This window comes from Rickettsia honei RB (assembly GCF_000263055.1).
GTDB lineage: Bacteria > Pseudomonadota > Alphaproteobacteria > Rickettsiales > Rickettsiaceae > Rickettsia > Rickettsia rickettsii.
Window position 1 is genome coordinate 229,600 of record NZ_AJTT01000001.1, and the last position, 57,671, is coordinate 287,270.

A 57,671-nucleotide genomic window follows, 5' to 3' on the forward strand; every position below is an offset into this window, starting at 1 on the left:
GGTTTTGGTGTTTCGGCATGTGCTACTTGCGATGGTTTCTTTTTTAAGAATCAAGAAATAGTTGTAGTAGGGGGAGGAAATAGTGCAGTAGAAGAAGCTTTATACTTAACCAATCATGCTAACAAAGTCACTATAGTGCATAGAAGAGATAGTTTTAGAGCTGAGAAAATATTACAGGATCGATTATTTAAAAATTCTAAAATATCAGTAATTTGGGATCATGTAGTAGATGAGATTGTAGGTAGCAATAAACCAAAATCCGTTACTGGAGTTAAAATTCAAAATGTTCACACCAAAGAGATTAGTTTATTGAATTGTAGCGGTGTATTTATAGCTATTGGGCATGCACCGAATACGGGGCTATTTACCGGACAAATTGTAATGGATGACGATAATTATATCATCACGAAGTCAGGCACTACTAGAACTAGTGTAGAAGGTGTTTTTGCTGCTGGTGACGTTCAGGATAAAATTTATAGACAAGCAGTAACTGCTGCAGGAACAGGCTGCATGGCGGCTCTTGAGGCTGAAAAATTTCTAAATAAATAATTTAGATTTTTTAGCTGTAAATTAACATATAAGTTAATAAAAAATTGTTGCATTTAGTAAGACACTTATTATAGTCATTGTGTATTAATTTAATTAGGTACAAATATATAATGACTTGGAACAAATATACCACCACAAAAATAAAATATTGATACATATCCATTACTTATAAAATTTTTAGTTGGATGAGGTAGTTTTAACATACAAAATTTAGAAGCATTGAAAAATGCTAATTTAGAAATAGAGCTAGCAGAAGCTGCATTTTCACAAAAATTTTTAATATATTCTGCAATAAAATTTTACTTAAATCATTTTTATCCAAATAGCCAAAGTGAAAAATTTACAGAGCTAGAAATAACCGGAGTTAGATATGATCAAGTGATAAAGGCTCCTGATATTAGGTTAGTTACCGATAAGCCTACGACGACTACTAATATATTTAAAAATTTGACTTTGGACTCAATGTTACATCAGAATTGGATTTTTAATGGAGATGACTCAAATGGTTGGCTGTTAGCAAGTATAAATCTTAATAAAGGCGGTTATTTAATAACTTAGAAACAGTATTTCTCTCAGCTGTGATCTCTTTAGAGTCACAATTAATAAATCCTAAGAAAAAATATTACTCTGATATTTCATCTGAGGTTATTGAGTATGCATGGGGAAATATTAAAGGAGTTAAAGGTAATTATTTAGAGCCATTCAAGAGTTTAATAGCTTTTGGCAAAGAAGCAATAAGTCCCTCTGAGTTATGGGTTAAAATAGCTGAGGCTATAAAGGTAGATAAAGTATCAAATTTATTGTGAGAAAATATTCTAGAAGACTTAAACAAGATAGGTGTATGACTTTATTATAATATAACTGAAAACTCTGCTATATTATCTGACATTGGATATAAAGTTCCTCAAGAAATATTGAATCTTATGTTAAACGCAATAGCTCCTGAAGATATCATTAATATTATAAAACATGCTAATTTGGCAAATATTTCTTATGATGTATTAGAAAGTCAAATGGGTGGTGAAGATTTTGGTATAAATAATTCATTATAAATATTTTTCTTGCTAGTATTGCCGTATAATTTTAAGATAAGTTTATAACACTTTTCTCGAGCCATGCAACAACGCCAATGTTCGCTCGCAATGACGATTTTAGTATCCACGCAGGTAAAAATATATGAACTTACTTAAAAACATTACGGGAAAGAATTATATAAACGGTGAATTTATAGAGTTCGGGAAGCAAATATCCGTTATTAATCCTGCGACCTTAAAAGAAATTGCTACAGTTCCGAATTTAGGATTATCTGAGATTAATTCAGCGATTAATAATACGGTGACTAGTTTTTCTTTATGGTCACAAAGTTCATTTGAAGCGAGAATAGCGGTTCTTAGAAGATGGTATAATTTAGTAATCGAAAATATTGAGGAGTTAAGTCATATATTAACCCTAGAGCAGGGTAAAGTACTTGCTGAATCAAAAAAAGAAATTTTATATGGAGCCTCTTTTATTGATTGGTATACATATGCTATACATAATATTCATTCGACTATCAAACCCGGTAATAGTAATACTCATAAAATTGTTACGCAATATGAGCCTGTAGGATCGTCTGCTGCTATAACTCCTTGGAATTTTCCAAATGCAATGATTACTCGCAAGGTAGTACCTGCAATAGCTGCGGGTTGCAGCGTTATATTAAAACCGTCAAGTCTTACGCCTCTATCAGCTTTAGTACTTGCGAAATTTGCAAGCGATGCCGGTTTGCCTGCCGGAGTATTTAATGTAATTACAGGTAGTTCAGATATTATAGGTAAGGCTTTTTGTGAAGATTTTAGGCTTCGGAAATTATCATTTACCGGCGCTACAAATGTCGGTAAAATTCTATATCAAAATGCCGCAAATACTCTAAAACGTTTATCTTTGGAACTTGGCGGCAATGCTCCTTTCATTATAACGGCAGATAATAATTTAGAGAAAGTAGTAAGTGATTTAGTAATCGCTAAAACTAGAAATAGTGGACAGTCTTGTACTTCACCTAACAGAATATTTATAGAAGAATCTATATATGAAAAATTTATAGAAATTCTAAAGGCTAAATTTACTAAGCTTAAAGCCGGTGACGGATTTGATAAGGAATCGGATGTAGGTCCGTTAATTAATTCTGCTGCCATAGAAAAAATACAAAAGTTACTCGCTGATGCACAAAGTAAAGGAGCTAAATTAATTTGCGGCGGTAAAACTGTTGATAATTTTATTGAGCCTACTATTATTATTGACTGTTTGGATAATATGGATATCTTTAGAATAGAAATATTCGGTCCGGTAGTTGCTTGTTATAAATTTAAAGATTTGGATGAAGTAATAGAACATGCAAATAATACCGAATACGGCTTGCAAGGATATGTATATTCAAATAATATATCCGTGGCACAAATGATAGCGTCTAAGCTTGATTTTGGTATGGTATCGATTAACGACCCGTTACCTGCAAATGCAAAAGCACCTTTTGCAGGATGTAAAGCTTCAGGTTTTGGAGTTGAAGGCTCATTTGAAGGGATATTTGAATATCTAAATACGAAATATATAAATTTACAGAATTAAGCATGCCCACATGGTTCCTTTTATGTCATTCCTGCGAAAAAGCAGGAATCTAGTAAAGAATATAAAAAATATAATTCTTTGTAGCAGTATTAAGATTATTTTTTCTGGATTCCCGCTTTTGCGGGAATGACATAGAAAATATAATAATCTAAATAGTAAAAATTATGCTAGTGCTTGTAGATAATATTGAAGTACAAATTGAAAAAATTTATGAAGTATTTGATTTAATAGATAATGAAGGAGCTGATCTTTTTTATGGGCAGTATCTGATTGTCTTGTCGAGCTATTAGCTCAATATAAAGAATCGTTAACAATTGAATATGTTGATCCTTTGATGCAACTAATTAAAAGGTTTGAAGAGCAAAATACTATAATACCCAAAATGCTTAATAATGCTTTAAGCAATATATTATTAATCCTTGAAGATGGATGTAAAGCTGAAGAATCAGAACTAATAGAAAATATAATTAATAGTTTAAATACTCTTGATATGTTATGAGGACATGCATAGTAATCTTCCAAAAATCTCAATAGTTTTACCGGTTTATAATAGAAAGAAGCTATTACCTTTTGCTATTGAGAGTTGTCTTAATCAAAGCTTTAAAGACTTTGAGCTTATTATTATTGATGATTGCTCAAAAGATAATAGCGTTATAGTAGCTAGGACATATGCAGAGCAGGATTCACGTATTAAGGTAATAGTAAATGAGACCAATAAAAGATTACCGGCAAGTCTTAATATTGCTTTTCAAGAGGCCAAGGGGGAGTATTTTACTTGGACTTCAGATGATAATCTTTTCCATGAAAATGCTTTAGAAAAAATGGTTAAGATACTTGATAATTCACCTGAGATAGGGCTTGTATATACTGATTATACTTTGATCGATGACCACGGTAAAGTAGGAATAAGACTTTATCAAGAACCTCCTGAGTTTTTACCGATTAGAGATTGCGTCGGTGCATGTTTCTTATATAGAGCCGATTTAGCAAGGCAAGTAGGTGGATATAATGAAAATATGCAGTTAGTGGATGATTATGAATATTGGCTAAGGTTTGGGCTTGTTACGAAATTTGCTCATATACCGGAATCTTTATATTTCTACCGAGTACATGATCAAAGCTTAACAATAGAGCGTAAAGTAGAAGCAAAACAGGCAAAAAGAGTTTTAAAAGCATTATTTAAAGATCAATATATTATTCCTGCTGAGATTAAACCTATAAATGATTTATATAATTGGTTTATTGAAGATAGAAATTTAAGCTCTTATTTTAGGTTATTTAAAATAATTATTTGTAGTCCGATAATTACTATTTCGTATATTATTAAAAATCTAAGAAGAATAAGGTGATATAGTAGAGCCATAGCACAACATCCTTAAAATAAATGCAAAATCAAGATTTCATACATATATTAAATCCAGAGCAGCAAAAAGCAGTTCTTCACACTGAAGGACCGCTTTTATTGCTTGCAGGTGCAGGGACAGGTAAAACAAAGGTACTTACCTCAAGAATAGCTAATATTATTCACCAAAATTTAGCCTCACCTCAAAATATTCTAGCCGTTACTTTTACTAATAAAGCTGCTAAAGAAATGGCTGCAAGAGTTAATAGTCTAATTAATTGCTATGGTCTTAATATAGGCACTTTCCACTCAATGGCAGCTAGGATATTACGTGACCAGATTGAGCATTTAAATCTTGGTTTAAATAATAGATTTACTATTATTAGTCATGATGATCAATTAAAACTAGTGAAAGATATAGTAAAGCTAAAAGATATTGATACTAAAAAATATGCTCCTAAATTAATACATATCATAATTTCTAGATGGAAAGATCAAGGATTATTACCAACTAAACTATCAGTATCAGATACTAATTTACCGCTGCAGAGGGTTGCAAAACTTGTATACGAAGAATATCAGAAAAATTTACTTATTTCTAATGTTTTAGATTTTGGAGATTTGCTACTTTATAATAATGAGCTTTTTATTAAAAACTCTGAAATACTAAGATATTACCAAGAAAAATATCGATATATTTTAATCGATGAATATCAAGACACTAACGTTGTCCAGTATTTATGGGCAAGAATGCTCGCAAGTTTATATAAAAATATTTGCTGTGTAGGGGATGATGATCAATCTATTTATGGTTGGCGAGGAGCAGAAGTCGGGAATATATTACGTTTTGAAAAAGATTTTGCAGGTGCAACAATTATTAAATTAGAGCAGAATTATAGATCAACTTTGCCAATACTTGCTGCTGCTTCCAATGTTATCAATAATAATAAAAACCGTCACGGTAAAACGTTATGGACGGATAGGGAAAACGGTGAAAAGATAAAAATTATCTCTTGTTGGAGTGATAAAGAAGAAGCAAGATATATAGCCGGTGAAATAGATAAGTTAGTGCGAGAAAACCGTTATAATGCCGGCAATATTGCAATATTAGTACGAGCCGGATTTCAAACAAGAAGTTTTGAGGAAGCGTTTATAAATAGTGCTATGCCTTATAAAATTATAGGCGGTTTGCGGTTCTATGAACGTATGGAAATAAGAGACGTGCTTGCTTATATCCGTATATCTTTGAATCAAAATGACAATCTAGCACTTGAGCGTATTATAAATGTGCCGAAAAGGGCAATAGGTGCAGCTAGCTTAAATAAAATTAGAGTCTATGCACTTGAGCGAAATATTTCTAATTTTGCAGCCATTAAAGAAATGCTAGAAATAGGTGAGATTAAAGCAAAATCATATGAAACTCTAAAAGATTTGGTTACTAAAATCGATAATTGGTACGAAAGATTTAGTATAGATGCTCCAATAAACGTAGTTAAAGCAATACTTGATGATTCCGGTTATCTTGAAATGCTTCAAGAAGAAAAAACCGAAGAAGCATTCGGTAGAATCGAAAATATTAACGAAATGCTTAGAGCTATTGCTGAATTTAACGATGTTCATGATTTTATCGAACATTCAAGCTTAGTTATGGAAAATGAAGTGCTTGAAACCAATTACGGTGGCTCTGTTACTATAATGACCCTGCACGCAGCTAAAGGGCTTGAGTTTGATGTGGTATTTTTACCGGGCTGGGAAGAGGGGGTATTTCCGTCTCAAAGATCTCTAGACGAAGACGGCGAAAAAGGCTTAGAAGAAGAACGCCGCATTGCTTATGTCGGTATTACGAGAGCCAAAAAAGACCTCTACATTACTCATGCTGAAAGCAGAAAAATATTTTATGAAATAGTCCGTTCTTATCCTTCAAGGTTCATAACTGAAATCCCTGATGAAATTACGATCAGGACCTCTTCTATGAAAAAATACAATTCTTTTTATAAGTTTTAATTAATTTTCATTCATAAATTTTAAATTGGTTTGCCAGAGATTTAAGTGAGTCTCAAGTAGAGCAGGTGAACGACGAAAAACGTAATGGCTTAAGCGAAGATGAAGTGATGGATATTAAAAAACCATTAGAAAAAGCTATGTTAGAATCAGCTAACCAAAAAATATCTAAAGAACAATATAGAGAGAAATTAATAGATAAAACATTAGATAACCTTAAAGAAAATGTTTCAGAAACAACATTAGGTAACTACAGATAAATTTCTTACTAAAAATACTATCCCTAAACTTGATAAACAAGAGCAAATTAATGATCCAAAACAAGTAGAAGCATTAACACAAGCAGCATTAAAGATAGCTGAATTTTTAAAAATTACTTTTCAAACAAATGAAAAAGAAGCAAAAGCTTTATCGTCTATTAAGGAGTTAGGAGTAAATGAGCCTCATATAATTAAAACTTTATTACCAGCGATAAGTAAACTACCGTCTGAAAAAATGATAGAGCAAGGTAAAGAAATTATCAAGAATTTTGCCCCATTACTTGAGAGCAGCAATTCTGCACTTGTTAACGGTACTAAAAGAGTATTAGCAGAGTTAAATCCTGGATATTTAAGGAACACACAGATGGGGGGGGAGAAAGTATAGCATTAGAATTACAAAGAGTAACCTAAGCTATGGCAAAGAATAGTAGTAGTTTTTACCGGTACGGATTATGCTCAAAAAAATATAGATAAAGCATTTGCTAACTTTGAAAAAAGTAATAGTTTACATATAGAAACGAAAAATTTGTCGGAAGAACTACAAAGAGAAAAACAAGCACCAAATATTGTAAAGCAAAATAAAACAATACCCCAAGGCTATAAGTCTTCTATATCAACCCCCATATCTCATGTTGAAAACCTTAATAAAAGTAGAGAGAGTGGGCAACAGTCAGGGTATAGTAAGTAGTGATTTATATGATAATATAGTTGTGAATTTTTAAAAAGTTTGATAATTTAGTTCATTATATCAAATAACTTAATAATGAGTATTATATGGCAGAGATTATAACTAATATAGATGATACTATTAAAAAAAACGATGAAGTGACTGAGATATTGGCTGCAGTAAAAGATAAAATAGTTGATATAAAAAACGTAGATAGGAGATTAGATACTTTGAATAAAAATATTGTTACTTCCGATCCTATTCAACAATATTTACAATCTGAAGAATATATCACTAGTACGCTTGAAGTACTTGCCAGTAAAATTATTAGTGAAGTTGTAGAAAATAAAGATATACAACAATTAGTAGATAACTTGCATATCAATTTAGGACAAGATATAAAACTAATACCTAGTGTAGCAGATAAGCTAAAGTTTGATGTCGCAAGGGCTGAAGCAGCACTTAAGGGTTTTGTACTTCCTCTAAATAAAGGAGGACCTTTTGATGAATTATCATTGATGGGTATAGAAGATGAAGAAGAAATCTTTGCCAATCCTATAAGAGCAACTAAAGAAGCATTAATAGCCGTAAGCGGAAAGTCTATACCTAAAGAGCAATATGCACAGGCTGTAAAAGATCAAGCTATAGAAATCTTAAAACAAGATCCTAAAAACACTCCAGACAAACTTGAGAAATATGAAAAATTTATTATGCAAGGAGATAAAAACCAGAAATTTAATAAAAATAGTAAGCAGTTTATCCCAAGAGTAAATCAATTATCTCAAGTGGAATTTAAGGCATTACAAAATGCAGCCACTTATACGGTACAGCAGATTAGTAATAGATTAGAAAAAAATAATAAAATTAGTAAGCAATTAGAACAAATTATTATACTTACTAACTCATCAGGCATAAAGAATCCTGAAATAATAAGGGAATTAAATAAGTTAGATTCTACTTATCTAACTGAGAATAGTACTAAAATAGCCACTGAATTAAAAGATATTAATGATAGAGGTACTTCTTTACGGGAAAAATTTAAGCAGATATTGACAGGTAGAAACTATTTGGAAAAAAGATTAGGAAAAGTTGTAGAGAAATATATTACTCTGAGTGATGGATATGTAGTGAAGACAATTAATGATAAAATCTTTTCAAATGCTTTAACAAATCGTGACATTGCTGCAGGTCTAACAAAATTTTTAAATGAAAATAAAGATACATTAGCAACTAATCCTGAATTTAAAAATTTAATTCCTGTTACGGGTGAGTCTATTATAGTTCAACCGCAACAAATTAATAATTTTAATTTAGCGGAACTCAGAAAAATCAATCCAATAGCATTTGATAAAACCATATTTGAAGATTCAATAAAACTAAGAAGTTCTAATATAAAACCTCCGCAAATCACTCCTAATCCTTCTACTAAAAATCAAGAAGCAGTAAGAAGAAAGGGTTAAATTTTAATATAACTTCATCATTGTGAGGAGGCGTTGTTACATTGCTTCTATGTCATTCCCGCGAAAGCGGGAATCTAGATTTTTTATTGTCACCCCGTGGCGTGACCACGGGGTCTTGTATCACCAGCTGAGTCCTAAGATACCGCGAAGTTGCAGTATGACATTAAAGGTTACTAGATTGCTGCTTTCGCAGAAATGACATCAGAACATAAAGATTTAGGTGAGATGCTTAAATACTCCTCTTTCCATAATTCATTATAAAGAATAGGATCGATATTACCGCCTGAGATTAGTACTAGTAATTTTTGAGGTTTGGATTGTGTTTTTAAAAAATTTACCACTGAAACCATGTTTATACTACTTGACGGCTCGCATATTACTTTAAGTAAATGAGTAAGCCACGCCGTCCAGTAATATATTTCATATTCTTCTGCTAAATAAAAATCATCAAGTTTTTTCAGATATTCAAATGTACGAGCTGATATACTCAAGGTTTTAAGACCGTCCGCAATAGTATTCGGAGCATAGTTAAATCTATATGTTTTATTATCTTTAACAGATAAATAAGCATCATTGGCATTTAAAGGTTCTGAACCTATTAATAAGCTTGTCGGTGATATTAATTCCTTGGCAAGATATGCGCCGGAAATTAAACCACCGCCGCCGCAAGAGGCAAAAATAGCATCAGGACTAAAACCTAGCTGCTGTAATGCTTCATAGCATAACGTGCCTGCTCCTGCTATTGTAGAATCACTATCGGAAGGATGCATATAGTAAAATCCTTGCTTTTCATCTTCTTTTGCTTTTTCTTCCGCTTCTTGTCGAGTATATGTATATATCACTTCACCGCCATAATAAAGAGCTGCTTGCTGTTTTACTTTTGAAGTATTTAACGGTAAATAAATCCTTGTTTTAATACCGAATAATTTACTTGCATAAGCAAGACCGATTCCATGGTTACCCGTACTATAACCGACTATTTTATCAGGTAATTTTCCTTGTTCTTTTAATTCTAATAAATGATTTAACACGCCTCTAACTTTAAATGCACCGGTTTTTTGTAATGATTCAACCTTAAAAAAAATCTCATGACCGAGCATCTCATTTAAGCTTTCAGAGTGAACGATCGGAGTTAAATGTAGATATTGTTTTATTCTATTATGTGCGGCTGCTACATTTTGAGGAGGTTGTAGTAATAAATTCATAAATATAATTAATAATGGTAGCTTGAAATCAGGTTGATACTATATTATATAGTTAATAATTAGAAATTTTAAAAGGTTTTAATTGATGCATAAAAAATCCCTTCCGTTAATGGCACTGAGAGATATGGTAGTATTCCCGGGAGTAATTGCTCCTATTTTTGTGGGTAGGCCAAAATCGTTGCAAGCACTCTCTCATACTACCATTTCCGAGGAAGATAATAGTAAATATATTTTAGTAACTTTACAGAAAAAATTTGATCAAGAAAACCCTAGTACACACGAACTTTATAACACAGCTATACTTGCCAAGATTATCCAAATAGTGAAGCTGCCTAATAATACGGCAAAAATCTTAATAGAAGCAGTAGCAAGAGTAAAGCTAAGCAATATCAAAGGCGAGGAAGCTTTTGAAGCAAATTACGAAATTATTCCAGATGAAGAAATATTTGACGTTAATAACATGCGTTCACTCGTTGATAATGCAGTACAACTATTTAGTAAATATGCGATTAATGATAAGAAAGTTAATGCAGAAATTATTGAAACTATCAATAAAGAAATAAGTAATAGCACTAATTTCATAGATATTATAAATATATTAGCCTCACATTTGATAACTTCACTTGAGGCAAAGCAGCATTTATTAGAAGAAACTAGTCCTTTGAAGCGTATCACTACGGTTATTAGTACGCTTACTTCCAATATAGTAAATTCAGAAACCGAGCAGGCATTGCAGCAAAGAGTAAGAAAGCAAATCGAAAAAACGCAGCGTGATTATTATCTGCACGAACAAATGAAAGCTATTCAAAAAGAGCTTGATGAAGATAAATCAGAACTTGCCGATATTGAGAAAAAAATTAAAAGTTTAAAATTATCAAAAGAAGCAAAAGAAAAAGCTGAGGCTGAACTTAAGAAACTCCGTACCATGAACCAAATGTCAGCGGAGTCAGGAGTAACGCGTAACTATCTTGAGACATTGCTTAGCCTGCCTTGGGGTAAGTATGATAATAGCAAAATAGATATTAACCAAGCAGAGAAAATTTTAAATCGTGACCATTTTGGACTCGAAAAAGTTAAAGAACGAATTATAGAATATTTAGCGGTATTACAGCGTTCAAGTAAAATTAGAGGACCTATATTATGTTTAATAGGTCCGCCAGGGGTCGGTAAAACTTCACTTGTAAAATCTATTGCCGAAGGAATGGGCAGAAAATATACTAAACTTGCGCTCGGCGGTGTTAGAGACGAAGCAGAAATCAGAGGGCATAGAAAAACTTACCTTGGATCAATGCCCGGTAAAATTTTAGGTCAACTTAAGAAAGTTAAGACTAGTAATCCTGTAATGCTGCTTGATGAAATCGATAAAATGAGTTCTGATTTTAGAGGTGATCCGGCATCCGCTTTGCTTGAGGTATTAGACCATGAGCAGAATAGTCACTTTGTTGATCATTATCTAGAAGTAGAATATGATCTATCAAATGTAATATTTATTGCTACTGCTAACTCTCATGATTTACCTAGAGCTTTAAGTGATAGAATGGAAAAAATATATATTTCCGGTTATGTAGAGGAAACAAAGCTCCAAATTGCCAGAAATTATTTAGTTCCAAAACAATTTAAAATGCATAAAATCAAAAAAGATGAAATTACTATATCCGAGACGGCAATTTTGGATTTAATTAGATATTATACCAAGGAATCAGGTGTAAGAGCTTTAGAGCGTGAAATAGGGGCATTAACTAGAAAAGCATTAAAGCAGATTTTAGCAGATAAAAGTGTTAAGCATATCGCCATAGATAGTAATCATCTTGAAGAATTTTTAGGAGCTAAGAAATATAATTTCGGGCTTGCCGAGAAAGAAGATCAAATAGGAAGTACTACGGGACTTGCTTACACTGAAGTAGGCGGAGAGCTTTTAACTATAGAGGCTTTAGCATTTCCAGGGAAAGGTGAAATAAAGACCACCGGAAAACTCGGTGATGTTATGAAAGAATCGGCAATGGCTGCCTATAGTTGTTTTAGAAGCAGAGCAACAAATTTTGGATTAAAGTACGACAATTATAAAGATTTTGATATTCACATTCACGTACCGGCTGGAGCTATTCCAAAAGATGGACCGTCTGCCGGCTGTGCTTTGTTTACGACTATTGTTTCGTTGATGACTAAAATACCCGTACATTGTACTGTAGCAATGACCGGTGAAATTACTTTAAGAGGCAATGTTTTACCTATAGGTGGTCTTAAAGAGAAGTTACTTGCTGCAAGTAGGGGAGGTATTAAAACCGTGTTGATTCCTGAAGAAAATGTCAAAGATTTGAAAGATATACCGCCGAATATAAAAGAAAGCCTAGAAATTATATCTGTATCAAATATTGATCAAGTACTTAAGCATGCTTTGGTAGGAACACCGATAAATAAATAGAGATTTGTTAATAGTCAAAATATCATATATTAAATTAATGCAAGCTATAGTAAAGTAATTCTTTTTGACTTTTCAATCAAAATGCGATTTTTCTTGCTTAATTCCTGACTATCTTGAACTCACCTATTATTATAGACTCTCTTCCTTACGCCTGTCACTAAATTGGGCTGAATTGACTATATTGTTGCGTGGATCAATTTCACCTCTGTCATCCCGTGGTTTGACCATGGGATCCAGTTAAAAATACTAATAATTTTAGTATTTTTTATTGTTTTTATGGACCCCGTGGGGGTGTGAATGCTGCTACTACTGCGGCAGCTACTCAAAGCGGTGTATCTGAGGTAGTAAAATCCATGCCTACAATAAAAGACAAAACAGCTTAGTTTATCTTTCTGCTTTCCAACTTTCATTGAGAAATTCCTTTAACTTAATTCTAAATACATAATTAAATTTCTACACTACCAAGTAACAATATTTTTTTGGTACAGCGTCGTTCAGAAAGCTTGATACAAGTGAATTTTCTGACATGCGCCTTTGCTCACGTACTTTTTGTACGTTCCGCAGGCTCAGTCGTCAATTCATCTTGTCTAAAGCTTTCTGAATCTAGCTCTATCCACTTCTATTTTATTATTGTAAAAAAGTTGCTACAAATTATTAATTAAATGTATTAATATTAATGAAAGAATCAAAAATATTAAGAAAATTTTTAGCAACGGCATCATTATGCGGAACATTATTCACTAGCTCTAATACTGCAGGAGCAACAATTCCTAATCTCGGTAGCGTAAGCTTGAGTACCGGTGCCGGTCTTGTAGGAGGAGTATTTAATAACGGCAATATTTATTCAAAGGGCTTGGAATTAAAATATCGGCAGATAAAACAAATGCTGTTATTGGCGGGATAAATACATTAATTAATAGCACTACCTGCTTTTGGTGGGGTTGAGGTAAGTCAAAATGTATCAATAGGTGCTCTTTATTAGTGCAACAGTAGGTCTTACTCCTAATTTCACTCCTCTTAAATTTATTAATAATAATGTTACGTCAATTGTTACCGGAGTCGGTAATCAAACATTTAGTAATATAGATTTCGCCGGTAAGAATTCTACTTGACAAATTAATAACGGTTTAAATATTACAACTCAGATAAGATAATACGGTAGCTGGCAATAACGGTACAATAACATTTGTAGGTACGGGTACTATATCAAATCACATAGGTCTAACTAACTCTCTTGCCAGAATAAATGTAGGAAACGGGGAAGCACAGATTTATATGTCCGGAGCAGGTAATATTACAATTAATGCTGCAAATATAAATCTTACTAACAATAACTCTATACTTGCTCTTTTTGACGGTAATATAACAACGTTAACGGGTAATATAAATAATACTACCGGCGTTGACGGTCAAGGGATACTAAATCTAGCTCATGATCTTGGTAGTAGTAACATAATAACAGGCGATATAGGTAATATAGGCTCATTAGCCGCAGTAAATGTTTTACTTGGGTCGGCAACACTTAATGCTACAATATTAAAAGCTACTAATATTAATTTACAAAGTAAAATACGTCCGTACTTAATTTAGATGACGACATAACGGTTACGGGTAATATAGACGGGTGCTAAAGGAGTAAACGGAAATTTTATAGGGAATGCTATACTTAACGGAAATATAAATAATTTCAATATACTTCAGTGTAATGGAGGTAACGGTAAGATTCTTGATTTACAAGGTAATACTACGGTAAATAGTATTGTTTTTGCAGATAGTGTTTTAGCTTCCGGAACTATAAGTGTTAACAGTCTATTAGATGTAGGAGGTATTACTTTTAATAATAGTAATGCTAGCGATAGTAATGCTAGCGGCGGTACTTTAAATAATAAATACCGAAAATACAATCAATGTTGCATTATTAAACGCAAAAATACAAATAAATGCTAATTTAACAATCAATGATCCAAGTGCCGGAGATATAGGTGATATTAGAATAGCGGATAATACGACATATACAATAGATGCAGCAAATGGGAATGTAAATTTGCTAAAATAATCATTTAAACAAATCTGGCAATGATGAATATGGAATAGTGAGAATAGGAGCAATCACAAAATACCTAACCATGGCAAATAACGGTGGAGAATACCCATCGCCTTAAGAATTTCATAGTAGACTGAGCAGGTGATGTCGTAGTCGATAATACGGTATTTACGCAGTTACTTAGTATGAATAGCAGGTAACATTTAACCAAGCTTTAGACCTAGGAGCGGGTGGTAACATATTATTTAGAGCAGATGGTGAGTTAATAGTAAATGGTGTGACCAGTTCAGTTACGACCTCTGCAAATAACCAAGGAAATAACCAAGGCACACTGACAATACAAAGCGGTAATGTTCTCGTAAATATCGGAGCAACCCCCATTACGTTCTCAGCTAATGTATTTGTTCCCGTAGCTTTAAATAAGAATGGCTCTATCTTAGCTTTAGCAGATGGGGTTACGCTAGCCGGTAGCGTAGGAGCAAATGGAGCAGTACTTAGCACCGGTGGTGTAGGCGGTACATTGAATTTTATAGGTGACGGTAATGTAACTCAAAATATTAGGTACGGATGCTGCAAATAGCCCTGCTAATGCTAATATAAATATCCCTAACTTTACTTAATTCAGTAATATCCATTGCGGCAATTAATTTTTGTGCTTCTGCGGTATTTTCTTTCTGTATAGTTCTTATTAATTCTTGATTTGAGGGTTGAAACCATCTAAACATAAGTACTTTCTTATTAAATTCTATAAATTTTAATATTTTGTTAAAAATGATCTTAATAGATAGAATCATAATAAGAAGTTTTAAGAATACAGTAGACATTTAACTAAAAGTGCAAACAAATGAGTTGAGGTTACTTTAAGGAATATACAAAGTTAGTTTTTTATAATATTTAAAATTTGGAATTTAAAAGAGTTTAATATAACAATTAAAACAAAAGGCAAATAAAAGGAGCATATGAATTTTTTAGAAAACGACAGGAAATCCCAAAACCTGAAAGGGCTTGGCGAGAGTGACGGGACTCGAACCCGCGACCTTCTGCGTGACAGGCAGATGCTCTAACCAACTGAGCTACACCCCCTTATAATACTCTTCTGCTTTTAAGAATTGCTCTTTCATTTTATCAAGGATTGCATCTTCATCTATTAAGTATAGGCTGCGGGTGCTCACCTCTCAAAATAAAATTCAATTCTTGAAATCATTTGAGTATACGTATAAAGATAACAATGTATATAACAATTCTTCTATTTCTGCAAGAGTAAAATATCGTATTTTATCAAAAAATATACAGAACCTAACATCTAGCTTATTCCTAATATTATAATTACTAGATATCTCTATTAATCCAAATTAGTCACTACTAGTTGAAGCCTTGAAAATTATTATACTTTTTAAGGCCTTTGTTAAAAAAAGAAAAACCTAGTAGTTACATTTATTTTAATAAAATCTTACTTTATTAATAATTATTAGAGGTTTTATATGACTAAACCATATGTCATTAAATTAACTACTCCTTTTGAGCGTATTAAACTTTATAATCCTATACCCGATATTGCTCTTAGAAGTGCTATTATTATGCAGGCAATAATAGATGCAACTAATACTTTTACCAAGAAAGAGGCAACAAAAGCAGAATATAACGCTAAAAAATGGCTTTTTGAAAATAATGAAAATTTTAATGCTACCTGCTTAGAAATTGGCATTGAGCCTAATTATGTAAGAAAGACTGCTAAAAAACTAATTAAATCGCAACAAAATAAGGATAAGCGTCCTAAACTCTACAGCTAAAGTTTAAATAAATTAATTTGTAATAAAACTTGAAATTACTCTAAATATAAATTAATTGTATAGGTGTTACTTAGTAACGCCTATATATTAATTATTTCAGATTATAAAGGTTATTTATGATTATTTCAGTTTCAGGTCAACATATTTCTATCGGTAATAATTTACAAGAATATTCAAAAGAGAGGGCTACGCAAGTCGTTAAAAAATATTTTACCGATATAATAAATATAGATATACATTTTTCAAAAGAAGGCATTAACTTTAAATGTGATATTATAGTAAAATATGGCTCCGGTAAACATAATATAGTCAAAAGTAATGATAGTTGTAGCGATATATATGTAGCTTTTGATAAAGCTATGTCAAAACTAGAAAAACAGCTTAGAAAATATAAATCAAAATTCAAAAATCATCATACGGGTAAAGTAAAAATATCAGAAATTGCTTACGAAGGTACCAAATATATTATTAATCCGCAATCTGATAGTGAAACCTCTAACGCCGAAGATAATGATAATCCAGCAATTATCGCTGAAAAGCCTGTAGAAATATTAAAATTATCAGTAAAAGAAGCGGTAATGAAAATGGATTTAGAAGATTTACCTGCAGTAGTATTTAAAAATATAAATAATGATCGTATCAATATAGTTTATTATCGTAAAGACGGTAATATTTCTTGGGTAGATTATAATTAATGCTCATTATCCCTTACAAAGGAGTTACGCCAAGAATCGATAAAAGTGCATATATTGCCGAAAGCAGCTCTTTAATAGGAGATGTTGAAATAGGTAGTAATTCAAGCATTTGGTTTAATACGGTTCTTAGAGGCGACGTTGAATCGATAAAAATAGGAAATAATACTAACATACAAGACGGTAGTGTAATTCATGCTTCAAGGTTTAACGGACCGGTAGAAATAGGCGATAATATAACTATCGGTCACCTCTCTCTTATTCATGCCTGTACAATACATAATAATGCTTTTATTGCTGCAGGCAGTCTTATCCTGCCAAAGAAGATAATTAAATCTCAAGAATTATGGATGGGATCCCCTGCAAAATTTGTTAGATATTTAACCGATCAAGATTTAGAATATATGCAAGATAATGTAAGACATTATGTAGAACTTGCAAATGTTTATAAGATACTCGTTTAATTTGAAAAATTGGCGTCGTCTATCTACTTTTTACGTATCAAGAGTATATAAGGAATCCTTAAATGCCTTAACCGTATTTTTAAGTAAAAACGCAATAGTCATCGGTCCGATGCCGCCTGGGACGGGAGTAATATATTGTACTTTAGACTGAACATTTTCAAAATCAACATCACCGATAATTTTATTGCTGCTAATTCTATTAATGCCTACATCAATTACTATAGATTCAGGATTAAAATATTCTGCAGTTAATTTTAAAGGTGAGCCTATTGCAGCAACGACAATATCGGCTTTAGAAGTAATAGAGCGTAAATTGTGTGTCTTAGAATGACAAATAGTAACGCTGCAATTTTCTTTTAACAGTAAAGCACTTAAAGGTTTGCCTACTATATTTGAGCGTCCAATAATTACAACGTTTTTACCGGTTAAATTATGTTCGTATTTTTTTATAGCTGCAAGACAACCAAGAGCAGTGCAGGGAATAAAGCCTTGACTAATTCCGCTATGTAAGTAACCGACATTTAAAGGGTGGAAACCATCGATATCTTTAGAAGGTGATACTGCCGATAAAATTTTATTTTTATCTATGGAGCTTGGCAAAGGAAGCTGAACTATAATTCCTGAAATCTCGTTATCAAGGTTTAACTCATTGATTTTTGATATTAAATCATTAGTATGAATAGTAGAAGATAGATTTATTAATAAAGTATAAATTCCTATTTTATGTGCATTTTTTATTTTGTTTCTTACATAAATCATGCTTGCCGGATTATCGCCTACTAGGACTATAGCAAGCTTCGGTGAAGCGTTGGTTTGGCTTGTAAGTTCTTGAACTTCTAGCTTTAAGTCTGCTAGTATCTCATTGGCTAATGCTTTACCGTCAATTATATTATTCACTCTTATTTTTGTCTCCGTTCAGTTTTAACGTCATTGCAAGGACATTACGTAAGTAATTGACGAAGCAATCTCAGGAGTTTGTTATTGTTTCATGAGATTGTCATGCTCTCTACGGTTGCTCGCAATGACGATCTCTTTATTTAGTCACGCTCTTACTTCTTTTCCCCGTATTTTTGGTAGTAGAATACTCAAAATGTAGAGCCTTGCCGTCAAATACTCTACTATAAGCATGATGAAGACTGCTTGCCGCTTCAGCAAAACCCGTAAGAATCAACTTAAGCTTACCAACATAATGAGCAATATCGCCAATGGCGTAAATACCTTCTATATTAGTTTGATAATAGGAAGAGTCTACTTCAATATGGTGAAGCTTAACATTTAAACCCCAATTTGCTAAGCTACCTAAATCTTGTTTTAAACCAAAAAAAGGTAGTAATATATTGGCATCCAATTTGCGAGTATTATTTTGTAAATCTTTAACTATAACCGATTGAAGCTCACTATTATTACCATCTAAAGCATTTAATTGATAACCGGTTATTAACTCGATTTTATCGGTTTCTGCAATATGCCTTAATTGCCTTACGCTTTCAGGAGCTGCCGTAAATTTATCCCGCCTATGTACTAAATATATTTTATTTGCAATATCTGAAAGAGAAAGAGCCCAGTCAACAGCCGAATCCCCGCCGCCTGCTATAACTATATTTTTACCCGCAAATTTGCTTTTATCATTGATGAAATAAAAAACTGACTTGCTTTCAAAATCTTCAATATTCGCAAGGGGCGGTTTGTTTGGACCGAATGAACCTGCTCCTGCTGCAATAATAATAACTTTGCTTTTAATAAGAGTGTTTTTTGAGGTTTTAATTTCAAAAAAATCATCTTGTTTATTTAGCTCTATAGCTTGCTGATTTAAATGATATATAGGGTTAAAAGGAGCTGCTTGAAGTTCTAACTGTTTTATTAGCTCTTCTGCTGCAATTTTAGGATATGCCGGTATATCGTAAATAGGCTTTTCAGGATATAGGGTAATACACTGACCGCCGATAACTTCTTGTGCATCAATAACATGACACTTCATGCCAAGCATTCCTGCTTGAAAAACTGCAAATAATCCAACCGGACCGGCACCTATTATTACAACATCAGTATTATACATACTTTTTATATTTAAATTTTAAAAAGGATTTTATTGGATATTGAGGAAATAATCAATGGTTATGTGAGTATATTTATAGAAATCCAACACTTTCGCAGGGGGATTTTTAAAAACTGTCGGATATTATACTAGACGAGATGCATTTAAAGGTTGTGCTGCATTCCACTTTGCTTCTACGGGTTCTAATATATCCGCTTTTATCTCGGCTTTGTTTTGTAGCATACCGAATAATGAGATTTTTTTAGTATTTATAGGTAATATTTGTGCTACTTCCCTATCGCTTTTGGTAATTATAATAGATTCTTTATCTGTTTATAATTTTTCTATATAAAGAATCTATTTATAGCTAATTTGGGTTATATTCATTATATTTTAATGCAAAAAATAAAATTTAAAGAAAAACCAAAACAAATTCTGTGGGGAAAATATCATCATATTTAATAACCATTTCTTAAACTAACCTTGTAAAATCGTTAAACTTTGTAAAAGATTAATAATAGAAATTAATTATTTGTATAATAAATTATGAAAATTAAGATTCTACGAAATATTATCGGTTTTATTATCTTAGCTATAAGTACGGGCAATAGTTTTGCCTCCTCCGCTAATGCTTTTTTCCTTGTTAGTGCGATGGTTTTATCGTCTTGTATAGTTCGGCTACTCCTTTAGCTTTCGGTACGTATGTTCCAACTGTCGATGCTCTGCAAACAAAATTATAATAAAGTTGTACTTTAGGGACTAATTATACTGTTTCATTAAATGCCGGTACTGCACCTGCTGCTACAACTAGTACCCGTAAAATGACTGGTCTTGTTAACACTAATAGTTATTTACCTTATAATCTTTACTCCAATGCAGGGAGAACGCAGAATTGGGGAAATCAATCAAGTGACTGGGTAATGGGAACAGGACTAGATCAAACGCTCACAATATATGGCAAAATACCTCAAGGAGCAAATGTTCCTTCCGATACTTATAATGATACAATTACAATAATCGTGGCATATTGATATAAATATTTTTTAAGATTTCTACCTATCCTATCTATATTCTTGACTTTTAATTCTTTTGCCAGTGCCACTATCGTACCTGTCAATATATAGTAATAGAATAGCAACTATGACGGTGCAAAATAATGATTATGCACCTAAAAAGTTTCAATTAATTCGTTTAAAGCGTACATATACAGAGAAGAATATAAAGAAACTAAAGATTGAGTGGCAACTCCGGTAACATTTACCTTACATGATGGTAAAATACAATTGATACGGGTAGCTTTAAAAAACACACAGAATTATTCTACTACAAGCAAAAGATTATAGAATTTTTATAAAAGAATTACCTCGTAGAGTAAAGTTAGAGAATAGTGTTACCTCCACCGTAGATCTTGTTGTTCAGCATAGTATACCTATAACAATATCAGGTTAAAAATCTTTAAAACTAAATAAATTAAAGCAATGTGCTTTTTAAATACAATAATAATATCGGTTTTTATAGGTATTATTTTTTTATACCGGTGAGAGTTTTGCAGGTGGAGTTATCTCTGAATCTCGTGGCGATACTTCACCTTGAATCGCAGCGGATACAAACGTACATGATGAGGATCAGGAGTTAGGGTTATTGTCCCAATTACCTCTAGCAGTAGAATTTGAGAATAGCGCTAATGAAATTGCTGGTGAGAGTGAATTGATGGTTTCGTTAGAAGTTAATTATACCGAAACCGATATATTGCCGACTATATATAGTGCAAAACGCTCAAGGTCATTATTTAATTCCTCTTGAAGATATAGAACATTTTGATGTTCAAGAAGATTATCTTAAGCAGGGTTTAGTGAATTATCATGATACTGCATATATTAATTTAGATTTGCTTGAGGGTACTAAATATGATTTAAACTTTGAGAATTTAGATTTAAATATTACTTTTCCAGCAGAAAAATTCAACCTCAATCATTTGATGCTTCAGGTGGTCCTATGAAGAACGTCGATACTAAACTTATTAGTGGGGTATATTTAAACTATGATGTGACTCTTAGTCCAAATGATGATATTAATTATTTAGCCGGAGTAGAGGAACTCAATTATTTCACTGAACACGGTGTATAGTGATAGTTTCTTATTTCAAACTGAAGCCGTTAAATCAAATTTTTCTAAAATCACAAATACCACAAAAAACCAAAGTAAATTTACACGTTTAGACACAAATTGGACATATGAGAATGTGGATAAGATGACTATTGGTGGGTAGGGGGTAATAGCATAACTAAAGTGTCTTCTTAGTCTAATTCAACTAGACTTGCCGGTATTCAGTATGCTACTAATTTTGCAGTTAAACCGCATTTAGTTACCTATCCGTTACTGGATTTTAGAGGGCAATCAGAACTTCCAAGCAGTATAGAGATATTTTCAAATAGTATACTATATATAATGCTAAAGCTCATATGGGGGATTTTGATATAACCAATATTCCGGTGGTTATCACCGGTAGAGGTGATTTAATAGTTAAAACGCAAGATATAACCGGTAAAGTTTAGACAATTACTATTCCTTATTACGCATCACCGAGCTTATTACGTCCCGGGCTTTCACATTTCTCTTACGAAGCAGGTTTTCAAAGACAAGATTTTACTATATATAGCAGTGCTTATAAATATTTAGTTCTAAATACTTATTATATGCTTGGTATGAATGATTATTTAACAAGCGGCGGACATTTTGAATTTTTAAAAAATAATGGAGCAGTAGGGGTAATAATTTAAAAATCGGAAATTTATTATAGGCATTTCAGCTGCAAGTAATATCAAAAATTTCGGTCGCTGTCAAAGAATTAATTGCGGCTATACTTATGAATCAGAATATTTTGATATTAATAGTAATTTAGATTGGAATAATAGTAATTATCAGGACGTATATAACGATCCCGATAAAATTTTCTCAAGTTTAAATTATCAGATTTCAGCTAGTTGCGGTAATACCGATTTTGGTAATATAAGTGTTAATTTTTTGTCTTTTGTTGTAAATAACACAATGCAAAAAGGTAAACGCTCAAATATATTATCATCAACTTATCAAAGAAATATTACTAAAAAAGGTTTCTTAAGTTTTACTATAGGTACCGATTTAAACAGTAAACGTAAAAATAATTTTGCCTATATACCATTTAACTTAAATTTAGATTCCAATAAAAGCATTTCATTGACCGATTTATATCAAAATAAATATCATACAAAGCAACTTGGTGTTTCCTCGCCGATTACTTCAAATATGGGATGGGGATATAATGCTAACCTGATCAAAGCTAAAGTTACAAATTACAATGTACAAGTTAACCGTAACGGTAAAAATAATGATATTGGAGTTTATCTGCAGAAAAATGATACCGAAATAATGAAACAGTTTAATATCAAAGGAGGAATTTTCTCTATTGATAAAAGCTATTATGAGACAAGACCGATTAACGGATGTCTTGCTTCGATTAAAGTAAATAGTTTAAAGAATGTCGGGGTTTATAATAATAGCGGGTGATACCGATGATAAAGGTAAAATGCTTGTACCTAAACTTAACACCGTATGTTCCGACGATGAAAATCTACCTCTTAATACAGAGTTTGAAGAAATTGCTTTGAAAGTTGCTCCAAGAACAAAATCAGCGGTATTATTAGACTTTAATATTAAAATAATTAAAAGCATTGAAATGACAGTATTTGATAGTAAGTGAGTATTGAAGGTTTAGATGAAGAAATATTTGTAGGCTATGACGGTAAGATATATATTAAAGATCTTGAAGTATTAAACGGTTCTATTTGTGACGAGAATGAGGAGAATAATAAATGCTGTCATTTTAGCGTACCGGTTAATAGAGATTTCAATGACCCTGTAATTGATTTAGGCGAAGCAATATGCAAATGAAGACTTTATTGTTACTCCTGTGTGGACTAAAAATGCTCCGTTGTCATACCGTGGCTTGACCACCACGGTATGACAAATCCTTTTTAAGCAATGTCAAGAAATCAATAATAATATTATTAATCAACATGATTATGTCAGGAAATGCTATGGCGTTACTTGCAACATGTAATCCGTCAGTTCCAACCGTAAATTTCGGTAGTTTTAATGTCGGTGCCATTAGCACAACTTCCGTTACTGCTTCAGTTACTTGTGGTGCTTTATTATCACTACTTGTTAGCTATACCGTAACTTTTAGTACGGGAGCTGCTAATATTTATAACCCAAAAAATATGATTAATGGGGTACGTAAGCTGAATTATAATTTGTATAAAGATGCCGGTGTTACTCAAATCCTCGGTAACGGTACTAGTAGTACTGTAACATTTACCGATAGCTATACACTAGGTCTTGAACCGGTCACAAAAAACTATACCGTATATGCACGTCTGCCGTCACAACCTCTTGCTACTGCCGGCACGTTTCAAGACACTATTACCGTAACCCAGCCATGGCTATATAATAAAAAATCTTTAAAATCAAAATTCTTCAGCCTAGGTTCTAACTTTGTTGCTTGCATGGATTGACTCCTAGGGTGCTAGACATTGCTGTCCAGTATTATGAAGCTGTATTTTTATTATAATATCAAAAACAATTTAAGTTTTATATTACTATAACTACATTTAGTATTTTGTAGTTACTTAATATTTTTAACTTAAATAAAGGTCGAATTTATGCAAAATGAAGAACAACACAATCCACCAACTCCAAAATATGGTCGAATAATATTCCCGCTTTACACAATGGGAAAAGTTTGTGTAGATAAGAAGCTAATAGATGAAGAGTGAAACTTAACGAATTTGAAACAGGGAAAGGGAGTGATGAGCGTTTTGGAAATGATGTCGCAGGGGAACTGCTACCGCTAGATGGGCATATTCTTAATGGTGGGCGTACAGATGATACAGATTGGGTAAATGCTACTAATGAAGAAATAAGAGCGGAATTAAAAGATCCAACGTTTAACTGGATAAACTATACCATTAGAAGGTGAGAAAAAACTTACAATAGAATGGGATTATACTGTATCACATAAAACTTGCGGTTATATAGTGCAAATAACAAAAGCAGAGTTTACTTTTGAAAATAGACTGAAACACGATGATTTAGAAGAAATTTATAGTGAACTTTCTGATAAATTTCCTTACTGGGATCATACATTAGTTCCTTCTAAAATGATTGAAGTAACTTTTCCAGATAGAGAGCCAGGATATTATGTTGTAGAAGTTGATTGGATAGTAGCCGACACACCACGTTTGTTGAATCGTTTATTGTTGAATATAAGGATGAGGCTACACCAATAGGTCTCTTAATACGAATGATGGAGAATGTATTTAACGTTATTCCCGTATAGATAAGGTCTTGTTGCATGGATCGGTTTTCTTTCTGTTACGCTGTGACTTGATCGTGAGATGACATAGATGGAATCGATCCTTAAACTTATGTCTACGCGAAAATGCAACCGGGAACCACGCAATGTTGCCTTACTTCCGCGGGATAAGACTGTTTGTGCCTTAAGAAAGTATAATATTTGTACAAACTATTCTATATAGTAATCAAGAGTGATTTGTGTCAAGTCAAAAATCTAAAAAAAATAAATATTTATATTGAATAAATTATTATTCTCGTGTCTACTTAAGTGAAGATTCTATACACTGAATATGGTGTCATTTTTTCAAAATAAGCATTATAAATCCTACAACCCCATTAGTACCTATAATGAACACGTTTAAAAAAAATAAATTTCAAATTACTATCAACAACAACCATAACAATTTACTTACTCCTTTCGGTAAAGCTATTCTGCGAGATCGATATCTTATGAAAGGTGAGGATTTTCAAGATTTATTTGCAAGAGTTTCTAGTTATTATGCCGAAAATAAACAGCATGCTCAGAAGTTATATGAATATATGAGTAAAATGTGGTTTATGCCAGCAACACCAATCTTAAGTAACGGCGGAACGGATAGGGGACTTCCTATTTCATGCTTCTTGAATGAGACCGATGATAGCTTAGACGATATAGTAAATTTATGGACAGAAAATGTTTGGCTTGCTGCACGTGGTGGCGGGATTGGCAGTTATTGGGGTAATGTTCGTGCTATTAATGAAGAGATTCGTGATAAAGGTCATTCATCTGGTATTATACCGTTTATTAAAGTAATGGATTCTATGACTCTTGCTATTTCGCAAGGTTCTATTAGACGAGGTTCATCGGCTGTATATTTGCCTATTAATCACCCTGAAATTGAAGAATTTATCGATATAAGACGTCCGACAGGTGGGGATGTTAACCGTAAAGCTCTTAATATTCATCACGGTATAGCTATAACCGATGAATTTATGAAAGCAGTTGAAAACAATACGGATTTTGACCTTGTTAGTCCTGCTACCAAAAAAGTCGTAAATAAAGTTAGAGCAAGAGATTTATGGGTTAAGTTATTAACTACTAGAATAGAAACAGGTGAGCCTTACTTGTTATTTATCGATAGTGTTAATAAATCTATCCCTGAGCATCATAAAAAATTAGGGCTTCAAGTTAAAATGTCTAATCTTTGTAGCGAAATTACATTGCCGACGGGAATTGACCATCTAGGAAAGTCAAGAACTGCTGTTTGCTGCCTTTCCTCTTTAAATTTAGAGTATTACGAAGAGTGGAAAGACGATAAAGAATTTATCCATTCTATTATGTTGTTCCTTGATAATGTTTTAGAAGACTTTATTAATAAAGCACCGGATACTATGGCAAGAGCTAAATATTCGGCTTTACGTGAGCGAAGCGTTGGACTTGGCGTAATGGGCTTCCACTCATTTTTGCAAATGAAAAAAGTACCAATAGAATCGGTTATGGCAAAAGTTTGGAATAAAAAAATATTTGAATATATATCTGCTGAAACTGATAAAGCCTCAATAGAAATCGGTAAAGAAAAAGGAGCATGTCCTGATGCTCTAGATGCAGGAAGTAATGAACGATTTAGCAATAAAACCGCAATAGCACCTACCGCCTCAATTTCGGTAATAGCAGGTAATGCCTCACCCGGAATAGAGCCGTTTGCCGCTAATAGCTTTGTACAAAAGACTTTAACCGGTTCTTTTAACGTGCGTAACAAACATTTAGAAAAGTTATTAGAGGAGAAAGGATTTAATAATGATCAAGTTTGGTCTTCGATTGCAACACATGAAGGATCAGTACAACATTTAACATTTTTATCCGAAGAAGAAAAACAGGTTTTCAAAACCGCTTACGAAATTGATCAGAATTGGCTAATTGAACTGGCAAGCGATCGTACTCCTTACATTACGCAAGCACAATCTTTAAACATCTTTTTACCGGGGAATGTTAGTAAGAAATATTTAAATAATATTCATTTTAAAGCCTGGACAAAAGGAGTAAAAAGTTTATATTACTGTAGATCGACATCAATACAGCGAGCTGATAAGGTCTCGCATGACGTATTAAAGGCCGATTTTAAAGATTTAGAGGAACAAAACGATAAGTTAGCAGAAGCCGGTAACTACGAAGAATGCTTAGCTTGTCAGTAAGTATAACTATGCAAAGATATTTAGACCCAACAAATGATGTAGCATTTAAAAAATTGTTTACGGATAAAACAAGGTGACTAGGCTTTCTCAACATATTATGAGGTTACCTGAAGAGTTAAGGATTATCAATCTTGAATATATTTCAAACGAACAAGCGCCAGATTTAGGGCAGAATAAAAGGAGTATAGTAGACGTAAACGAGATAACTCCGGCAATATTTATATTGTTGAGATGCAAAACGGCTATGCCGATGCTTCTTTAGCAAGAGTACCATTTTACAGTTGTATAGCATTTTCTTCGCAATTAAAAAGAGGAAAAGAATATGTTGATCTAGCTCCTGTAGTAATGGTAGTAATTATTTCTGGATTTCAGGCATTGCCCGAGGAAAAAGAATGTATTAGCTATCATCAAACTATTAATGTCGGCAACGGTAAGCATCAACTTAAATGCTTGCGTATTTGTTGAATTAGAAAAATTTACCAAAGAAGCAGATGAGTTAGAAAGCTTAGAAGATGATTGGTTATATATGATAGCTAAATTCGATAGAGCAAAAGAACCCCCGCAACATACAAAAGATGAAAATAGCATTATCAGTTTATAAAACTATTGAATAATTTAACTGGAGCGAAGCAGAATATGATAATTATATTAAAGCGATACTTGCTACTCAAACGGAAGAGTTAAATCAAAAAAGTAAATATAATGAGGGGAAAGCTGAGGGTATTGAAATTGGAGAAACTAGAAGAAATACAGAAATAGCAAAAGAAATGTTAGCGGATAATGAGCCGATAGAGAAAATAATTAAATATACTAAACTTTCAAAAGAAGAAATAGAAAAATTATGTCACTACTTGATGCAAGTCCAATTTATAAACCGTTTTCATATCCATGGGCATATGAAGCTTGGCACACTCAACAAAAAATTCATTGGCTACCGGAAGAAGTACCGCTTGCCGACGATGTTAAAGATTGGAAATATAACTTAACTCCAGGGGAAAAACATCTATTAACGCAAATATTTCGTTTTTTTACACAGGCAGATATTGAAGTGAATAATTGCTATATGAAGCATTATTCACGAGTATTTAAACCGACTGAAATATTAATGATGTTATCAGCATTTTCTAATATGGAAACGGTACATATCGCGGCATATTCACATTTACTTGATACGGTAGGTATGCCGGAAGTAGAATATTCAGCATTTCTTAAATATAAGGAAATGAAAGACAAGTATGATTATATGCAGCAATTCGGAGTGGATGCCAAAGAAGATATAGCAACTACACTCGCAGTATTTGGAGCTTTTACTGAAGGATTACAGCTATTTGCTTCTTTTGCGATCATGCTTAATTTCCCTCGTTTTAATAAAATGAAAGGTATGGGACAGATTATTGCTTGGTCAGTGCGTGATGAAACACTTCATACTAACTCAATTATTACTCTGTTTAAGACTTTTGTAAGAGAAAACCCTGAAGTTTGGACAGAAACTTTACGTAAACGTATTTATGAAGCTTGTACGACTATTGTGCATTTTGAAGATGCCTTTATTGAACTTGCTTTTGAAGTTGGCGGTATTGAGGGATTAACGGCATATGAAGTAAGACAATATATTCGTTATATTGCCGACCGTCGTTTAATGCAGCTAGGACTCAAAGATGTATATTTGGTAAATCATAACCCCATTCCTTGGCTTGATGAAATGCTAAACGGAGTCGAACATACGAACTTTTTTGAAAATAGATCAACTGAATACTCAAAAGCAGCGACTACCGGTTCATGGGAAGAAGTATTCACTGAGATGGACGCCACAGCGGAGGCTAAATAAACTCAGATAGCAGTTATGCTGAACATGTTGTGTTGAAGATACATATTAACAACAACAATAACAAAAAATTAAAAATACCTGATCTTTATTTTTAAAAATTTTTTAAAATAGATTTAGAATATTTAAACATTGCGAGTGATTTTATGGTTGTTATAAATAATAAACACTATCAAAAAGTTGTAGAAAAATTTTTATCTTCTTCTAAAGCTAATAAAGTACTAAAGAGTGCAATTCAGGACTTATCATCTTCAAAGAGTATAAGCTTAAGAACGATATTACTCGGAGCAAGACTTATTTTAACTAATCCTGTAAATACTTATAATCTTGTTAAGCTTGCTAACTCTTCTAAGATATATCTTGATCCGGAATTTCAAAAATCACTTCTTAAAAAATCTCCAATATGGGAATTTTTAAAAAAACATTCGGATGATTTGCCTAAAATAGGTCAAATCTTAGCAAATGTGGGCTTTAGAGAATTTCAAGATAAGAGTGCTTTAGATAAAAAGGGACTCGAAATACTAAAAGAATGTTTTAAAAATGAACAAGTACTTAAAAAACTTCAAGAAATTGCAGTTGAAGTAAAGCAAGAGCTACCGGACTGGAATAAAGTGACTTCTAGAACTTTAGATATGCTGGTTACCGATAAAAACTTCCAAAAATTCTTTAACGAAAAGAGTGAAGATATTACGAAATACATACGTACAGGAGCAACTGAAATACTTCCAAGCGATTATATAAAAACTTTTGATGATATATTACAAAAACCCGAAAAGAAAAATTTATTAAAAATATTTAATGAACATACTAATTTTAAGCAAGAACTGGCTAAAAATATAAACAATCCTAATACTCTAAAAAGATTTAATAAGTTATCTCCTGAAAAACAAATAATTATTGAAAATTTCTTAGAAGAAGCAAAAGAACAAGCTAAACCTTTCTTAAAAGAACATTTTGAAACCTACAAAATTGATCTTAAAATTTTAGATATTATTCCTACTTTATTAAATAAAATGCCTGAGACAAAAGAGATTTTTGATACTCTTAATGCTCCAAATCAAGGTGTAATGATATCTCTTGAGAAATCCTTAGCAATGGTAGCTGGTGATGATAAATTAAAAAATTTTTTTGCTAATAATAAAACAATCTTACCAAATATTGCTTTAGGTATTATTGAAAATACTCCTAGCGTACAAAGCGTAACAAAAGAATATAATTTTGATAAACAAATGCTTAGTATTGTAGGCGAAATTATGTCAAAACCGGAAGTTGCTCATGAGATTATTGCAGACTTAAATAAAGGCGATTATATGAGTTTAACCGGTAATATAATCTCCGCCCTTAATGATCCTTCATTTAAATTAAAAGATATATTAGTAGAGCAAAATAAAGAAGGTCTATTTGATAATTTAATTACAGGAGTTTTAGAACAAGATGCAAAAAATAGCCAAACTATAAAACAACAACTTATAAATTATGGTCTGGAAGCGAGTGATGTTACAAAGCTAACGAGCATAATGCCTATATTACTTGATAAATCTGAATCATTAAAAAAGGTTTTTCGAGATTTTATTCAAGGTGATTATACGGGAATGGCAAAAGAGTTAATAGCTTTAACTACAGACAATCCTGAAATTAAAAAATATTTAAACAATAATAGAGAAATATTTGCAAGTATTTTAGATAAAACTTTATTAGAAATACCAGGTATAAATAACCTTGATAAGAAAGAATTATATAATGTACTTCCATCAATGTTAAACCATCCTAATGAATTAGTTAAAGTTATAGAAGAGGTTGAAAAAAGTAACTATCGTGAGGCTGCTAGTGCTATATATAATCTAGCTCAAAAAACAAATTATTTGGAAGGGCAATTGCCGAATATTATAAAAGCAGGTTTTAGCTATGCTACTGAAAAACTAAAAGACGTATTTAGTCCATCACAAGATTTTAAAGATAAAACTATAGATGCAATTACTCTTAGAAATAATTTACATAAAATACAAAATGGAAAATTCAGCTTAGAAGGAGCTATATTAGTAGGTGATTTATCTAATATCGACTTCTCAGGCGTATCATTAAAAAATGCAGATTTAACTAAAGTCACTTCTTTAAAAGATTGTAATTTTAAAAATATTAATTTAGCAGAGGCTAAATTACCTGATAATTTAATGCTACTTACTGATACTTACAATCTTGATAAGGCTATCCCTCCTTTAGTACCTAAACTAATTAAAGAACAACAAGCAAAATTAATTGATAAGGCAATTGATAAAGTATTTTTACAAATACAAGCTGAAGGAAAAAGAAATGTACTTAGTAAAAAAAATTTTGCTCAACAAGTAAAAAGATTATATGAAGAAAATCAAACGATTAAAGACTATATTATAGAAAAACTAAATTCACTACCTATGAATATGGTTACTAATCTAGCTACTCCTAGAACAAATCAATATAAACATATTACAAATCATGTAAATTCTCCATTACAAATATTGAACCCTTTATATGAAAATATTGCAAATAAACAAAATATTAAGAGTAATTTATTGGCAAATATTTTAAGCGAGAAAATATCACAAAAACTTTTTGATAAAGGTGATAATAGAGGTGAAGATTTTTACATGATGAATCAGATGCTAAAACCTATCGTTTCTGAATATTCTAAAGAAAATCCTGATAATATAAATAATTTTTTAGAGCCAAAAAATCTCGAAAAGTTAGCAAGTAATATTGCCTCTACTTTATATTCTAAATCTAAATATACTGGGGTAGGTACTATTACCGGTGGAATTTATTTACCAAAAGAAATCTTCAATGAACAGTTAAAAGATAACCTTAAAAATGAGTTCGAAAATATTAATAAATTAAATGTTTTAAAAGAAGCAAAAAATATAGTTTCAAATTTAGATAGTAAAGTGCATGTAGTAGATAATCACGATAAATCACATACTTACGCATCATCACCTACAAAAAGTAAACAAATACACAGATAACTACATAAATCTTAGATCAAATTGATTTAATTACCATATTATGTAATATAAATTAAAATATTTAAGTAGTGCTTAATTTATTTCTTTGAATCAATTTTAGGATAATTTAATGTTTATGTAATTAAATATATTTCATTATTTTTACGGCAGTTACAAATTCCATTAAAGATATTAAATTAAAGAATTTTAATAAAACTGTTAAAAGGACATTATCTTCTACTGATGCAGAAAGGCATTGATAAGCTTTATTTATGACCTTGCATCTCCAAAGAAAAAATATTACCAGTTAGTATAGGAGCATTATTAAAAGGTGCGAAGTTTGCCTTCACTAATCCCGTAAATAGTTATAATCTTGTTAAACTTGCAAGCTCCTCTGATATATATCTTGATTCAAAGTTTCAAAAATCTGTTCTTGAAAAATCTGAAATATAGGATTTTCTAAAAAAGCATGCCGATGATTTACCAAAAATAGGACAAATCTTAGCAAAAGCAGGTTTTAGAGAATTTCAAGATAAGAGTGCTTTAGATGAAAAGGGACTCGAAATACTAAAAGAATGTTTTAAAAATGATGCTGTACTTAAAAGCCTTCAAAAAATTGCACTTGAGATAAAGCAAGAAGTACCGGACTATAATAAAGTAACTTCTAAAACATTAGGAATGTTATCCACGGATAAAAATTGCTGAAAATTTTTTAATGAAAAAGGTAACGATATTGCGAATTACATAACTGAAATACTTCCAAGTGACTATATAAAAGCTTTTGATGATATATTACAAAAACCTCAAAGTAAATGACACATATGCAAAAGTTATAAAAATATTTAATGAACATCCTGAGTTTAAACAAGAGCTGGCTGAAAATATAAACAATCCTAATGCTCTAAAAAGGTTTAATAAATTATCTCCTGAAAAATAAATAATTATAGAAGGTTTCTTAATAGAAACTAAAGAACAAGCTAAACCTTTCTTAAAAGAATATTTTGAAAGCTATAAAGTTGATGTAGATACTATTCCTACTTTATTAAATAAAATGCCTGAAACAACAGAGATTTTTGATACTCTGAATGCAAATCAAGGAGTAATGGTGGCTCGTGAGAAATCTTTAGAAATGGTAGCGGGTGACGATAAATTAAAAAGTTTTTTTGCTGATAATAAAACAGTCTTACCAGATATTGCCGCAGCTATTATTGAAAATACTCCAAATATACAAAGCATAACGCAAGAATATAATTTCTATAAACAAATGCTTAGTATATAGTAGGTGAAGTTATGTCAAAACCGGAATTGCACATGCTATTATTATAGATATAAATAAAGGCGATGATATGACCGTAACAAGCCGTGCAATTACTGCTTTTAACAGAACCTTCATATTTAAGTTAAAATATATTAGTAGAGCAAAGTAAAGAGGGTTTATTCGATAATTTAATTAAAGGCATTTTAGAGCAAGATGAAAAAAATAGCCAAACTATAAACAGCAGCTTGAAAATTATGGACTAGAAACAAAAGATACTACAAAACTTACGAATGTAATGCCTATATTACTTGATAATCCTGAATAATTAAAAAAGGTTTTTGATGGATTTGTTAAAGGTGATTATACGGGAATAGCTAAAGAATTGGTAATGTTAACTAAAGATAATCCCGAGATCAAAAAATATTTAAACGATAATAAGGAAATATTTACAGGTATTTTAGATAAAACTTTAAAAGATGTACCCGGTATAAATAAGCTCGATAAGAAAGAATTATATAGTATACTAACACCTATGCTCAATCAACCGGATAAGCTGATTCCAATCTTAGAAAATATTGAAAATAAAAAATATATTAATGTTGCTACTAGTATAGGTAGTTTAGTTTGGAAAGAAGGACAAGCACTGAATATTATTAAACAAATACTAATAGTAAGATTAATATTGTAGGACCTAAGACAAATACACTTTCCATTACTCCTATTTCCAATAATAAAAAGAAAGAAGCAATACGTAGATAAGCTATATAGTTTTAAAAGGGTTTTTTAAAGTTTGAGTAAATTCTTCTTGGTTAGCATATTCCAATGTGATTTTATCTTGTATCTGATTTTTAAACCAAGTAACTTGTCTTTTAGCATACTGACGGGTTCGTATTTGAGCTGCATTTAAAGCCTCATCTAAAGTGAGATTGCCGTTTAAATAAGCTAAAATTTCTTTTATCCCTACAGCTTTCAAATTCGTATAATCTTTAGGAGCAAATTGCTTTTTTATTAAAGCTATTTCGTCAATTGCCCCTTCCTTAAATATCTTATCTAAACGCTCATCACATGTTTTATATAAAAACTTTCGCTCAGGATTTAAGAAAATAATTTTGAAATTAAAATCAGATAAGATTTGTTCTTTTGGCAAAGTTTGAAAAGAAAAAATAGATTTACCGGTTTGCATGAATACTTCATAAGCTCTAATTAAACGCTGAGTATCATTTTGGTTTATTTTAGAAGCAGCAAGCGGGTCAAACTTCTCTAATTTACCCCATAATTCTATATTGCCTATTTTAACATGTAAATTTCTTACCTGTTCTTGTAAATCTTCTGATATATCAGGAATATTATTATAGCCAAAAACTAAAGAATTAATATATAAACCCGTTCCACCTATTAATATAGGCAGCTTACCCCTGTCGGTTATTTCTTTTATTTTTTCTGTCGCAAGTTTTAGATATTTTATTACCGAGAAATCTTCTGTCATTGATAAGAAGTTATATAAATGATACAAGATTTCAGTTTTGTAGCTTTTTGGAGGGGAGGCGGTAATAATAGGAATTTCCTTATAAACCTGCATTGAGTCGATATTGATGATTTCGCCGTTATAAGCTTTAGCCAGTTCATGACCTAAATAAGACTTCCCGCTAGCAGTCGGCCCGCATAATATAATTATACTCTTCTGCTTTGAAGAATTGTTTCTGCAAAACTTCGGATCACCTATTAAATATAGGCTGTGTGTACTCGCTCCTCGTTTTACATTCCCATTCTCCAAATCATTTGAGTATATTTCTTTCTTTGTCACTTGTTTAACTAATAAATACAAACTGTATCGTCGTCATTGCAAGCCAGCATTTATGCTGGCGTGGCAAGCTCAGGAGTTTTTTGATATTATCTTATGAGATTGCCGCGTCGTTGCTAACGCAACTCCTCGCAATGACGGAAAAACCTATCCATGTAACAATGCCTAGCAGGAATGACCTCATACCCTTAAACGGGTTCATTAGTATTTCCTAAAGGGTCAGTATTAGCATTACTATCTGCTTGTCCACTAAATGTTATTGTACCAAGTTTGTTATCATAACTAATAGTTGGACCACTAAATAAGCCCGCATCACTGTAGTCAATGGTCAGACTATTTAAACCGTTAGATGCGGCTACGTCACTGTTAAGAGGATTATCAGTAGGCTCAAGGTCTTTATGTTTTATTACTAATGGTGCCTCAATGTTAATATTTAATGTATTTGCACCTATTGGCGTTATTGTAACTAATTTAGTATCAACAAATTAGTGATTGATATTTGAGATTTTTAACATATTATTTTTCTTTATATTAATTTAATGTAAGAAAAATATATAAAATAATATTTTAGAAAGCAATAATGTTTTAATAATTAATTAATAACCCGTATTTTTCAAGATATTTATTAATTATAGTGATTATTTCCTCTAAACCATTCTTACTATCTGATTCAGCCCTTGCAACTATAATAGATTCGGTATTAGAGCTACGCAAGAGCCACCAACCATGTGCAGTATTTACCCGTACACCGTCTATATCATTAAACTCTATTTTCTCTTCTAATGATTTTTCTTTAATCTCTTTAATAATTTGTAATTTTAACTCTGAAGGAACAAAAATTTTAATTTCCGGTGTACTATAGCTTTTCGGGACATCCTCTATTATCTCATCTAGAGTTTTACTTGATCTACTAAGTAAATCTAAAAATCTAAGAGCTGCATAAATTGCATCGTCAAAACCAAAATACTTATCGGCAAAGAATATATGCCCGCTCATTTCGCCAGCGAGTAAAGCCTTTGTCTCAAGCATTTTGCTTTTAATAAAAGGATGACCTGTTCGCCATATTATAGGATGTCCTCCATATGATTTTATTTTAGCGACTATAAATTGGCTGACTTTTACATCAACTATTATAGTTGCGTTTGGATTTTCCTTTAAAATATCCTCAGCAAAAATGCATAAAATTTGATCACCTAATAATATTTTACCGCTTGAGCTTATAATGCCGATTCTATCACCGTCACCGTCAAAAGCTATACCAAGGTCACAATTTTGTTCTTTAACCACTTTTATTAACTCCTGCAAATTAGCAGGATTTGTAGGATCAGGATGATGGCTTGGAAAATTCCCGTCAATCTTACTATGTATGATTATATTCTTGTTTGAGAGATGCTTTTTAAGTTCTTCAACAATATCGCCGGTTGCTCCATTGCCGCAATCCCAAGCCACTTTTAATTTTGGATTAATGTTTATTCCATCTAAAATACGTTTTAGGTATTCAGATTGTATGTTATGGATTCCTGCTTTCGCAGGAATGACATAAGGGGATGCTGGTGTGGTATTGGAGTAGTTATCCAAAATCCTAGTCAATAACTCCTGTATCTGATCACCGAAAAAAGGTTTACCGTTTTGTAGTATTTTAAAGCCGTTATCGTCACGAGGATTGTGTGACCCCGTGACCATAATACTACCGGCGGGCGTAAAGTGTTTATCGGCAAAATATAAAACTGGTGTTGGAACTACGCCAATATTTATGATTTCAGCCCCTGCATTAGTTAATCCTAGTTCTAAAGCTTTACAAAGGGTAGGGGAGCTAAGCCGACCGTCTAAACCGACACAGATTTTATCGTTATCTTTCGTTATAGTCATCTCGGCAAAACCAAAGCCGATTTTATAAGCTACTTCTTCCGTTAAATCTTTAAGGCTATTGCCTCTTATATCATAAGCCCTAAAAATTTCTTTGTTAATTTGCATAGAAAACTGTTTTGAATATTATTACATGGCTCTTATGTCATTACTACAAAAGAGCCTTGTTGCATGGCTCGGAAAACCTACTCGATGTTATCCCCGCGTAGGCGGGAATGACATAACACAATCCATGCAACAACACCTGCAAGTCGCTTGCAATGACGAATTTGCATAGTCTAGAAACTAAAGCTCTCACCTAAATACACTTCCTTAACTTTCTTGCTATTTGCTATTTCCTTAGCACTTCCTTCTAATAATACTTTACCTTCAAAAATAACATAAGCACGGTCGACTATATCTAGAGTATCACGTACATTATGGTCGGTAATTAATATACCTATATTAAATTCACGTAAATAAGTAATTAGATTTTTAATATCGGAAATAGCAAGCGGGTCAATACCGGCAAGCGGTTCATCAAGCATGATAAATTTAGGCTCTATTGCAAGTGCACGTGCAATCTCAAGCCTACGCCTTTCACCGCCTGATAAGCTAGCAGCGGATAAATCTTTTAAATGAACTATCGAAAACTTCTCTAACAAATTATGGGTTTTTTGTTCAATTACTTCTTTATCATTGTTAGATATCTCAACTACAGCCTTAATATTATCTTCAACCGACAATTCCCGAAATATCGAAGGTTCTTGAAGAAGATAGCCGAGTCCAAGCCTTGCTCGTAAATAAATAGGCAAGTTGGTAATATTTATATCATTTAAAAGTAATTGTCCTGAGTCCAGTTTCATTAAACCGATAATAATGTTAAAGCAAGTTGTTTTACCGGCTCCATTCGGACCGAATAAACCAACTATCTCTCCTTGTTTTATATTCAAAGATATATCAGTTAATATATTCCTTTTTTTGTAGGATTTTGATATATTTTTAACGTGTAAGCTGTCCATCTTTTTTATTTGTTAAGATTTTGTTGCGTGGATTAATTTTCAACGTCATTGCGAGAAAATTACGTAAGTAATTGACGAAGCAATCCAGTTAAAAATATTAATCTTTAGCATTTTTTTAATTATTTTCTGGATTGTCACACTTCTTGCAATCGCTTGCAATGACGTACCAACGGTAAATAGCTCTATTTTTTAATAATATCTACATAGTAGATTAGTTTATTAGTTTTTAAAACATGATCGTCACGCTGTAATATTACATTACCAAGTAGAATAAGTTGTTTATTATCGCAAAAATATTTAGCACTATCTGCAAGTAATAATTCATTATTTATTTTTCTTTCTACAGTCAATTTAGTAGGGACAACTATATGATCAATAGTTTGCTTTTCATCTATTGTTTTATAAAAAATATATAATTCTTTCGTTCTAAGTATCGCATTATCGAAGTAAACAATAACATTTCCAAGATATGCTACTTTTTGTTTGGTTCTATCAATAATTAAACTATCAGATGTGATATGTAAATTTGAAATATTTTTATCATTAGCATATATTATAGTACTAATTATAAGAAGTAAAACAAGTTTAATAATAGACATCTTTCCAAACTTCGCTTCTGGAGGTAATTTAGACGTCGAATCGGTACTCGTATCCTCAAGTACTCCTTTGTACGCTGCGGCGCTACATTCCATGTCTCCTTTAAATTCCTCTCTATAAGCTGGTTTGGCAAGATGTCTAATCCGATAAATCGATGATTGTAGAGACATTGCCTTTAAAAATTATAATATTATTTTCATCTTTTGTATTAAAACTATCCGAAGTAATTGAAGAGTTTTTGTAAAGTAACTTAGCAGGGGAATGACCGGTTATATTCTTATTTACTAAATCAATCCTTGCATCGTTAGTGTTAAATATGATCTCATCAAAAAAAAGTTTTACATCGTTTTTTAAATCTAATATGTTTGAGTCTTCATCTAAAAAGCCTTCTTTCGCATTGATAATAAGAGTTTGGTCTTGATTTACGTTATAAATAGCATTTATTATATCTAGTTTATATTTGTTATTCGACTCTTTTATAGCTCGTTCAGTTTTAATCTTATACGCATTTAAATTTTTATTTACTCCTTCAAAAATTGAATCTTTCAATATAATATTATACTTTAAATCAAAATTTTTATTGTCTTTTAAACTTTTTTTTGTAACGTTAATATCGTTTTTTTCATTAATATAACCGCTTTTAATTAATATATATCCTATATATAAAATTCCAACTGTTATTAAAAGATATACAGATTTCCAAATTTTTTTTCGCCGTTTATAAGAAGAGGGCATAGATTTTAGCTAACCCCTATGCGTAGTAAATCATGAATATGAATAATGCCTATAATAATATTATCATCAACAATCGGTATATTAGTGATATTCTTGGCTTTCATTAAATTTAAAGCCTCTTTTGCAAATATTTCCGATGAGATATGAATAGGGTTTTTGGTCATAATGCTTGATGCTGTTTTTAAGTGGATTTGATCGTTAATATGACGACGTAAATCCCCATCGGTTATAATTCCCACCAAATTTTGGTTTTTATCTGTTACAAGCGTACAACCTAAACGTTTTTTATTCATAATAATTATAGTTTTGGCAAAGGAAGTATCTTCATATACTAAAGGTATTTCATCACCGCTACGCATTAGGTTTTTAATTTTTGTTAAATTAGCGCCGATTGTACCTCCCGGATGATAAATTTTAAAATCATCTTTAGTAAAGCCTCGTTTTTCATGTATAACAGTCATTAAAGCATCACCGAGTGATAGCATGATTAAAGATGATATAGTAGGAACTCCAATTACAGAAGCTTCCGGGTATTCAGGTACTATTAATAAAAAATCGCTTCTTTTAGCTAAAGTAGAATTTTTATTCATTGTCATTGCAGCAATTTTTATGGAAGAGTTCTTGCAATATTCAATTATATTAAATAGTTCTTTAGTTTCGCCGGAATTAGATAACATAATTACTAGATCATTTCTCGTCACCATACCTAAATCGCCGTGACTTGCTTCTGCCGGATGTAAATAAAAAGCGGGCATACCGGTTGAAGAAAAGCTAGCAGCTATTTTTCTTGCAATATAACCGCTTTTGCCTATACCGGTTAGGATTATCCGTCCTTTGAAAGATAGTAAAAATTCTATAATTCTGTTAAAGTCTTCAGGGATATTTTCGGATAATTTTTCTAAAGCACTTGCTTCACTAGAAATAACCCTCTTTGCGATGATTCGGTAATTATTTGTGTTGGTCATTTATTTACTCATTGTCATACCGTGGCTTGTCCACGGTATCCAGCAAATTATTAGTATTATGAGCTATTTTTGTGGATACCCGAACCGTCTTGCGAGCAGCCGTAGGCTGCACGGCAATCTCATGAAATAATAATAAACTCCTGAGATTGCTTCATCAATTACTTCGTAATTTCCTCGCAATGACGATTAAGCTTCATATCAATTAAAATACTTACGTTCTGTAATTACTTCAGCAGTTTCAGCATTATTATCTTCATTCCAAGCTCGTTTCTTACTAGAATCACGTCGCTGCTCAGGTTCTAAATTGTCCTTAGTATTATTAACATTAGTTTTTGACTTTGTATTATTTGAAGATTTATCTTTATCGGCATTTTTAATAGTTAATTTTGCTTTGCCTTTATTATCAAAGCCTATTAGCTTAACTTTTACTATATCGCCTTGTTTTAAAACACTGCTAACCGTTTCTATTCTTTCTCCTGATACTTCACTAATATGAACAAAGCCGTCTTTATTACCTACATAATTAATAAAAGCACCGGAATCTAAGACTTTCACTACCGTACCGTTAAATATTTCACCAATTTCAGGTTCAACGACAATAGCTTTAATTTTATCTAAGGCAACTTTTAGCTTATCTCTATCTGAAGCATAAACAGACACCGTACCGTCATCGCTGATATCTATTTTAGCACCGCTAATTTCACAAATTTCCTTTATTACTTTACCGCCCGGTCCTATAATATCTCTAATTTTATCCTTATCTATTTTTATAGTAGTAGTAGAAGGAGCATTTTTACTTAGTTCGTTATTTGGTTTACTGATAACTTTATTCATTTGCTCCAGTATATGCAAACGACCGAGTCGTGCTTGCTCTAAAGCTACTTTCATTATTTTAAAATCTACTCCGGATATTTTGATATCCATTTGTAATGCAGTAATCCCTTCGCTAGTTCCTGCAACCTTAAAGTCCATATCACCGAAATAATCTTCATCGCCGAGAATATCCGATAATACGGCAAAATTTTTACCTTCCTTAACAAGTCCCATAGCAATACCCGCAACCGGTGCTTTTATCGGTACGCCGGCATACATTAAAGCAAGAGAACTACCGCAAACAGTTGCCATTGAAGAAGAACCGTTAGATTCCGTAGTTTCGGCAACTACTCTCATAGAATAAGGAAATTGTACTTTATTAGGTAATATTGGATTAATAGCACGCCATGCGAGTTTACCGTGTCCGACTTCACGACGACTAGGTGCTTTCATTGGCATTGCTTCATTTACAGAGTAGGGCGGAAAGATATAATTGAGCATAAAACGCTCTTTATACTCACCCTCTAAACTGTCCACTATCTGCTCATCTAAACTAGTACCGAATGTAGTACTAACTAAGCTTTGCGTTTCACCTCTAGTAAATAGAGCTGAACCATGTGCGGAAGGTAGTAAACCTATTTCACAAGCAATTTGTCTTATATCCGTGGTACTTCTTCCATCGATACGTCTATTTTTTTCTAAAATCTCGTTACGTAATATATCTGATTCAATAGCTTTTAAAGCTGATTCGATTTGATAATTACTATATTTTTTATTTTCTATGTCGCTTACAAAATGTGTAAGAACTTTTTCATGTATTAAATCTAAATTAGTGCTACGTTCTTGTTTAGATTTAATTGCAAAAGCTTGTTCAATTTCTTTTACAAATAACTTCTCAATTTCTTTCTTTAATGAAGCAGGATATAAAGCTTGCATTTCAAGTTTTGGTTTTTTAGCTTCTTCTGCTAGTTCTTTAATTATCTTTATTACCGGCTGAAAGCTTTCAAATCCAAATTTTACGGCTTCTAACATTTGTTCTTCAGAAAGTAAATGAGCTTCTGATTCAACCATCATTACTGAATCTGATGTTCCTGCAACTACTAAATCAAGCTGACTTGTTTTTAATAATGCAAGTGTCGGATTTAAAACAAATTCACCATTGATTAAACCTACTTTACTTGCCGCAACTATTTCTAGATAAGGAGCAGGGGATAGGCTAAGTGCAGCCGATGCACCGATAATTGCAAGTATATCTACCGGAGTTTCAGGATCATATGAAAGAACACTGCAAGTTACATGCGTTTCATTCACAAAAGCCGGATGAAATAATGGTCTAATCGGTCTATCTATTAAACGAGATACTAAAACTTCTCTATCTGATGCTTTTCCCTCATGTTTAAAAAATCCCCCTGGTATCTTACCGGCAGCATATGCCATTTCTCTATAATTAATTGTTAAAGGAAGAAAACCTATGCCCTCTTTTGCTTTGTTAGCTACTACTGCCGTACATAATAAAACGGAATTACCCATTTTTACCGTAACTGCCCCATCAGCTTGCCTTGCTATTTTACCTGTACTAAGCTCAAGAACTTGCCCGTTCCATGTAACACTCTTAGTTATTTCGTTAAACATCTATCTATCTCATTTCATAATTTATATTTTATTGTATTCTACCACGTCATTGCGAGGAAAATTACGAAGTAATTCGACTAAGCAATCTCAGGATATTTGACGAGATTGCCACGCATCCTACTGCTGCTTGCAATGACGATTATCCAACTACTTAATCTTTCTAATTCCTAGCTTACTTATTAAATCTAAATATTTGCTAACATTATTCTTTTTAATATAGTTAAGTAATCTGCGGCGGCGCCCGACTAAAATTAATAATCCGCGTCTTGAAGTATGATCTTTATGGTTAGATTTAAAATGCTCAGTTAAATTATTGATTCTTTCAGTTAAGATAGCACATTGCACTGCACTTGAACCGGTATCATTTTCCGTTATAGCATATTCTTTAATTAATTGTTGTTTACGTTCTGTAGTAATCGACATCGATAATTTCTCCTTAAATATATAGACTTCCAGTTTTAAAAGAAGTCTTGTGTTAAATTAAATACTCGTAAAGAATTAAAGCAACTCTTGTTTAAGCTACCTATTGCAAGCAAAGTGCCTTTATAGCGAACCCACAAAAGATCAACAGACATCTTGCCAAACTCTACTTCTAGAGGTAATTTGTACGTCAATCCGGTACTCGCATCCTCACGTACTAAAGTGTACGCTGTGGTGCTGCGTTCCGTATTTCCTTTAAATTCCTCTCTATAAGCAAATTTGGCAAGATGTCTAAAGTCTTTTTCATAATTAAATAAACATTTCTGTCCATATTTAATTTGCTGTGCTTGGCTGTCAGTTGCATCAAGAACCAGGATGTCGTCCAGTATTGCTTCTATCTTTATACTTTTTTCCTCTAGGGAATTTTTGGTAATTTCGTCAGGCGATTTAATTCGGATAGCATTTTCTTCTTTAAATATTCCAACCTGAGTACGGCGTAATTCTATCACAAATCCTAAACTTTGCAAGGACAATGCCAAATCTTCTGCTAAAGTCCTTATATAAGTACCTTTTGAGCATTCCGTATAGTATGTAGCGGTAGCATTTTTCTCATCAAAATTTAAACATTTTAGATCATAAATAGTTATATTTCGTGGCTTTAATTCTACTTTTTTTTCCTCTCTAGCCAATTTATAAGCTCTTACACCGTTAACTTTAAGAGCTGAAAAAGCCGGCGGTATTTGTGTTACGTTACCGATAAACTTAGAACATACTGCATAAGCTTCTTCTTGAGAAGGGATACTATCTTTCGTTGCTATTACTTTACCGGCATAATCACCGCTATTGGTTTGCATTCCGAATTTTACGGTAAAAACATAGGTTTTTCTAGCATCAATTAGCAGATGTATCAGTTTTGTAGCTTCACCTACGGCAAACGGTAATATTCCTTCCGCTTCTACGTCTAAAGTACCGGCATGTCCTATCTTGGTTTTACCTAGTATTTTTTTTACTATGCTAACAAGTTGAGCAGAACTTATACCTCTTGGTTTATAAATATTTAACCAATAATTACTCATTTTAATTTGATTTTAACTTGACTTAAATTTAGACAATCTTTAATATATAACTCTAGCCAATAGCAAGATAGGTTAGACCAAATAATGACGATTAACCCCAGTAATATAGAAAATTCTTCCTCTAAAATCAATAGCTATTTTTCTAAGCTTACCGATTATATCTGGCCTATAAAACGCCATGAAGTTTCTAAATTTTTATTCATTACTTTATTAATGTTCTGTATTTTATTTATCCAAAATCTAATCAGAGCTTTAAAAGATAGTATTGTTACTACTATGATCGGTGCCGAGATTATCTCGTTTTTGAAGTTTTGGGGAGTGATGCCGTCAGCTTTTTTAATGACTGCTATATATGTAAAGCTTGTTAATAAGATGAAAGCAGAAAATATATTTTATCTTATTATATCAATATTTTTAACATTCTTTGCTCTTTTTGCTTACGTTATTTTTCCAAATCATGAAATGCTGCATTTCAGTCCTGTAACCGTTCAAAATTTAACGGCAAGTTTACCTAATTTAAAATGGTTTATAGTGCTTTTATCAAAATGGAGCTTTTCGTTATTTTATATAATAGCCGAATTATGGCCAAACGTAGTTTTCGCATTACTTTTTTGGCAGTTTGTTAATAATATTACTACAGTAGAAGAATCTAAAAGATTTTATCCGTTATTCGGTTTACTTAGTCAAACAGGTATTTATTTAGCAGGGCAGTTTTTAGAAAATCTAAGTAATATTAATGATTACGTAACTAATAAATTTGCATTGCAATCGTCTTTTCATACACTTTCTATACAAATTATACTAACTATAGTATTAATTTTAGGAATAATGGCTATTAAAACTTTTTGGTTGCTTAATCATAAAGTACTAGACAAAGAGCATATGGCGTTACTCAGGTTTAAAGCAAAGAAAAAATCTATGACTATTGCCGAAAGTTTTCAGATGCTTCTATCATCAAGACATATTAGATTAATTGCAACTTTGCTTATCTGCTATGGCATTGCCATTAATTTAGTAGAAGGTCCTTGGAAAGCAGCAGCTACTAAAATTTATAAAACTCCAACCGAATATGCAGCTTTTATAGGAAGTTATTTGAGCTATACCGGAGTATTTACTATTTTATTTGTCGTACTTGGTTCAAATATAGTTAGAAGACTTGGCTGGTTTACGGCGGCTGTTATCACCCCTTTAATAGTTTTTATTAGCGGTATATTATTTTTTGCCGTTAATAATTTTGAAAGATTTGCCGGCTTAATAATAGCAAATTTTGTTCTAACCGATCCTGCTTTAATTGCTATAACAATAGGTGCTATTCAAAATGTGCTTAGTAAATCAAGCAAATATACCTTATTTGATTCAACAAAAGAAATGGCCTATGTTCCTTTAGATCCGGAAATAAAAATAAAAGGCAAAGCTGCTGCCGACGTGATAGGTACAAAACTCGGTAAATCTGGTAGTGCATTTTTACAATCATTGGTATTTATAATATTACCTTCCGCTAATTATCAATCTATTTCCATCTGTTTAATGATTATATTTACAATTACTTGCTTAACCTGGCTTTGGGCAACTAAAGCACTCAATAAAGAATATAAAAATTCTATTAAATTTTCTCAATAATATTAGTTTTTTCTTGATATTACTAAAATCTCTATATACTATCTTTAATTGACAGTATAACTCAAACTGTGAAAAAAGGATATGTTATGTCATTCCCGCGTAGGCGGGAATCCAGAAAAAAGCGAAATAAATCGAGCTTTTAATTTAAAAATCTAGTGTGCTTAGACTTTTTAGTGACTGGATACCCGCCTACGCGGGAATGACATAGAGGGTAAAGATCAATGTAACAACATCGGCTTGACTACGCATCACTTACAGTTTATGCTAATTAATTTTTGGTTAAATAAGAGGTTTTATGAGTAAAGACGGTAACCTAGATACAAGTGAATTTGATCCTTTAGCAAATAAGGAATATACAGAAGAACAAAAGCAAACATTAGAACAAGAGCAAAAAGAATTTTTATCTCAAACTACAACCCCAGAACTAGAAGCTGACGATGGTTTTATCGTTACTTCTGCATCTTCTGCTCAATCTACCCCTTCAATGAGTGCTTTATCGGGCAATATCTCTCCTGACAGTCAGACATCAGACCCAATAACCAAGGCTGTAAGAGAAACAATTATACAACCGCAAAAAGATAATTTAATAGAACAAATATTAAAAGACCTGGCAGCCCTTACAGACCGTGATTTAGCTGAACAAAAAAGAAAAGAAATAGAAGAAGAAAAAGAAAAAGATAAAACATTAAGTACTTTTTTCGGTAATCCGGCTAATAGAGAATTTATTGATAAGGCTTTAGAAAATCCTGAGCTTAAAAAGAAATTAGAATCAATAGAAATAGCCGGCTATAAAAATGTGCATAATACATTTAGCGCCGCTAGTGGATACCCTGGTGGATTTAAACCGGTACAGTGGGAAAATCACATAAGTGCAAGCGATCTTAGAGCAACAGTAGTTAAAAATGATGCAGGTGATGAACTCTGTACCTTAAATGAAACAACTGTTAAAACTAAGCCTTTTACTTTAGCTAAACAAGACGGTACTCAGGTTCAGATCAGCTCATATAGGGAAATAGATTTTCCTATAAAACTTGATAAAGCCGATGGGTCAATGCATTTATCGATGGTAGCATTAAAAGCTGATGGCACAAAGCCCTCCAAAGATAAAGCCGTATATTTCACTGCCCACTACGAAGAAGGACCAAACGGTAAACCTCAACTTAAAGAAATAAGCTCACCAAAACCTTTAAAATTTGCCGGAACCGGAGATGACGCAATAGCTTATATAGAGCATGGTGGAGAAATTTATACACTTGCGGTAACACGCGGTAAATATAAAGAAATGATGAAGGAGGTAGAACTAAACCAAGGGCAGAGCGTTGATTTATCACAAGCTGAAGATATTATAATAGGACAAGGACAAAGTAAGGAAAAACCACTAATAACTCCACAGCAAACAACAAGTTCATCGGTTGAACCACCTCAGTATAAACAACAAGTACCGCCAATTACTCCTACTAACCAACCACTGCAACCTGAGACTTCACAAATGCCACAGTCGCAACAAGTGAATCCAAATCTTCTTAATGCAGCTACGGCTTTATCAGGCAACATGCAAGATTTATTAAATTATGTAAATACAGGTTTAGCAAAAGAAATTGATAGCAATAAACAAATTGATTTAATTAAAGAAGCAGCCACGGCAATTCTTAATAATGAGAAAAGTGATATTGCTGAAAAGCAGGCTAATATCATTGCTTTAGCTGAAAATACGGTCAATAATAAAAACCTCAAACCGGATGCAAAAGTAACTGGAGTCAATGCAGTATTAGAAACCATAAAAAATGATCAGAATACCCCAGACCTAGAAAAATCAAAAATGCTTGAAGCTACAGTAGCTATCGTTTTAAATTCAGAGAATCTTGAGCCGAAGCAAAAACAGCAGATGTTAGAAAAGGCAGTAGGTGTCGGTTTAAGTCTTAAAGATGATGCAAGTAGAGCTGCAGCAATTGACGGTATTAAGGATGTTGTAATAAAAAGTAACCTTTCTACTGAAGATAAATGGACAATGCTTATAACAGTAGGTGATAAGGTTAATGTCTCTGAATTAAGCAATGCGGAAAAACAAAAATTATTAGGTTCTGTATTAAAGAAAGGTGTAGAAGCCCAAGTTCTCAGTCCGGCACAACAACAATTGATTCAGCAGAATTTAGATAAGATTACGGCAGAACAAACTAAAAAAGATACAATAAAAAAAGTCAATAATATTTTGTTTGATCCTCTAAGTAATACTGAATTAAAAACAACAAACATACAAGCCATTACGTCTAATGTTTTAGATGGTCCGGCTACAGCAGAAGTCAAAGGCGAAATCATTCAAGAAATTACTAACATAGTTGCAGGAAGCTCGCTTGAAGCTCAAGACAAAGCAGCGATTGTTAAAGGGGTAGGCGAGACTATAGCTACTCATAGTGATAACTCTTTATCCTTACCTAATAAAGCACTTATTATGGCATCAGCGGAAAAAGGTATTGCAGAAAGTCAGACCAATTTACCTGATAGAGAGCTAATGACTAAAGGGTTAGTAGACGGTATTTATGAAGGCAAAGGAGGTCCTGAAATAACTAAGGCAGTTTCTAGCGGGATCGATAATAGTAATATTAATGACTCTGAGAAAGAGGCACTTAAAAAAGCTAAAGATGCAGCGAGTGAGGCAGCTTTAGATAGAGACACTCAAAATTTAACTGAAGGGTTAAAAGGACAGAATATAGAAGAACACAAGCCTCACGATGATATATATAACAGAGCTCGAGAAGTAATTAACGCTGTTAATCCTGTTATAGAAGCATTAGAAAAATCTAAAGAACCGGTAGTGTCGGCAGAAGAAAGAATTGTACAAGAAACTTCTAGTATATTAAATAATATCTCTAAGCTTGCAGTTGAGAAAGTCAATAATTTTCGTGCTATGCTTTCTCCAAATGGTAACCTTAAAACTCTTGAAGAAACAAAAGAGGAATCAATAAAAAAAGTAGATGAGCTGGTAAAGGCATTTGGTACTAAATCTTCTACTGAAGAACAGCAAAGTTTCATTAAAGCTAATTTAATTGATGATAAAACTTTATCTAAAGAGGTACGTTTACAAACTATAGATAAGTTATTACAAGAACAAAAACGAGCAGAAGCAATTGAAAACCCTAGTGTTAAAACGGAAGATGTAAGGGTAGTATCAGGAAAGTCTAAATTAAAACCTATAAGTAAAGATAATCCAGATATTGAAAAAGCTAAAATGGTAGTAGGAAGAGATAGAGTTAATATCAAAGGGAATATAAAAATTATGGGAGCATTAATGAATGCAAGAGATATCATTCAGTCGGAAAATTTAAATAAATCAACACCTATTAAAAGAGCGTCCTCCCCTCCACAACGCTGATCAAGATTTGTATTCTGTATATTATCAAGGCAAGCAATGTTATGTCCGCTTCTGCGGGGATGACATAAATTATATCACAACGTAATCAGAATGGCAGCTTGCCGTTATGCATTAGTTTTTAGTTTTTCTTTCCAGCTAAACATTTTACTAAATTATTAACGGCTTGTTGTTCTTCCGTGCTATTAATTTTCATAAAATTTCTTGAAACTTCAATGCACATACGTTGATGTTGAGTATGTACGGGCTGCGGTTTATTAGCTTCTTCTAAACCTTCAAAGAAATAATCAATATTCCTATCTAAAGCTTCTGCGATTAGTACTAGCCTTCCTACAGAAATTCTATTAATTGCTTTTTCGTATTTTTGTAATTGTTGATGCGTAACATCAATTACTTCAGCCAGTTGTTGACGAGACAACCCCTTAGCGAGTCTTAAAGAATAAATTTTCTTGCCGATAAAACTATCGATTTTTTGTATAATATCGTTTTTTCTACCCATTATCCTCTCCTTGGTTACTAATTATATCTATATTTAAAAATTTTCTTTGAACAAAAATGATATTATCCTATATTATTATAAAACATGTGGTTATTAATAATTTAATACCGTTAAACTTATCCAAGTGTAGGTAGAAATAATACCATAAATTAATATTATAAGCAACTATAAAATAACATTTTTTAAGTTTTTTGTAATCATTTGGTAAATAATTATTAAAGAATAAAATTATTTCTTATCAAATAAAAATATCATAAGAACTTTAAAATTATTTTTAAAATATGAATACCTTATGTTTTAAAAACTTATTTACTGAAGCATAAATTAACAATTTATAAAAAATAAAATTTTGGTGCATTATAGAAAAATATAAAATTAATGAAAGGAAAATTTCATTTCTATATTAATATTTCAAATCAAGGATAAAGTATAGTTTCATTTTAATTATAAATTAATTATTTACAGCGAACTTATTTAAGATTAAATATAAAATTAATAATAACAACTTAGCTTTTATAATGAGAAAAATTTTTAATTGTCTTTACGTAGCCTTATTTAGAACAATAGAAGATGATGGCGTTGAACATTCGGGATATATGTCATTCATGATACTTTTATCTATTTTCCCTTTCCTAGTATTCTTATTAGCTTTAACAAGCTTTTTAGGAGCTTCAGAACTTGGTCAAAATTTTATACAAATTTTTCTAGAGAGTCTTCCGGAACAAGCAACGGAATCAATAGAAAAAAGAATACGCGAATTACTAAGTGCTCCTCCTCAAAGTTTAATGAATCTTGCCATAGTAGGCAGTATTTGGACTGCTTCTTCTTTTGTAGAATGTTTAAGGACTATTTTAAATCGTGTATATCAAATAAAATCTCCACCCCCTTATATAAGAAGAAGATTACTTAGTATTATACAGTTTCTTATAATTAGTGCATTGATTACCTTTACTATGTTTCTTTTAGTGGTGATTCCAATATTATTTACAAAAATTCCGATAATATTAGAGACCATTGAAAAATATAAGATCATTTTAAATTTTATAAGATATTTTTTAATTTTAATTTTATTATTTTTAGGTGCCTCATCTTTGTATTATATATTACCTAATGTAAAACTAAATTTTATTGATGTATTTCCAGGGGCTTTATTAACTGTGATATTATGGATAATAAGCGGCTATTTGCTTTCAACTTATATAGTCTACTATAATCAATTAAATCTAATGTATGGTTCACTTGGTAGTATAATAGTTACATTAATATTCTTCTATATTATAAATATGATATTTATCTATGGTGCGGAATTTAATTATCTAATGAAAAATTATGAAAATATAGAGTGAAGTGCAGCTTAAAGCAATTCATCAGAAAAATAAAATACTTAATTGAAACAATTTCGGCAGTTTTATATTTAATATTTTATATCAATCTTTATTTTAGTTGTAAAAACAATTATTGTTTAGTTTTTAGGTTTTGTGAACAAAATACAAATTATTTAAAAAAATCCGGTTTAAATAACATAAAGCTCGCCTGAGATGATGTCGGTAATGGAGTTAAATTATATTGTGGATCGAAAGCATTCCCGTAAATTTTTTCTATTGTTTGGAGCGAACTTGGAGATTTTAAAGCCAACAATATTGACTTTAAAATAGTAAAAATTGCTATATATGGATCGGTTTCGGGGGAAGATAAGCGATGTTCTAAACGTTTGGGAAAAGCATTTGGAGTTCGTACGGCTACGCTTCTATTATTTCCACCGTACGATATATGCGTAGGAGCCATAAATTTTTTATTTATCCGTGAATAATCTAGAGTAGTAGGCATAAAAGCGAGTAGGGTGTCTAACATATAGTGACATAGCCCTTGTGCTGCTAAAATTATATAATAATCATTGAACTCGGAATTAAAATTAATATGAAAATGCATACTATTACCATAATCATCCAAAAACGGCTTAGGCGAAAAATCTATATAACCGTTTAACTGCTGTGCCATTTTTTTTAAAATAGTTTTAACCTCTAATATATTTTTTATATATTGTATTAAGTTTACAGAAGGGGGAAGATCTATTTCAAATTGGTTATTGCCTTTTTCTTTTTTTATTTTAGCAATTTTAAATCTAGCTAAGTATTTTCTTGAAAGTATTTCAAATTTAGCTATATCAATATTGTGACTTAAATAAAACTCTATTTCTACGCCAATAATAGGGATTAGGTTATAGTCTTGATGAAATTGTGCTATTATTTTTTCTAGCTGTTTATTTTTTTGTAAACGACCGGATAAAGTATTAATAAAACTATTATAATTAATATGGGATATTTTCATGGAAGGATTAATAAACGGATCAGTTTATTATAAAATTTTTGATAAAACATTCAATAATTCTAGTCATAGATATATAAAAAAAAATAACTCTATAAATGAAACAGAAATAGTTGAAAACAAAAAATCTATTACTACTTATTTTAAAGCACAAGATATTTTAATTTTAAACCAAGTACATGGCAATCAAATTGTTAATGCTGATGAGTCCATAATTGCCGTACCTGAAGCAGATGGCAGCATTACAACTAAGAAAAATTTAGTATTAGCGGTACAATCAGCAGATTGTGTACCGGTATTACTTGCAAGCGGCGACGGTAAAATAATCGGAGCGGCACATGCAGGTTGGAAAGGAAGTATAAATAATATTATTAGTAATATAGTTACTAAAATAACAGAAAAAGGAGCAAAGAATTTAATAGCAGTGATAGGTCCTGCTATAGCTCAAAGTTCATATGAAGTTGATGATGAATATTATAAAGCTTTCTTAAGTAAGGATATTAACAATAAACAGTTTTTTATAAACTCTATAAAAGAAAATCATTATATGTTTGATTTACCGGCTTTTGTAGAGTTAAAACTTAAAGAAGCAGGCGTCAAAGATATAAAAAATATTGCTGAAGATACTTACACAAATCCGTTAAAATATCCAAGTAAAAGACGCTCATATCATTTGCAAGAACCTTATAATCAGAATATATTATCAGCTATCGTAATGAAATAATGGCATTGCTAAATAAATATTGATGGTTTGAAAAAGCTACACCATTGCAAGGAGGCGTTGTTGCATGGACACTGAGTCATCATTGTGAGCAGCAGTAGGCTGCGTGGCAATCTAGAAAATAATTAAAAAATTCTGTAAATTAGAATTTTTTACTGGGTTGCTTTGTCAATTACTGTGTAATTTCCTTGTAATGACGGGAAAACCGGTCTACGCAACAATGCTCGCTCGCAATAACGATATCTATCTTTATTTAGCAATGCCAAAATAACTCTTCATTTATCGGAGTATATTAATGAATCAAGATAAACCTTACTATCAAATAGTTTATGCACCAAACGATATTTTTAAAAAACAAGCAGAATATATAGACATTGTTGATGATAATATTCGTACTATTATCGATAAAATGCTTCAGAATTTACATATAGAAAGGGCAGTGGGCTTGGGTGCTAATATGGTAGGAATATTAAAGCGTATAGCGGTAGTTGACCTACATGAAAATAATAAATCATCGCCTATAGTTTTTATTAATCCGGACATAACTTATTTTTCAGAAGAAAAACAAACTTTTATTGAGGGTTCTTTATCGTTTCCAGGCATTGAAGCATCTATTACACGATCAAAAGCAATCAAGGTAAAATATCTTGATTATAACGGTAATAAGCAAGAACTAGCAGCAGAAGGCTTTTTAGCAACTGTAATTCAGCATGAAATAGATTATTTAAACGGCAAAACTTTCTTAGATTATTTATCAAAACTTAAGCGTGATACACTAATTAAAAAGATGCTAAAGCATATAAAACTCCATCCTCCACATATTCACGGTAGCGGTTGTAGGCATTAGACATTTTCTCAAACTTCGCTTCTATTCTAGAGGTAATTTTATACATCAAGCCTAGACTCGTATCCTCACGTACTAGTTTGTACGCTGCGGTGACAAGTGCTTTCGTGTCTCCTTTAAATTCCTCTCTATAAGTGTTTGGAAAGATGTCTATTAAAGTTTTTGACATTTAAATTTAAAATAAAGTAAAAAATGGTCTCTTTTGTTTTAGATTCTTCAATTGCTTTATCATGGCTTATGCCTGATGAAGTAGCAAGCTTGGATATACTAGATAAAACCATAACAGAAGGAGCAATTGTCCCTGCTATTTGGGGGCTTGAGATTGGAAATGTATTATTATGTGCAGAGCGTGCAAAACGTCTTACTGCAAATCAACGTCACCAAGCAATTTATACTTTATTTAAAGGATCTTTATATCAAAATTGATCAAATAACATTGGAACATATATGGTTTGAGACAATGGATTTAGCCGTACAATATGGATTAACACTTTATGATGCTAGCTGTGGGTTACCAATAGCAACACTTGATAAATCCTTAAAACAAGCAAGTAAAGCCGCTGGGGTCGTAGTATTGTGATCACATCTTCACAAGTCGTAGCCAAGCTGCCCAGTCACGTTTGCCTAAATCTTCTTCAAACGATAATAAATCTTTTACCGTCTGCTTACATATTTCTACGGAAGGGATTATAAGCTCTTGTTCTTTTGTAGAATTTAGTAGGCATTGCGTTTTACAAGCTTGTTCTAAATGGTAAGTATAAAACATAGCTTCATGAATAGTTTTTCCACAGGTAATAGCACCGTGATTACGAAGTAACATCACATAATTCTGTTTAAGGTCAGTAACAAGTCTACTACTCTGTTTGTCGGCATCTAGTACTAGAGAATTATAATTATGATATGATATTCTGTCGTAAAAATGTAATGCCCATTGACTGATCGGTAAAAGCCCGCATTTTAAAGCAGAAACGGCAATAGCTGCAGGAGTATGATAATGAAAAATAGCAGAAATATCAGGGCGTGTTTTATAAATACTACCATGAATAAAGTAACCGGTTTTATTATATTGATATTCTTCTCCTTCTAAAATTTGTCCGTCTAAACTAACTTTTAAAAGATTCTCTGTAGTTACTTCTTCAAATCTGAGTCCAAAAGGATAAATATAGTAAAAAACGGCATTTTTAGGTCTTGCGGATAGATGCGTATAAGTATGATCATCCAGCGATAAATACGCCATTATTCGGTAAGCGGCAGCTAAATTATATTTTATATCCATAATTGTTAAAATCTATATTGGTTTTATGTTATTCTCGGGTGATATTGTTGCGTGAATCAGCTTTCCCATCTGAGCTACGGAAATTGCATAGCAATTGATGAAGCAATCTCAGAAGTCTGTTATTATTTTATGAGATTGCCACGCAAGTACTACAACTGCTCACAATGATGGGGTAATATCTACACAACAAGGCCACACAGGAATGACATAGGAGCTGTGCAACAAATCCTCAACGCTATTTAAAAGGAGCGTATACCGCTTCTTCCTTTGTTTCTATAATCGCTTCTTTAGGAGCTTTTATGCATTCTTGTAAGGATTTCTTACCTAAATACGGTACTAGATTATAATTTAATATATAACATTGTAAATTATCTTTCTTACCGCTAAAGTTAAATTCAATTTTATTGCCTTGCTCCAATAGCTTTTTAACTTCTGTTGTTTGCTTGATAAAATTCTTTTGTTCTAAGTTTAAGTGTTTGATTCTTAGTATATTTTTTACTACGGAAAACGTAGAAACAGCAAGAAGCAGAAGGAATATAAATAATTCTTTATTACTTTGCTTGTGTAAGAAAATACTATTTTTAACATACGAAGCTGCAATCATTCCAATAGCTATAACATAACATCCAAGATATCTAAGTAACGATGCCCCTCTAATTGCCTCTTCATAACTAAAGTTAAAGAAATATAAATATAACCGCCACAAAGCAAAAATTATAAAACACGCAAACGTACTTATCAGGAAAAATTTATATTCTTTCAGCACATCCGGTTTATATTTATGAATTCCGTACCATGCAGCTATACAAATAGTATATACAACTAAACTTCCTTCTTTTAATAAGAATAACAAGAGAAATTTACCGTAATTTAGTAATAATGATCTATGCTGTTCATTAAAATTTTCAGCAATATATACTAAATTGCTAAAACTATGTTCGCATCTGTCAAAAAAATCATGGGTGTTTTTAAAATAACTCATCCAAATAAAATTACACACAATAGGTAAAGTAAGTAAAATCAGATACGTAATATAATCACTTGATTTTTTAGGCTTTTTATAAAAAATTGTATAATGAACTATAAGAATTATCGAAGCAAAACTAGCAAGCCATGTTCCAATTTCTCGGAAAGAGGCAAGTAATATCGTAATAGGTAAAATAAGCAATAATGCTTTTTTCTTGTCTTCCGCAAGGATATAAATTGCAAAAATAGCTCCGAACATTAAACCAATAGTACTATCGTTATATATTGAACGAATTCCGGTCGTATATAATACTACGCCGCAAAGTAAAAGTGAAAACAACATTCCGGTTTGCCACAATTTCTTATTTGCGGCTAAAGGAGCTAGAAATGCTAAATGTAATAAGAAATGAGCAAATAATACGTTACCGTCCGAATAACCTGAAAGTAGCAGCATAAAATAATGATAAACGGCAGCTCCTCTTGGATAATGGGCATGAGTAGTAATAATGGAAGTTAACGAAGACTGATTTTCAAAAACACCGAAATATAACAATTCTTTAGTAAATATTCCCCAATGTGAGAAATCATCATAAGAATGCAGCGATGCATCTCTGGTATAAAGAAAAAACAAAAGAATCAATAAAGTAAATACAATGATTTCAATTATATTTTTTCTAGATTCCTGCTTCCACAGAAATGACATGAAGGAGGTATTCTTGCGTAGATCAAGAAATGCGTGCGGTTTCATACCGTGGTTTGACCACGGTATCCAAAAATATAACTTAAAAATACTAAACATTTTTAACTGGATCCCGCGATCAAGTCGCGGTATGACAGGAGCGGAACCACCCCCTACAACAACGCCTATAAAATGCAGGAATGACATGAAAGCTAAAAATATACCGATGAAATAATATATATATGTTGCAGCCGGTAATATCTTTAACATAGCAAAACAATATAAAATCGGTACTAATATGCTGATTGTTATGGGAATAGCAAAAGTCAATTTTGTTTTGAAATATTTGGCAAAAAAAGATGAAAACCCAAAAATGCTTAATATTGGTATTATGATCATATTAATTTGTAAATAATTTTTTGGTCATTGCGTGAACCGGTAAAACCCACTGTGTCACCCCGTGACTTAACCACAGGGTCCAAAAAACAATAAAAAATACTAATAATTTTAGTATTTTTAACTGGATCCCGTGGTCAAGCCACGGGATGACAGAGGTGAAATTGATTCACGCAACAAGGCCACGCGGAAATGATATAGAACGAAAATGTCCGGTATTATAGGTATCCAATACCCGCTCGCAACAACGCCTTTATCACCCGTGTTTAATTTTAGCTTGTGCTGCGGCGATTCTTGCTATAGGGATACGGTATGGAGAACAAGAAACATAGTTTAAATTCATTCTATGAAAAAATTCTATAGAGGCAGGGTTCCCTGCATGTTCTCCGCAAGCTCCAAGTTTCAAATTAGCATTACTGCTTTTTCCGCGTTTTATAGCAATTTCAATTAATTCTCCTACTCCTTCTTCATCGAGAGTAGTAAATGGATCGGATTCAAAAATCTTTTCTTCTAAATAATATGGAAGAAAAGAGGCAATATCATCTCTAGAAATTCCATATGTAGTCTGAGTTAAATCATTAGTACCAAAACTAAAATAGTCAACTTCCTTAGCTATTTTCTTACTGCCGAGTGCTGCCCTGGGTAGTTCTATCATAGTACCGAGCGTAAAAGAAAACTTATATCTATAACGTTGCTCTAATTCCTCTATTACCGCATAAATATCCATTTTAAGCTTTTTTATTTCACCTACATTGCTAATTAAAGGGATCATTAATTCTAAGTTACATTCTATATGTTCTTTCTTATGTAGCTCAAAAATAGCTGTAAAAATTGCTTCAATTTGCATTTGGTAAATTTCCGGCGAACATATACCAAGTCTACATCCACGGTGACCGAGCATAGGATTTACTTC

At 32.1% G+C, this 57,671-nt stretch carries 56 protein-coding genes, 1 tRNA gene and 8 pseudogenes (2 of these 65 only partly in view); 45 read left to right on the forward strand and 20 right to left on the reverse strand.

Translation table 11 applies throughout. The annotated features are described in order from the left end of the window. From trxB to WSW_RS0101380, 11 genes and pseudogenes are all read left to right on the forward strand, one after another. On the forward strand, nt 1–549 hold the 3' portion of the coding sequence (gene trxB, locus WSW_RS0101330) for a thioredoxin-disulfide reductase (protein WP_014273478.1). The gene continues 384 nt to the left of window position 1, outside the view; only the last 549 of its 933 coding nucleotides appear in the window; its start codon lies off the left edge, out of view; it ends in the stop codon at nt 547–549. Between the two features lie 219 nt (nt 550–768). After that, nucleotides 769–1,107, forward strand: a complete 339-nt coding sequence (locus WSW_RS0101335; RefSeq protein WP_029374934.1) for a hypothetical protein — start codon at nt 769–771, stop codon at nt 1,105–1,107. Nucleotides 1,108–1,127: 20 nt separating this feature from the next. After that, the gene (locus tag WSW_RS0101340; RefSeq protein ID WP_016916773.1) at nt 1,128–1,355 is read left to right on the forward strand and encodes a hypothetical protein; all 228 of its coding nucleotides are present in this window, start codon (nt 1,128–1,130) and stop codon (nt 1,353–1,355) included. 117 nt (nt 1,356–1,472) lie between these two features. Continuing rightward, entirely contained in the window at nt 1,473–1,601 is a 129-nt protein-coding gene (locus WSW_RS1000000113485; RefSeq protein WP_016916774.1) for a hypothetical protein, read from the forward strand. A 124-nt stretch (nt 1,602–1,725) separates the two neighbouring features. Next, nucleotides 1,726–3,153, forward strand: a complete 1,428-nt coding sequence (locus WSW_RS0101350) for an NAD-dependent succinate-semialdehyde dehydrogenase (protein WP_016916775.1) — start codon at nt 1,726–1,728, stop codon at nt 3,151–3,153. Between the two features lie 164 nt (nt 3,154–3,317). Continuing rightward, nucleotides 3,318–3,652: pseudogene (locus WSW_RS1000000113790) on the forward strand (hypothetical protein). 4 nt (nt 3,653–3,656) lie between these two features. Continuing rightward, nucleotides 3,657–4,502, forward strand: coding sequence for a glycosyltransferase (locus WSW_RS0101360; RefSeq protein ID WP_029374935.1), 846 nt, complete (start codon nt 3,657–3,659; stop codon nt 4,500–4,502). Between the two features lie 35 nt (nt 4,503–4,537). Beyond that, nucleotides 4,538–6,499, forward strand: a complete 1,962-nt coding sequence (gene pcrA / locus WSW_RS0101365) for a DNA helicase PcrA (protein ID WP_016916777.1) — start codon at nt 4,538–4,540, stop codon at nt 6,497–6,499. Nucleotides 6,500–6,564: 65 nt separating this feature from the next. Further along, on the forward strand, nt 6,565–6,756 hold the full coding sequence (locus WSW_RS1000000112675; RefSeq protein WP_032850149.1) for a hypothetical protein: 192 nt from the start codon (nt 6,565–6,567) through the stop codon (nt 6,754–6,756). Nucleotides 6,757–6,991: 235 nt separating this feature from the next. Continuing rightward, a complete protein-coding gene (locus WSW_RS1000000110185) occupies nt 6,992–7,141 on the forward strand; it encodes a hypothetical protein (protein WP_238528422.1) in 150 nt (49 codons plus the stop codon). Nucleotides 7,142–7,530: 389 nt separating this feature from the next. Then, entirely contained in the window at nt 7,531–8,883 is a 1,353-nt protein-coding gene (locus WSW_RS0101380) for a hypothetical protein (RefSeq protein ID WP_016916778.1), read from the forward strand. Nucleotides 8,884–9,056: 173 nt separating this feature from the next. Here WSW_RS0101380 and WSW_RS0101385 read toward each other — a convergent pair whose 3' ends face one another. Next, nucleotides 9,057–10,088: a serine/threonine dehydratase gene (locus WSW_RS0101385; protein WP_010977257.1), complete on the reverse strand. Its 1,032-nt coding sequence runs from the start codon at nt 10,086–10,088 to the stop codon at nt 9,057–9,059. A gap of 85 nt (nt 10,089–10,173) precedes the next feature. On the opposite strand from WSW_RS0101385, the gene lon reads away from it, so the two are divergent. From lon to WSW_RS1000000109075, 5 genes are all read left to right on the forward strand, one after another. After that, nucleotides 10,174–12,510, forward strand: a complete 2,337-nt coding sequence (lon, locus tag WSW_RS0101390; RefSeq protein WP_016916779.1) for an endopeptidase La — start codon at nt 10,174–10,176, stop codon at nt 12,508–12,510. A 676-nt stretch (nt 12,511–13,186) separates the two neighbouring features. After that, on the forward strand, nt 13,187–13,414 hold the full coding sequence (locus tag WSW_RS0101400; protein WP_016916781.1) for a hypothetical protein: 228 nt from the start codon (nt 13,187–13,189) through the stop codon (nt 13,412–13,414). Between the two features lie 64 nt (nt 13,415–13,478). After that, nucleotides 13,479–13,622, forward strand: a complete 144-nt coding sequence (locus WSW_RS1000000109065) for a hypothetical protein (protein ID WP_016916782.1) — start codon at nt 13,479–13,481, stop codon at nt 13,620–13,622. 163 nt (nt 13,623–13,785) lie between these two features. Then, nucleotides 13,786–14,100 carry a hypothetical protein gene (locus WSW_RS1000000111890; RefSeq protein WP_016916783.1) on the forward strand — a complete coding sequence of 105 codons (315 nt, stop codon included), beginning with the start codon at nt 13,786–13,788 and terminating at the stop codon, nt 14,098–14,100. A gap of 731 nt (nt 14,101–14,831) precedes the next feature. Then, a complete protein-coding gene (locus tag WSW_RS1000000109075; RefSeq protein ID WP_016916785.1) occupies nt 14,832–15,134 on the forward strand; it encodes a hypothetical protein in 303 nt (100 codons plus the stop codon). On the opposite strand, the gene WSW_RS01000000107885 is transcribed toward WSW_RS1000000109075, so the two are convergent. Both WSW_RS01000000107885 and WSW_RS0101430 read right to left on the reverse strand, forming a co-directional pair. Continuing rightward, nucleotides 15,112–15,279, reverse strand: a complete 168-nt coding sequence (locus WSW_RS01000000107885; protein WP_238528424.1) for a hypothetical protein — start codon at nt 15,277–15,279, stop codon at nt 15,112–15,114. The genes WSW_RS1000000109075 and WSW_RS01000000107885 overlap by 23 nt on opposite strands. 281 nt (nt 15,280–15,560) lie before the next feature. After that, nucleotides 15,561–15,637, reverse strand: a tRNA-Asp gene (locus tag WSW_RS0101430). A 398-nt stretch (nt 15,638–16,035) separates the two neighbouring features. Between WSW_RS0101430 and WSW_RS0101435 the strand changes: the two genes are divergently transcribed. The 3 genes from WSW_RS0101435 (at nt 16,036) to WSW_RS0101445 (ending at nt 17,500) form a co-directional block, all read left to right on the forward strand. Next, nucleotides 16,036–16,344, forward strand: a complete 309-nt coding sequence (locus tag WSW_RS0101435; RefSeq protein WP_016916787.1) for a hypothetical protein — start codon at nt 16,036–16,038, stop codon at nt 16,342–16,344. Nucleotides 16,345–16,460: 116 nt separating this feature from the next. Further along, nucleotides 16,461–17,039, forward strand: a complete 579-nt coding sequence (gene hpf, locus WSW_RS0101440) for a ribosome hibernation-promoting factor, HPF/YfiA family (protein WP_016916788.1) — start codon at nt 16,461–16,463, stop codon at nt 17,037–17,039. Next, entirely contained in the window at nt 17,039–17,500 is a 462-nt protein-coding gene (locus WSW_RS0101445; RefSeq protein WP_016916789.1) for a gamma carbonic anhydrase family protein, read from the forward strand. The genes hpf and WSW_RS0101445 overlap by 1 nt, the downstream gene beginning before the upstream one ends. Nucleotides 17,501–17,530: 30 nt before the next feature. Here the strand turns inward: WSW_RS0101445 and folD are convergent, their stop codons facing one another. Then, a complete protein-coding gene (gene folD, locus WSW_RS0101450; protein ID WP_016916790.1) occupies nt 17,531–18,397 on the reverse strand; it encodes a bifunctional methylenetetrahydrofolate dehydrogenase/methenyltetrahydrofolate cyclohydrolase FolD in 867 nt (288 codons plus the stop codon). Between the two features lie 152 nt (nt 18,398–18,549). Beyond that, nucleotides 18,550–19,556: pseudogene (locus tag WSW_RS0101455) on the reverse strand (NAD(P)/FAD-dependent oxidoreductase). A 782-nt stretch (nt 19,557–20,338) separates the two neighbouring features. Here WSW_RS0101455 and WSW_RS1000000112685 point away from each other — a divergent pair. The 18 genes and pseudogenes from WSW_RS1000000112685 to WSW_RS1000000112710 form a co-directional block, all read left to right on the forward strand. Next, a pseudogene (locus WSW_RS1000000112685) lies at nt 20,339–20,566 on the forward strand (spore coat protein U domain-containing protein); the annotation flags it as partial. A gap of 109 nt (nt 20,567–20,675) precedes the next feature. Further along, a pseudogene (locus tag WSW_RS1000000113795) lies at nt 20,676–20,984 on the forward strand (fimbria/pilus periplasmic chaperone). Between the two features lie 192 nt (nt 20,985–21,176). Further along, the gene (locus WSW_RS1000000112690; protein ID WP_238528425.1) at nt 21,177–21,338 is read left to right on the forward strand and encodes a hypothetical protein; all 162 of its coding nucleotides are present in this window, start codon (nt 21,177–21,179) and stop codon (nt 21,336–21,338) included. Continuing rightward, entirely contained in the window at nt 21,301–21,534 is a 234-nt protein-coding gene (locus tag WSW_RS1000000109085; RefSeq protein ID WP_016916794.1) for a hypothetical protein, read from the forward strand. Before WSW_RS1000000112690 ends, WSW_RS1000000109085 begins: the two co-directional genes overlap by 38 nt. Continuing rightward, entirely contained in the window at nt 21,531–21,662 is a 132-nt protein-coding gene (locus WSW_RS0101475; RefSeq protein WP_012150834.1) for a hypothetical protein, read from the forward strand. Before WSW_RS1000000109085 ends, WSW_RS0101475 begins: the two co-directional genes overlap by 4 nt. An 897-nt stretch (nt 21,663–22,559) precedes the next feature. Further along, complete coding sequence (locus tag WSW_RS1000000112695; protein WP_016916797.1) at nt 22,560–23,081, forward strand: hypothetical protein; 522 nt, start codon at nt 22,560–22,562, stop codon at nt 23,079–23,081. Then, the gene (locus tag WSW_RS0101505; RefSeq protein WP_016916798.1) at nt 23,053–23,274 is read left to right on the forward strand and encodes a hypothetical protein; all 222 of its coding nucleotides are present in this window, start codon (nt 23,053–23,055) and stop codon (nt 23,272–23,274) included. Before WSW_RS1000000112695 ends, WSW_RS0101505 begins: the two co-directional genes overlap by 29 nt. After that, nucleotides 23,271–23,465: a hypothetical protein gene (locus tag WSW_RS0101510; protein WP_016916799.1), complete on the forward strand. Its 195-nt coding sequence runs from the start codon at nt 23,271–23,273 to the stop codon at nt 23,463–23,465. Before WSW_RS0101505 ends, WSW_RS0101510 begins: the two co-directional genes overlap by 4 nt. A 125-nt stretch (nt 23,466–23,590) precedes the next feature. After that, nucleotides 23,591–24,088: a spore coat protein U domain-containing protein gene (locus tag WSW_RS0101515; protein ID WP_016916800.1), complete on the forward strand. Its 498-nt coding sequence runs from the start codon at nt 23,591–23,593 to the stop codon at nt 24,086–24,088. 147 nt (nt 24,089–24,235) lie between these two features. Beyond that, nucleotides 24,236–24,552: pseudogene (locus tag WSW_RS1000000109095) on the forward strand (chitin-binding protein). 55 nt (nt 24,553–24,607) lie between these two features. Further along, on the forward strand, nt 24,608–24,862 hold the full coding sequence (locus tag WSW_RS0101525) for a chitin-binding protein (protein ID WP_338000709.1): 255 nt from the start codon (nt 24,608–24,610) through the stop codon (nt 24,860–24,862). Nucleotides 24,863–25,277: 415 nt separating this feature from the next. After that, on the forward strand, nt 25,278–27,101 hold the full coding sequence (locus tag WSW_RS0101530) for a ribonucleoside-diphosphate reductase subunit alpha (RefSeq protein WP_016916802.1): 1,824 nt from the start codon (nt 25,278–25,280) through the stop codon (nt 27,099–27,101). A 97-nt stretch (nt 27,102–27,198) separates the two neighbouring features. Beyond that, nucleotides 27,199–27,363 (forward strand): hypothetical protein, encoded by a 165-nt coding sequence (locus WSW_RS1000000112700; RefSeq protein ID WP_238528455.1) that lies wholly within the window; start codon nt 27,199–27,201, stop codon nt 27,361–27,363. Next, on the forward strand, nt 27,333–27,566 hold the full coding sequence (locus tag WSW_RS1000000112705) for an Rpn family recombination-promoting nuclease/putative transposase (RefSeq protein WP_238528428.1): 234 nt from the start codon (nt 27,333–27,335) through the stop codon (nt 27,564–27,566). Before WSW_RS1000000112700 ends, WSW_RS1000000112705 begins: the two co-directional genes overlap by 31 nt. Beyond that, on the forward strand, nt 27,520–27,702 hold the full coding sequence (locus tag WSW_RS1000000112265; RefSeq protein ID WP_016916803.1) for a hypothetical protein: 183 nt from the start codon (nt 27,520–27,522) through the stop codon (nt 27,700–27,702). Before WSW_RS1000000112705 ends, WSW_RS1000000112265 begins: the two co-directional genes overlap by 47 nt. Nucleotides 27,703–27,942: 240 nt before the next feature. After that, the gene (locus tag WSW_RS0101545) at nt 27,943–28,929 is read left to right on the forward strand and encodes a ribonucleotide-diphosphate reductase subunit beta (protein ID WP_016916804.1); all 987 of its coding nucleotides are present in this window, start codon (nt 27,943–27,945) and stop codon (nt 28,927–28,929) included. A 143-nt stretch (nt 28,930–29,072) separates the two neighbouring features. Next, nucleotides 29,073–31,922, forward strand: a complete 2,850-nt coding sequence (locus tag WSW_RS0101550) for a pentapeptide repeat-containing protein (RefSeq protein WP_016916805.1) — start codon at nt 29,073–29,075, stop codon at nt 31,920–31,922. Nucleotides 31,923–32,083: 161 nt separating this feature from the next. Beyond that, nucleotides 32,084–33,817 (forward strand): annotated as a pseudogene (locus WSW_RS1000000112710) (pentapeptide repeat-containing protein); the annotation flags it as partial. Nucleotides 33,818–33,919: 102 nt separating this feature from the next. On the opposite strand, the gene miaA reads toward WSW_RS1000000112710, so the two are convergent. The 10 genes from miaA to truB form a co-directional block, all read right to left on the reverse strand. Beyond that, complete coding sequence (gene miaA / locus WSW_RS0101570; RefSeq protein WP_238528430.1) at nt 33,920–34,963, reverse strand: tRNA (adenosine(37)-N6)-dimethylallyltransferase MiaA; 1,044 nt, start codon at nt 34,961–34,963, stop codon at nt 33,920–33,922. A 185-nt stretch (nt 34,964–35,148) separates the two neighbouring features. Then, the gene (locus WSW_RS1000000113800) at nt 35,149–35,421 is read right to left on the reverse strand and encodes a hypothetical protein (RefSeq protein WP_338000710.1); all 273 of its coding nucleotides are present in this window, start codon (nt 35,419–35,421) and stop codon (nt 35,149–35,151) included. 124 nt (nt 35,422–35,545) lie between these two features. Beyond that, nucleotides 35,546–36,934 carry a phosphomannomutase/phosphoglucomutase gene (locus tag WSW_RS0101580; protein ID WP_016916807.1) on the reverse strand — a complete coding sequence of 463 codons (1,389 nt, stop codon included), beginning with the start codon at nt 36,932–36,934 and terminating at the stop codon, nt 35,546–35,548. A gap of 170 nt (nt 36,935–37,104) precedes the next feature. Next, complete coding sequence (gene lptB, locus WSW_RS0101590) at nt 37,105–37,827, reverse strand: LPS export ABC transporter ATP-binding protein (RefSeq protein ID WP_004995684.1); 723 nt, start codon at nt 37,825–37,827, stop codon at nt 37,105–37,107. A 182-nt stretch (nt 37,828–38,009) separates the two neighbouring features. Next, a complete protein-coding gene (locus WSW_RS0101595; RefSeq protein WP_029374939.1) occupies nt 38,010–38,426 on the reverse strand; it encodes an LptA/OstA family protein in 417 nt (138 codons plus the stop codon). Nucleotides 38,427–38,562: 136 nt separating this feature from the next. Continuing rightward, nucleotides 38,563–39,159 (reverse strand): LPS export ABC transporter periplasmic protein LptC, encoded by a 597-nt coding sequence (lptC, locus tag WSW_RS0101600; RefSeq protein WP_016916810.1) that lies wholly within the window; start codon nt 39,157–39,159, stop codon nt 38,563–38,565. 5 nt (nt 39,160–39,164) lie between these two features. After that, on the reverse strand, nt 39,165–40,124 hold the full coding sequence (locus tag WSW_RS0101605) for a KpsF/GutQ family sugar-phosphate isomerase (RefSeq protein ID WP_004995680.1): 960 nt from the start codon (nt 40,122–40,124) through the stop codon (nt 39,165–39,167). Nucleotides 40,125–40,322: 198 nt separating this feature from the next. Next, nucleotides 40,323–42,569, reverse strand: a complete 2,247-nt coding sequence (gene pnp, locus WSW_RS0101610; RefSeq protein ID WP_016916811.1) for a polyribonucleotide nucleotidyltransferase — start codon at nt 42,567–42,569, stop codon at nt 40,323–40,325. Nucleotides 42,570–42,716: 147 nt separating this feature from the next. Continuing rightward, nucleotides 42,717–42,992: a 30S ribosomal protein S15 gene (rpsO, locus tag WSW_RS0101615; RefSeq protein WP_004995678.1), complete on the reverse strand. Its 276-nt coding sequence runs from the start codon at nt 42,990–42,992 to the stop codon at nt 42,717–42,719. 35 nt (nt 42,993–43,027) lie between these two features. After that, on the reverse strand, nt 43,028–44,065 hold the full coding sequence (gene truB, locus WSW_RS0101620) for a tRNA pseudouridine(55) synthase TruB (RefSeq protein WP_016916812.1): 1,038 nt from the start codon (nt 44,063–44,065) through the stop codon (nt 43,028–43,030). Nucleotides 44,066–44,149: 84 nt separating this feature from the next. On the opposite strand from truB, the gene tlc4 reads away from it, so the two are divergent. Both tlc4 and WSW_RS0101630 read left to right on the forward strand, forming a co-directional pair. Beyond that, nucleotides 44,150–45,685 carry an NTP/NDP exchange transporter Tlc4 gene (tlc4, locus tag WSW_RS0101625; RefSeq protein ID WP_016916813.1) on the forward strand — a complete coding sequence of 512 codons (1,536 nt, stop codon included), beginning with the start codon at nt 44,150–44,152 and terminating at the stop codon, nt 45,683–45,685. A 295-nt stretch (nt 45,686–45,980) separates the two neighbouring features. Continuing rightward, nucleotides 45,981–49,055: a Sca4 family spreading effector gene (locus WSW_RS0101630; protein ID WP_016916814.1), complete on the forward strand. Its 3,075-nt coding sequence runs from the start codon at nt 45,981–45,983 to the stop codon at nt 49,053–49,055. A 118-nt stretch (nt 49,056–49,173) separates the two neighbouring features. Here the strand turns inward: WSW_RS0101630 and WSW_RS0101635 are convergent, their stop codons facing one another. Continuing rightward, a complete protein-coding gene (locus WSW_RS0101635; RefSeq protein WP_010977292.1) occupies nt 49,174–49,551 on the reverse strand; it encodes a helix-turn-helix domain-containing protein in 378 nt (125 codons plus the stop codon). Between the two features lie 518 nt (nt 49,552–50,069). Here WSW_RS0101635 and WSW_RS0101640 point away from each other — a divergent pair. Then, complete coding sequence (locus WSW_RS0101640) at nt 50,070–50,897, forward strand: YihY/virulence factor BrkB family protein (protein ID WP_010977294.1); 828 nt, start codon at nt 50,070–50,072, stop codon at nt 50,895–50,897. A gap of 148 nt (nt 50,898–51,045) precedes the next feature. On the opposite strand, the gene WSW_RS0101645 is transcribed toward WSW_RS0101640, so the two are convergent. Beyond that, on the reverse strand, nt 51,046–51,879 hold the full coding sequence (locus WSW_RS0101645) for a type I glutamate--ammonia ligase (RefSeq protein WP_016916815.1): 834 nt from the start codon (nt 51,877–51,879) through the stop codon (nt 51,046–51,048). Here WSW_RS0101645 and pgeF point away from each other — a divergent pair. From pgeF to WSW_RS1000000114085, 4 genes and pseudogenes are all read left to right on the forward strand, one after another. Continuing rightward, the gene (pgeF, locus tag WSW_RS0101650; RefSeq protein ID WP_012150859.1) at nt 51,878–52,600 is read left to right on the forward strand and encodes a peptidoglycan editing factor PgeF; all 723 of its coding nucleotides are present in this window, start codon (nt 51,878–51,880) and stop codon (nt 52,598–52,600) included. The two genes, WSW_RS0101645 and pgeF, sit on opposite strands and share 2 nt — an antisense overlap. A gap of 101 nt (nt 52,601–52,701) precedes the next feature. Next, nucleotides 52,702–52,784, forward strand: a pseudogene (locus tag WSW_RS1000000114080) (lytic transglycosylase domain-containing protein); the annotation flags it as partial. A 108-nt stretch (nt 52,785–52,892) separates the two neighbouring features. Beyond that, the gene (gene def, locus WSW_RS0101655; protein ID WP_016916816.1) at nt 52,893–53,444 is read left to right on the forward strand and encodes a peptide deformylase; all 552 of its coding nucleotides are present in this window, start codon (nt 52,893–52,895) and stop codon (nt 53,442–53,444) included. Between the two features lie 189 nt (nt 53,445–53,633). Beyond that, a pseudogene (locus WSW_RS1000000114085) lies at nt 53,634–54,021 on the forward strand (type II toxin-antitoxin system VapC family toxin). On the opposite strand, the gene WSW_RS0101665 reads toward WSW_RS1000000114085, so the two are convergent. Together WSW_RS0101665 and WSW_RS0101670 are read right to left on the reverse strand one after the other, a co-directional pair. Further along, complete coding sequence (locus tag WSW_RS0101665; RefSeq protein ID WP_010977301.1) at nt 54,022–54,717, reverse strand: class II aldolase/adducin family protein; 696 nt, start codon at nt 54,715–54,717, stop codon at nt 54,022–54,024. A 235-nt stretch (nt 54,718–54,952) separates the two neighbouring features. Further along, nucleotides 54,953–56,632 carry a hypothetical protein gene (locus tag WSW_RS0101670; RefSeq protein ID WP_338000503.1) on the reverse strand — a complete coding sequence of 560 codons (1,680 nt, stop codon included), beginning with the start codon at nt 56,630–56,632 and terminating at the stop codon, nt 54,953–54,955. Nucleotides 56,633–56,660: 28 nt separating this feature from the next. Here WSW_RS0101670 and WSW_RS1000000113805 point away from each other — a divergent pair, with 28 nt between their 5' ends. Further along, on the forward strand, nt 56,661–56,777 hold the full coding sequence (locus WSW_RS1000000113805; RefSeq protein WP_014273508.1) for a hypothetical protein: 117 nt from the start codon (nt 56,661–56,663) through the stop codon (nt 56,775–56,777). Nucleotides 56,778–57,014: 237 nt separating this feature from the next. On the opposite strand, the gene ppdK is transcribed toward WSW_RS1000000113805, so the two are convergent. Continuing rightward, a protein-coding gene (gene ppdK / locus WSW_RS0101675; protein ID WP_016916818.1) for a pyruvate, phosphate dikinase crosses the window boundary here: on the reverse strand, nt 57,015–57,671 show its final stretch. Its footprint extends 1,980 nt past the window's final position; the window shows 657 of its 2,637 coding nt (coding positions 1,981–2,637); its start codon lies beyond the right edge, outside the window; it ends in the stop codon at nt 57,015–57,017.

Excerpts from the sequence above, each read along its gene's own strand:
- WSW_RS1000000113485 (WP_016916774.1), top strand. The coding sequence starts at position 1,473 with ATGTTAAACGCAATAGCTCCTGAAGATATCATTAATATTATAAAACAT.
- WSW_RS0101350 (WP_016916775.1), top strand. The coding sequence starts at position 1,726 with ATGAACTTACTTAAAAACATTACGGGAAAGAATTATATAAACGGTGAA.
- WSW_RS0101360 (WP_029374935.1), top strand. The coding sequence starts at position 3,657 with ATGCATAGTAATCTTCCAAAAATCTCAATAGTTTTACCGGTTTATAAT.
- pcrA (WP_016916777.1), top strand. The coding sequence starts at position 4,538 with ATGCAAAATCAAGATTTCATACATATATTAAATCCAGAGCAGCAAAAA.
- WSW_RS1000000110185 (WP_238528422.1), top strand. The coding sequence starts at position 6,992 with ATGATAGAGCAAGGTAAAGAAATTATCAAGAATTTTGCCCCATTACTT.
- WSW_RS0101380 (WP_016916778.1), top strand. The coding sequence starts at position 7,531 with ATGGCAGAGATTATAACTAATATAGATGATACTATTAAAAAAAACGAT.
- WSW_RS0101385 (WP_010977257.1), bottom strand. The coding sequence starts at position 10,088 with ATGAATTTATTACTACAACCTCCTCAAAATGTAGCAGCCGCACATAAT.
- lon (WP_016916779.1), top strand. The coding sequence starts at position 10,174 with ATGCATAAAAAATCCCTTCCGTTAATGGCACTGAGAGATATGGTAGTA.
- WSW_RS0101400 (WP_016916781.1), top strand. The coding sequence starts at position 13,187 with ATGAAAGAATCAAAAATATTAAGAAAATTTTTAGCAACGGCATCATTA.
- WSW_RS1000000111890 (WP_016916783.1), top strand. The coding sequence starts at position 13,786 with ATGTCCGGAGCAGGTAATATTACAATTAATGCTGCAAATATAAATCTT.
- WSW_RS01000000107885 (WP_238528424.1), bottom strand. The coding sequence starts at position 15,279 with ATGTTTAGATGGTTTCAACCCTCAAATCAAGAATTAATAAGAACTATA.
- WSW_RS0101435 (WP_016916787.1), top strand. The coding sequence starts at position 16,036 with ATGACTAAACCATATGTCATTAAATTAACTACTCCTTTTGAGCGTATT.
- hpf (WP_016916788.1), top strand. The coding sequence starts at position 16,461 with ATGATTATTTCAGTTTCAGGTCAACATATTTCTATCGGTAATAATTTA.
- WSW_RS0101445 (WP_016916789.1), top strand. The coding sequence starts at position 17,039 with ATGCTCATTATCCCTTACAAAGGAGTTACGCCAAGAATCGATAAAAGT.
- WSW_RS0101475 (WP_012150834.1), top strand. The coding sequence starts at position 21,531 with ATGAAGAACGTCGATACTAAACTTATTAGTGGGGTATATTTAAACTAT.
- WSW_RS0101505 (WP_016916798.1), top strand. The coding sequence starts at position 23,053 with ATGTCGGGGTTTATAATAATAGCGGGTGATACCGATGATAAAGGTAAA.
- WSW_RS0101515 (WP_016916800.1), top strand. The coding sequence starts at position 23,591 with ATGATTATGTCAGGAAATGCTATGGCGTTACTTGCAACATGTAATCCG.
- WSW_RS0101530 (WP_016916802.1), top strand. The coding sequence starts at position 25,278 with ATGAACACGTTTAAAAAAAATAAATTTCAAATTACTATCAACAACAAC.
- WSW_RS1000000112700 (WP_238528455.1), top strand. The coding sequence starts at position 27,199 with ATGAGGTTACCTGAAGAGTTAAGGATTATCAATCTTGAATATATTTCA.
- WSW_RS1000000112705 (WP_238528428.1), top strand. The coding sequence starts at position 27,333 with ATGCAAAACGGCTATGCCGATGCTTCTTTAGCAAGAGTACCATTTTAC.
- WSW_RS1000000112265 (WP_016916803.1), top strand. The coding sequence starts at position 27,520 with ATGTCGGCAACGGTAAGCATCAACTTAAATGCTTGCGTATTTGTTGAA.
- WSW_RS0101545 (WP_016916804.1), top strand. The coding sequence starts at position 27,943 with ATGTCACTACTTGATGCAAGTCCAATTTATAAACCGTTTTCATATCCA.
- WSW_RS0101550 (WP_016916805.1), top strand. The coding sequence starts at position 29,073 with ATGGTTGTTATAAATAATAAACACTATCAAAAAGTTGTAGAAAAATTT.
- WSW_RS0101580 (WP_016916807.1), bottom strand. The coding sequence starts at position 36,934 with ATGCAAATTAACAAAGAAATTTTTAGGGCTTATGATATAAGAGGCAAT.
- lptB (WP_004995684.1), bottom strand. The coding sequence starts at position 37,827 with ATGGACAGCTTACACGTTAAAAATATATCAAAATCCTACAAAAAAAGG.
- WSW_RS0101595 (WP_029374939.1), bottom strand. The coding sequence starts at position 38,426 with ATGTCTATTATTAAACTTGTTTTACTTCTTATAATTAGTACTATAATA.
- lptC (WP_016916810.1), bottom strand. The coding sequence starts at position 39,159 with ATGCCCTCTTCTTATAAACGGCGAAAAAAAATTTGGAAATCTGTATAT.
- WSW_RS0101605 (WP_004995680.1), bottom strand. The coding sequence starts at position 40,124 with ATGACCAACACAAATAATTACCGAATCATCGCAAAGAGGGTTATTTCT.
- pnp (WP_016916811.1), bottom strand. The coding sequence starts at position 42,569 with ATGTTTAACGAAATAACTAAGAGTGTTACATGGAACGGGCAAGTTCTT.
- rpsO (WP_004995678.1), bottom strand. The coding sequence starts at position 42,992 with ATGTCGATTACTACAGAACGTAAACAACAATTAATTAAAGAATATGCT.
- truB (WP_016916812.1), bottom strand. The coding sequence starts at position 44,065 with ATGAGTAATTATTGGTTAAATATTTATAAACCAAGAGGTATAAGTTCT.
- tlc4 (WP_016916813.1), top strand. The coding sequence starts at position 44,150 with ATGACGATTAACCCCAGTAATATAGAAAATTCTTCCTCTAAAATCAAT.
- WSW_RS0101630 (WP_016916814.1), top strand. The coding sequence starts at position 45,981 with ATGAGTAAAGACGGTAACCTAGATACAAGTGAATTTGATCCTTTAGCA.
- WSW_RS0101635 (WP_010977292.1), bottom strand. The coding sequence starts at position 49,551 with ATGGGTAGAAAAAACGATATTATACAAAAAATCGATAGTTTTATCGGC.
- WSW_RS0101640 (WP_010977294.1), top strand. The coding sequence starts at position 50,070 with ATGAGAAAAATTTTTAATTGTCTTTACGTAGCCTTATTTAGAACAATA.
- pgeF (WP_012150859.1), top strand. The coding sequence starts at position 51,878 with ATGGAAGGATTAATAAACGGATCAGTTTATTATAAAATTTTTGATAAA.
- WSW_RS0101645 (WP_016916815.1), bottom strand. The coding sequence starts at position 51,879 with ATGAAAATATCCCATATTAATTATAATAGTTTTATTAATACTTTATCC.
- def (WP_016916816.1), top strand. The coding sequence starts at position 52,893 with ATGAATCAAGATAAACCTTACTATCAAATAGTTTATGCACCAAACGAT.
- WSW_RS0101665 (WP_010977301.1), bottom strand. The coding sequence starts at position 54,717 with ATGGATATAAAATATAATTTAGCTGCCGCTTACCGAATAATGGCGTAT.
- WSW_RS0101670 (WP_338000503.1), bottom strand. The coding sequence starts at position 56,632 with ATGTTAAAGATATTACCGGCTGCAACATATATATATTATTTCATCGGT.
- WSW_RS1000000113805 (WP_014273508.1), top strand. The coding sequence starts at position 56,661 with ATGCTGATTGTTATGGGAATAGCAAAAGTCAATTTTGTTTTGAAATAT.